Here is a 40,863-nt window from a genome sequence, read left to right as displayed (position 1 = left end):
CTTCCGGTGACCGTTCTGATCGTATCAGAACCTATAACTTCCCTCAGAGCCGTATTACAGATCATCGTATCAACTTAACTGTTTACCGTTTAGACGAAGTTTTAGGCGGTGATCTTGATCTGATGCTTAAGCCTGTAATTGAAGAGTTTAAAGCTGAACAGCTTGCCTCTATGGCATCACAGGGTGCTCTATAATATTTTAATAAAATAACTATTCACAGCTATCTGTGGATAGTTATCTGTTCTATACAAGCTTTATGACTATTTTCGAAGCTTTAAAAATCTCCCGAAAAAAACTTTCTGATGCCGGAATTGAAAGTGCTTCTCTTGATGCTTCTTTAATACTTTCCCATCTTACTCATTTATCTAAGGTTCAGCTTATAACTCATGATTCAGATGAACTTTCTGATGACATTTTAAATAAGCTGAATTCGCTTATCGACAAGCGTATTACCGGATATCCTATTGCCTATATTCTTGGATACAAGGAATTCTGGGGGCTAAAGCTTAAGGTAACAGAGGATACTCTGATTCCAAGACCTGATACGGAAATCATTGTTCAATGTGCTCTTGACTGTAAGGTTAAAGGTTCGATTCTTGATATGGGAACGGGGAGTGGGGCAATTATTCTTGCTCTAAAATCAGAGTACAGAGATAATGTCGAGGCCTTTGCCTGCGATTTTTCAGAGAAGGCGTTGGAAGTTGCGAAAGAAAACTCTAAAGCTCTGGATCTTGAAGTAACCTTTATCCATTCAGACTGGTTTTCAAATCTTGTGGATAAGAAATTCTCTTTGATTGTTTCAAATCCTCCTTATATAGAAGAGAACGATCCTCATCTTACAAAGACTTCTCTCCCTTATGAACCTATCAGTGCACTGACATCCGGGGCTGATGGTCTTAATGATATTAGAATCATCTGTAGGGATGCTTTAGCTCATCTTAAAACTGATGCTCCACTTATGATTGAACATGGCTATAATCAGGGACTGTCTGTTCGCGATATTTTTGTTTCCTATGGTTACAAAAATGTCGAGACTGTCATAGATTTTGCGGGAAATGATAGAGTCACTGTAGGATATAAAAGGTAGTCTACAAAGAAATACGGCATCAGAAAATACATCTGATGCCGATAAGATCCTTATGTTTGTTTGATTGTATAGAATTAACTTATGGATTCATTATACGTAGAATTAAATTAAAAAAGTTGATCTAGAGCAATGTTTGGAGAATTTGCTCATTTTTATATAATAAATTAAACAAAACCTTCTATTTAGTTGCCTAATATTATATTTCAATTGCCTATTCTTGCATAAAATCGTTTTTTCTGAAAAATAATTCAATATCCTTGTCTGATTTTTTTTGTTTATTTAGACTTTTGTTTTTCTTTGCTATAAAAGTTTTTTGAAAAGAATATGAAAGAGTGTTTTTGAACCTGTTGAATTAGATCCTTTGGTAGAGGTTTGTCATTATCAATTCAGAAATAAGGTATAGGATGCAGTTTATAAGTTCCGTATTGTTGTCGTTTTCTTCTTTGGAAGGCTACAACATAAAGCTTGTGAAGAGATGTGAATATGAAGACAGAAAAAAAAGACGCATTACGCGTCTTTTTTTCAACCTCAGGCTTATTTACTAATCTAAACCGGAGGTCTCGTCTGATGAACCATTCATGTAGCCATTGCCATTTAACTCGTCATCATTACCAACAGAACATAGTCTGTGAAGGTGACGTGGCTGAATAACCTGAAGATACTTCTTGATAACCTGAAGATACTTCTTGAAAATTTTTGCGTTATGATCGGTAATAACCTCATCTGAAGTAATCTGTTTTACAAAAACTTTCTCTTCTTCTGTTTTTGGCTTGCGAGTTCCGTTGTAAAGCTCCATCATTGCAGTGCCATACTTCTCAAGCAGGTTTGACTCATTGATAGTAAAATCACCACTGCGACGGATACCACGTGCAAAGTGCTGGAAATCATTAAAAGGCTTTTCTGACTCAAAGCTCATTTTTGTATCCTCAAATTAGATTACATATACAAATACAAAATTCATGGAATTATATGCTTTTTTTTAGTGTATGTGTAGCATTTAGTTGAAATTATTCTCAGAGCGCATTCTACCTGCTGATCTTCAAAGAAAAATGAAATCTATCTCGCAAATTTATACATTAATATGGAAAAGCGTATTTTTAACATTTTGAACTTAAAGATAAAAATTTTTCAAAAATGTTTTTTTGAAATAAAAACAGCTAATAAAATTGAGTGTTTACAGGCACTTTGCTAGAATTAGCATGTTAGAAAATAAAATCTGCATTTATAGATAGAGCAGAGAACTAAAAAAGATAAAGAATCTCTTTAGACGTAAGAGTATCTGTAAAGCATTTACCAAAGCTGGCATATACAGACTTACACGCAAACTTAAAGAGCAAAGGGCATAAGTCAAATGAATACTGTCGCCCTTTTTTGCTATTAGATAGCAAAGGAATCTTCTTATACAAGAAGATTTAGGAATTAGGTTATATTGGATTTTGGAGCTTATTAAATGACTGTTGCTGTTGGTGAAGAGGAAAGAATCCCTCGCAATTTTATTACCGACATTATTGATGATGATTTAAATTCAGGTCGCCATGACCATGTTGCAACCAGATTTCCTCCAGAGCCAAATGGTTACCTTCATATCGGTCACGCAAAGTCAATCTGTCTGAATTTTGGTCTTGCCAGAGATTACAAGGGAACCTGCAATTTAAGATTTGATGATACCAACCCTGAAAAAGAGGATATGGAATATATAAATTCCATTCAGAGAGATGTTCAGTGGCTTGGATTTAAGTGGACAGAGATTCGTCACTCATCTGATTACTTTGACCGTCTGTATGGTTATGCCTTAGAGCTGATTGACAAAGGTCTTGCATATGTTGATGAACTTTCTCCTGACGAGATTCGTGAGTATCGCGGAACCTTAAAAGAGCCTGGTAAGGAAAGTCCATACAGAAACCGTTCTGTAGAAGAAAACCGTGCTTTATTTGAGAAGATGAAGGCCGGAGAATTTAAGGAAGGTCAGGTTTGTCTGAGAGCCAAGATTGATATGGCATCTCCTTTTATCTGTATGCGAGATCCTGTTATTTACCGTGTAAGATTTGCTGAACATGCTATTACAAAGGATAAATGGTGTATTTATCCTATGTATGATTTTACACACTGTATCTCTGATGCCATTGAAGGTATTACCCATTCAATCTGTACCTTAGAGTTCCAGGATAACCGCAGACTTTATGACTGGGTTTTAGAGCATATCTCCATAAAGGCTCGCCCTCATCAGTATGAGATGAGCCGACTGAATCTTGAAGGTTCTATTACTTCAAAACGCAAGCTGAATCTGCTGGTTAAAGAGGGCATAGTTGACGGATGGGATGATCCTCGTCTGACTACTATTTCCGGCTTACGTCGCAGAGGTTATACTCCGGCCTCCATCAGAGAGTTCTGTCGCCGTATCGGTGTAACCAAGCAGGAAAACGTTGTAGAAATGAGTGCTCTTGAGTCCTGTATCAGAGATGATCTGAACAAAAATGCACCTCGTGCTATGGCTGTTCTACATCCAATCAAGCTGGTTATTGATAATTATGGGGAAGAAGGTGTAACTGATACTTCATATACTATCAGCAATCATCCAGAGCGCGAGGATCTAGGCACAAGAACCATTACTATCAGCAAGGAACTGTACATTGATGAGGCTGATTTCAGAGAAGAGGCCAATAAGCAGTACAAGCGCCTGAAGTTAGGTCATGAGGTTCGTCTGCGCAATTCATATGTGGTTCAGGCTGTTTCCTGTGAAAAGGACACTGATGGCAGAGTTACTGTCGTTCATGTTGTAGCAGTTCCAAATTCTGTAGGAGCAACAATCGAGGGCCATAAGCCAAAGGGAGTTATCCACTGGGTTGATGCTAATAACTGCTATCGCGGAAAAGTTAATTTATATGAGAATCTGTTTAATGTACCTAATCCAGGTGCTGCAGAGGATTTCCTTTCAACTGTAAACAAGAATTCAAAGATAGAAATTGAGAATGCAGCCTTAGAAGCTAGTTTGAAGAATGCTAAGGTTGGTCAGAGCTTCCAGTTTGAAAGAGAAGGTTATTTCTGTGTTGACAGCAAGAATTCTACTGAGGATAAACCAGAATTTAATCTTACTGTTGCTTTAAGAGAGACCAAAAAAGTTTCTGTATAACAAACGATAAGTGAAAGAAAGGAGTGAGTACACTATGTCAGATTTTGAAAATGATGACGCTCAGAAGGAAGAGGGTAAGGTAGCGCCTCCACCAGGAAGTGATTATGAAGTTGCATTCACTTATCATTCTGATAATCAGCTTGAAAGAGCATATGACAAAGCTGAGCATTGGGTGAAGGTTGGTGTTCGTCCTAATCAGATTTTCCTGGATGACAGAACAATGGGAGTTATCAATTTCCGTAAGGAAATGAGAGATCCTCTTTTAATTCAGGCTGGTGTTGAACGTTTAATTGACTTCAGATGTTCTCTGACTCTTTCTGATACTGATGTAGATGCTGTTTTCTCAAGTGTCTGCTACTATGAGCCAGGTTCAGAGCCAACCTATATCAATGCTTATGATCCTGAGTTATCATCCATTAAAGAGGTTCTGAATATGGTAAGTTCCAACTTATTCAATTATCTGCAGAAACCTCTTCTTCAGCAGGATGAATAATCTTCTTCATAAGACTTTAAGCATCGTTTAATACACGGTGCTTTTTGGTTATGAATAACGACAGTTTCTGATCTTTAAGAAATAAACTGAAAGCTTAGAACTGTCCTATTTAATCAGTATGGCTTTAATTAAAGAGTCTCTACTGGTTTAATGATTAGATAACAACACAGATATCATTGATAACAGGGTATCTGTAAAAAATAAGTGAAATACAGGAGTATTTAGGTGACAAAGTATAAGTTAGATAAACTTGCTTTAGTCGTAACTGTAATGGCATTGCCAACTCTTAGCATGACAGGCTGCGTTACTGTAAAGGACTATTACCAAGAATATTTTGGTATGGATAAGAGTACAAGAGAAGTTACCGGCTATTACGAGCACGTTGATTCAAAAATCTACAGAAATACTCTTGTTGTTCCTGAAGGATTGGATAATCCTGGTGTTAACTCTGAGTTAACTATTCCACAGGTTGATGCAAAATCACTACATGGTCCTCTTGGTGAGGCTGTTGACGTTCGTCCTCCTACCGCTCCATACAGATCTGATATGGGTATCCACACTCAGTGGTCTGATGGTGAGGCTATTGTCTGGTTTGAGAGAAACGGTTCTCATGGAATTCAGACAGAAGATGATGCCTGGATGTTATTGGCCTCTGTTCTCAAGCATATGAATATTGGTGTTGGTAAGATTGCTCCTGGTCAGTATCTTCTGACTACAATTTCACGTGATTTTACCGAGTTCGGTAAGCCTTACGATGGATCTGATGCTGAAGTTGGTCTGAAGAAGTACAATCAGATTTATCAGATTCGTGTTGGTAGAAATTCCGATGGCTCTTTAGGTATCGCATCTAAACTGATTGGTTCTATGACATCTCTGTCTTCAGGTAAGGGAATGGAAGATCTGCTTGATATGATCGAGCAGGAGCGTTTTGCCATGGGCTTTGCCAACAATATCATCCACGAGATCGATTCAAAACAGCATGAGGCTGTTGTAGATCCTGATAACCTTGTTGTATCAATCGGTAAAGACCATAACAATCACCAGGCTATTATTGTTGAAGCTCCATTCGAAACCACTACCGCAATTCTGGAAGGTCTGTTTGACAGATGCGGATGGAAGGTTACCAAGCACTCTGTATCCAAGGCAGAGTATGACGTTGAAGTTAACGACAACACTGATAACTGGGTAAATGTAAGAGGCCGTCGCCTACTTGATATCAATACCGGTAAGTACAAGATTCGTGTTGGTATCCATCAGAAGCAGTACAGTGCAATTACCTTCTATAATGAAAAGGATACTCCAATTCCTGATAAGGAAATTTCAAGACTGTATCCTGGCTTTGCAGATGTTCTGGTTGAGGAATTTAAGACCTATTCCGGAGCTCAGTCAGTAAAGGTTGAAGCTAACTGATTAACGACTCTAATTGATTATTAAGGGCGTACTATTGCGAAAGTGGTAGTGCGCTTTTTGTTTTTTGCTATCCGCCAAGAAGAGATAGAATAACACTCTTGCTGTTGTTGATTCTTGAGAAAAGTGAGGCGATAACCTGCTGTCTGACCATCAGTTCTGCAAGTTTTGAGGCTTCCTCTGCATAGTCGGTATCTTCGATTCTTGAACGCGCATCAGACAGATTTTCGTACATTGAACTGTTGTTGCGGATTGCTGATTCCATTCGGTTCTGAACGGCTCCAAGTCTTGCCTGATATGTGCTGACTGTATTTATGTATTTATCGATACATCCAAGTACGGATTCTGCATTTGCAGCTGAGGTTAGACTGAATGCCAGAGAGTCTCCATCTGGTTTAAAACAGGATTCACCCTCTGGGATATTAAGATATGAAGCTATGCCTGAGATAGAGAATCCGTCAGCAAAGCCCTGAATGGAGATTTTATCACCTACAGTGCCAGAACACTGTATATCAATGCTGCCATTAGAACTGAACAGGCCACCTTTATTTCCTGCGAGTATCTGAGCTCCACCAAAGGTTGTACTGTTTGAGATTCTTGTGATTTCATAGCATAACTCCTGTGCTTCTGTATCCATAGCCTTTCTGTCTGCATCTGAATATGTTCCTGTTGCAGCCTGAACAGCCAGAGTCCTGATCCTCTGCAGCATATCCTTGCTTTCATCTAAAGCATGTTCCATGGTCTGAGCAACAGAAATGCCATCGTTTAAGTTTCTTGAGCCCTGTTTATAGCCGTTAATCTGAGCAGTAAGTCGATCTGCGATCATAAGTCCGGCAGGATCATCTTTAGCGGAATTTATTCTTTTACCTGAGGAAAGTCTCTGAAAGACCGTATTAAGCCCTGAGGTAACGTTATTCAACGTCCTCATAGCACTCATACTCGCTATATTGGTCAGATATAGTGGCATTTCGAGTTTCCTCTTTTTAGATAGTATTTATGATTATTTTTTTTTAGTTATATATAAGAATAACGGCAATTATTACTATTTCTGAAGTGAAGATAATGCTAATAATTTCTTTTTAGTGTAAACGTTGTCTAAAATGTCTGAGACAAGAGTGTGAGTTTAAAAATACGCGTTATCATAAACTGATAACTGCGTAAAATTTAAAACGTTTTCAAGAAAGAATAAATTCAGAAATATATCCAAAAATAATAATAGGAATGTGATTGACATCTAAATCTACTCTTAAATTTCGTGGAGTCCTATCAACTTTTTATAAATTCTTTGATTATTCCTGATAATAAAATTTTATTATACAGTTACTTAACAAACATAAAAATATAAGGAGTCGTGTATGCCAAGATATATGTGGTTTATTATCTCGGTAATAGCCTTGCTTGTAGGTTATTTCGTGTATGGTCGAATTGTCGAAAGAATTTTCGGCCCTAATCCAGCCCGATCAACCCCAGCTAAAACAAAGAGTGACGGTGTTGACTATGTTGCCATGCCAAAATGGAAACTATGGTTAATTCAGTTACTGAACATCGCCGGTGTAGGCCCTGTATTTGGTCCTATCCTAGGTGCGGTTTATGGTCCAACCGCTTTATTATGGATTGTTATCGGTACTATTTTTGCCGGTGCTGTTCATGATTACTTCTCAGGAATGCTGTCAGTTCGCTATGGCGGTGCAAATGTTCCTGATGTAGTTGGTTATAATCTAGGTAAGATTGCCAAGAACGGTATGCGCGTTTTTGCTACCATTCTGCTTCTGCTAGTAGGTGTTGTGTTCGCAACTGCTCCTGCAGGTCTGTTAGCAAAACTATCTGTAGGTCACTTTGATGGAGTAATGACTTTCGGTGCATGGTTAGGCGTTATCTTCGCTTACTACTTCTTTGCTACCATTATCCCTATCGATAAGATCATAGGTAGAATCTACCCTGTATTTGGAGCCTTGCTGCTGATCATGGCAATTGGTGTTACTGTCGGTATGTTTGTTCAGATGCCAGATAGCTTCTACTCCTGGGCAACCTTCGATCACAATCCTCATCCTAAGGATCTGCCAATCTTCCCTCTTGTATTTATTACTATTGCATGTGGTGCACTGTCAGGCTTCCACTCAACTCAGTCTCCTCTGATGGCTCGCTGTGTTGAGAACGAGTCAGAGGGTCGCATGGTATTCTACGGAGCAATGGTTGCTGAAGGCTTTATTGGTCTTGTATGGTGTACTGTTGGTATGACTTTCTACCCAGATGCTCAGGCCCTATTATCTGCAGGTGGCCCTGCTGTTGTAGTTAACGACTCCTGCGTTGCCCTATTAGGCGGTTTTGGCGGTCTTCTTGCTATTCTTGGTGTGGTTATTCTGCCTGTTACTTCTGGTGATACTGCATTCAGAGCAGCTCGTTTAACTATTGCTGATGTAATTCATCTGCCACAGGTTAAGCCAATGAAGAGACTGGTAATTGCTATCCCAGTATTCTGTATTGGTATTGCCTTATCTCAGATCGATTTCAACATCATCTGGAGATACTTCGGTTTCTCAAATCAGACTCTTGCAGGAATCTGTCTATGGTCAGCTGCTGCTTACCTGTTCAGAAAGGGTAAGTTCCACTGGATCTGTACTATTCCAGCATGCTTCATTACAGTCGTATCTGTAAGCTATATCTGCTACGAGAAGAACATGGGCTTTGGCTTGGATATCAATACCTCAAATATCATCGGTATAGTAGTAGCTGTAATCTGTCTTGTAAGCTTACTGAAGTTTGGTAAGACACCTGTTGAGGGTGCTCCAACTGATGTCTGATTTTTAGACGAATCTGTTTAACCGCAAAATCCTCTGAACTCCTATTCAGGGGATTTTTTTTGCTATCGGCATTAGGTAATCTTCTTCGTTTTCAGTATGTTAAAATGACCTCAGTATAATTGAGGTTAAAAAAATGAGAGGACTATTTGTTACAGGTACCGGTACAGATATCGGTAAGACCTATGTAAGTGCAGCCATTGCAAGAGAACTTACCAAAAAGAATTTGTCTATTGCTTACTATAAGGCAGCAGTAAGTGGCTCCGACAGTATAGAACATTCTGATGCCGGCTTTGTGAGGGATTCATCCGGAATAAACCAGAATACCGAATCTCTTCTTTCCTATCTTTATGAAAAACCTTTGTCTCCTCATCTTGCTGCAAGAGGAGAAAATCGCTTTGCAAGCCTGGATAAAATTTTAAAAGACTTCAATTCCCTAAGAGTCAACTATGATTATGTACTCTCGGAGGGGGCGGGTGGAATTATATGTCCAGTTGTCTGGGAGAAGAATGATCATCTGATGTATCTTGATATTCTCAAGGCTTTAAAACTTAATGCAGTGGTTGTAGCTGATGCCGGACTTGGAACAATTAATCATACAGTATTGACCATAAGTTACCTTAAACAGAACAGTATAAAAGTAAAGGGCGTAATTCTTAATAATTTTGATAATAGCTCTGTAATGCATAGTGATAACCTTCAGATGATTGAGGAGATCTCTGGAACAAATGTTATTGCAACATTGGGAAAAGGCGATAAAAACTTGAATTTACGCTATCAGAAAATGGAAGATTACTTCGATGAGTGCTAAAGAGAATTTAATTGATTTTGATGTAAAGCATATATGGCATCCTGCTGCGCAGATGAAAGATTATGAAGCCTTTCCTCCTATTCCTGTAGTTAAAGGTAAAGGGTGTTATCTGTACACTGAAGATGGGCATGAAATTCTGGATATTATCAGTTCCTGGTGGTGTAACCTTTTAGGTCATTGTAACGAGGAAATCTCAGATGCGCTTTGCCAGCAGGCAAAGACGCTTGAACATGTTATATTTGCAAACTTTACTCACCCATGGGTTGTAGAGCTTACCAAGGAACTGTTAAGTATCGTTCCTGAGGGAATTACACATTTTAACTACGGAGATAATGGTTCATCATCTGTGGAAATGGCCCTGAAAATAGCATTTCAGTATCAGCAGCAGATTGGACAGACCAATAGACGCAGATTTGCTTGTCTGTCTGAGGGATACCATGGAGAAACAATAGGCGCATTATCAGTTGGCAGTATGGATTTGTATAACCTGATGTATAAGCCTATGATGATGGATAACATTCATATTGAAGCTCCTGATCTGTTTTTACACCCAGAGGAATATCCTAAAAAATGCATGGAGAGGGCAGAGAAGATTTTTGATGAACATGGTTCTGAGCTCTGTGCTCTGATTGTTGAGCCTCTGCTTCAGGGAGCCGGTGGAATGAGAATCTATCCTGCAGAATATTTAAAGTTTTTAAGCGAACTATGTAAAAAACATGGTGTTCTTCTGATTGCAGATGAAATTGCCACCGGATTTGGAAGAACCGGTAAATGGTTTGCCTGTGACCATGCCGGAATTACGCCTGATCTGATGTGTATGTCAAAGGCTATTACAGGCGGTTATATGCCAATGTCTGTGGTTGGTGTAACTGATACGGTTTATAACGCTTTCTTAGGAGATTACTCTGAAGGTAAGGCTTTTCTTCATTCTCATACTTACGCTGGCAATCCTCTGGCGTGTGCCTGCGCACTGAGTGTAATCAGAATCCTAAAGCGCGACCATATCATAGAGAAAGCCGTTGAAAAAGCCTCCTGGTTAAGCAAGACTTTTGCAGATAGATTCTCTTCTCTAGAAAACATTGGGCAGGTAAGAAGTATTGGACTTATCAATGTAATGGAGATTGTAAAAGACAAGTCAACAAAAGAGAGATTCCCTTCTTCTTTAAGACTTGGATACAGAATTTATCAGGATGCTCTAAAGGAAGGCCTGTTGCTAAGACCGATAGGGGATACTCTGTATTTCAATCCTCCTCTTAATATCTCCAAAGAAGATCTTACGAAGGCGATGGATATTACCTACAAGGTTCTGACAAGAAATCTTAAGGCTATATCCTGACATACAAAAAGAGGTGCAATTGCACCTCTTAAACAATACTGTAAATAAAATGTTATCTGTTCTTTAGGAACTCGTTAACATTCTTTTCAATTCTTGCTGCAATATCAGTGTTCTCTGATTTCTCGAACTTCTCACCGGTAATGTTTTCGAAAAGCTCTAGATAGCGATTTGAAATTGATTCAACAATCTGAGGAGTCATCTCTGGTACCTGCTGACCTGCTTTTCCCTGGAAGCCGTTATCCATCAGCCATTCACGAACGAATTCCTTTGACAGCTGTTTCTGAGGCTCACCCTTCTCAAATCTTTCCTGATAACCATCCTTGTAGAAGTAACGGCTTGAATCTGGAGTATGAATCTCATCCATCAGATAAATAGTACCCTTGTGTTTACCAAACTCATATTTGGTATCAACAAGAATTAGTCCTCTCTTTTCTGCGATCTCTGTTCCACGCTTAAATAAAGCCAGAGTATATTTCTCAAGTAGTGCATATTCCTCAGGTGTTGCAAGTCCTCTCTCAAGAATCTGCTCTTTAGAAATATCCTCATCATGAAGACCTAGTTCAGCCTTGGTGGTAGGTGTGATGATTGGCTCTGGGAACTTCTGATTTTCCTTCATTCCTTCAGGAAGCTTAACGCCGCAGATTTCTCTAACTCCACTCTTGTATGCTCTCCATGAGCTGCCGCATAGATAACCGCGAACGATCATTTCAACAGGGAAACCTTCACACATAATGCCAACTGAAACCATTGGATCAGGTGTTGCGATTTTCCAGTTAGGGCAAATATCAGTAGTTGCATCAAGGAATTTAGCTGCAATCTGGTTTAGCATCTGTCCTTTGTAAGGAATTCCCTCTGGCAGAACAACGTCAAAAGCTGAAATTCTGTCGGTTGCGACCATAACCAGCATTTCATCATTAATGTTGTATACGTCTCTTACCTTACCGTGATAAACACTTTTCTGACCTGGGAAATTAAAATCGGTTTTTGTTAATGCGTTACTCATGATATTTGACTTAACCTAGTAAAAGGCAGGGAACCTGCCATGAAAAGAAAGATTTTAGCAACCTGATAAGAAGCTAAAGATCATGTGAACGGGGAAATTATACACTAATGTGTATGAAGCTTTAGGTCTTCATTAAATTTGCATTTAATTGGGGCAGTATCTGTTATCCTTTATTGATAAATTTATAATACAAGCCTCCAAATGATTAAAAAAAATTTAAGTCCGTAAACAGCTAATAAATGCCCTTTATAAAATTAACTACAAAAAATATCTAAAATAACTCTTGCCATATTGCTATTCAGCCATTATAATGCACTCACTTTCTACGGATGCTTAGCTCAGTCTGGTTAGAGCATCTGCCTTACAAGCAGAGGGTCATAGGTTCGAGTCCTATAGCATCCACCATGTAGAAATTCCATTCAAGAATGGATGCTTAGCTCAGTCTGGTTAGAGCATCTGCCTTACAAGCAGAGGGTCATAGGTTCGAGTCCTATAGCATCCACCATCTATCATTATCCTTTTTAAACTTTTTAAGTTCACTCTTTGTATTTTGTGTTTATTTAAATTTTTAAGACAGCTTGTTTCTTGCTGGATGCTCTATTTTCCCTTTTAAAACCGCTCTAAGTAAAGAATTAATCTACACAGATAATAAAATACTATTTTGTTTTTTTACCACAGCATAGTAAATGTGCCAGGTTAAATATACACCATTGGCATCTGAAAATTTTGATTCAAATTCCTTAACAAAGCGGTTAAGCATTCCTTTTGTCCAGATTGTTTTAGAAAATCCTGTTACCCCTGTTTTCTTGAGGGTTTTAAGCATATTGAGGGCATCTGTGTAGTGAAATTTTACGATCTCTTCCTGAAGAGAGTATGGAACATTAAGTGTTTTTAAAACGGAATCTAACTCCGAGTAAGAAAGATATCTAAGTCCATTCTGGGTTAATGCTGTAATTTCTTTTACATTTTCGTTTCCGAAACTTGTAAAGGCTAAAACTCCATTTGGCTTTAATGATTCTATAAACTTCTTTAGAGTACCCTCAAGATCAAATAGCCACTGCAGACAGGCGTTTGAAGTAATCAGATCGTATTTTTCTTTTAAAGTTAATTTCTCTATATCTCCAGGATGATAGCTAACGGTCATATGATTTGAGAAACGTTCTTTACAGATATTAAGCATCTCCTCAGATATATCATTGAGAGCAAGTTTTTGTGGAGAGAATCGACTTATTATTTCTTCTGTAAAATTTCCCGGACCACTGCCTATTTCAAGCACATGCTTAAAGCTACTAAAGTCTAGCTTTTCAAGCAGTCTTTTTCCCATATAGCTTTGAACTGAGGCGTTTTCATCGTATGTTTGTGAGGCTTTAGAGAAACTTCTCTTTAAGAATTCTTTTCTTACAATCATAATAATTGTTTTGAGAACAGCTCATAGTTGTAATGGGCACATTCTATTTCCTGACAGACTGTTTCTGTTTTACTAAAGGATTTTTTCTGGTTGGCAGGAGCGATGATCTTATCTTTTAAGCCGATAAATGCATTCGTATAAAAGAAGTTTTTTACGCTAGGCTTTTTGGCAAACTCTCGGATATAGATAAGCTCTGCTTTGAGTGACTCAACACTTCTTTGTGGTTTATGTTTTAAAAATTCCTCATAAAGCTCTGCATCAAAGCACATTCTTCGATAGAACTTCAGAACTGCACTTTCGCAAAGTGCATCAATGGTTGCATCCCAAATCTTAGGCGGTATTCCATAATTATCATCGATGCCTTCTAAAGTGCCGTTGATGGCAGATGAGCTAACTACTTTATCCAGTATTCCGTGTTGTTTCAGAACTTTTGGTGCAATCATTACCCCCATGGACCAGGCAATAAGGTTTATTGAGGAGTATTCTCTATAAAGTGAGATATCAAAGTCATCGTTCTCATAATCGTAAACCAGTGCTATATCTTCGCATTCACGATTTTTTAGTGAGTCAAAGATAGCTCCGTCCTGACCGTAACCTAAAAAGATCAGATTCAGTTTTTGGCTATGGTTCAGCTTTATAAATAACTGTTTCATGTTATTTCCTTGAAAACGCCCTGATTGTATCTGCAAGCATTTCAATCTGACTGTCATTTAATCCTGCATTAAGTGATATTCTTAGTCGGCCCTTTCCTGCAGGAACAGTCGGATGTCTTATCGGCATCGCATATATTCCGTGCTCTTTAAAAAATTCGCTGGCTTTTAATGTTCTCTCATTGTCACCAGTGATTATAGGAATAATCTGAGAAGAGGAAACATTTTCAAAGTTACATTCATTCAAAGTCTGATGGATATATGCACTTAGTTTATCGAGCCTTAAACGAAGATCATTTCGTTTCTTCATATAATTAACCATGAAAGCTTCATGTGCAAACGTGTAAGGCGATAGGGCAGTTGAGAAAATCAGTGGTCTGGAGTTATTGATAATGTAATCTCTGGCTGTTTCGTTTGTAAGAATACAGGCTCCTTCTGAAGCAAGAGCCTTTCCAAAGGTTGTCAAGATAAAATCAACCTCATCAATCAGACCTAAAGAACCGCAGAGACCGCTGCCATCTTCAGACAAAACGCCAAAGCCATGAGCTTCGTCGACATAAATGTAGATGTTCTGATATTTGTGTTTTAATTCCACGAGTTTTTTTAGATCACACCTGTCTCCGTCCATACTGAAAACAGCTTCAGTAACAATGATTATATTCTCGTAAGAAATTTCGCTCTTCTGTATCAGTCGTTCCAGATGGTCATAGTCGTTATGGGCATAACGCAGAAACTTTCCCTTTGAAGCGGTAAGTCCGTCAATCATTGATGCATGAGCAAGCTTGTCTGCTATTATCAGAGTATCTTCTGCTCCTAAAATGCTTAATACTCCGCTGTTAGCAGAAAAACCACTGTTGAAAAAGGTTGCTTTTTTATGGAATAAATTTTCCATGACCTCACATACCTGAGCATAACTTTCATGTGCTCCAGTGAGCAGTGGCGAACCTGAGGAAGACATTCTTAATAACTGAGAATTAGATTCCTCGTAAAATTCGTTTAGACAATTACTGTCAGAGGCCAGTCCTAGATAATCGTTAGATGAAAGATTCAGATAATCTTTAGAATCAATTTTTATCATTCCCTTATTCTGAATCTTGGGAATTATTGTTCTGAAAACACCATTATGGCGGTTGTTTTCGAGACTCTTCTGCATTCTATCGTATAAATTCATGTCTAAAGCTCTCTTTTGAATGAAACAATTCTAGCAAAAACAAGAGACTATGGTAACAGTTAAGGCTTATTTACGGTGCAGAAACCTGATATGTTCGATGGTATATAAAAGTTTCAGAATATTCGTTTAAATTTTTTCTCGATGAGGTTATAAGTTTTTTCGGAAGGCTCTTTCTTTTATTTCTGCCCCATATTGAGTCAAAATTGTTGTAAGTCTCTTAAAATCCGGATTTATTTAAATTGTAATAATTAATAAATTAAAGATGAGGAGAAAGATTTTCTTTATAACTTACTGAATTTTTGATTGATTTTGTGTGTTGCGTAAAATGCACAATAAATAATTCTATGTTGCATATAAATAAATATTGACTATTTATAAATAAAGGCATTTAATAATGAAAACGACAAAGAACATTACCCACGTTCAAGTCGATTTTATCTCAAACCATTAAGATAAAAATCATATCAAAAGCTCACAAAGCTCATGCTCTAGATCGCAGGTAACTCGTCTGCGAGACCTATTGTCTTTATTCTGACTTAAACGAATAATTCAAAAAATTTGGTGAATGAAATGACAGGCAGTGTACTATTCTGTATTTGCTTAGCATACTTTGTTTTAGCATATTTCACATACGGAAATTTTTTAAAGAAATTATTTTCAATAGACCCAAAGAAACCTACACCTGCACATACAAATATGGACGGTGTTGATTACGTTCCAACAAGAGCTCCTGTTCTTTTTGGACATCATTTTGCTTCAATTGCTGGTCCTGGCCCAATTGTTGGTCCTATTATGGCAGCTTATTTCGGTTGGCTTCCTGCATTGATATGGATACTGGTAGGATGTGTGTTTATCGGTGCATTCCATGATTTTGCAGCTTTGGTTATCTCTGTACGTAATAGGGGAAGATCTGTTTCCTTCGTTATGGAAAAAATGATGGGCTTTACCGGAAGACAGCTGTTCTTAGGATTCTGTTTGCTTTGTCTGGTTCTGGTGGTTGCAATTTTTACTCTTCTTATCGCTGGACTGTTCACAAAATTCCCTGAGGTAGCAACAGCATCTCTGCTGTTTATTTTCATGGCTCCTCTATTTGCCTTTACTACAATTAATTTGAATTTTAGTTTAAAGAGAGCTTCTGTAATCTTTATTCCATTAGTATTTCTATCAGTTTACCTTGGTGAAAGCTTCCCTCTGAATGTTGAAACTGCATTCAATATCGCTCCAGAGAATGTAAGATCATTCTGGATTGGTGTACTTGCAATCTACATCTTTGTAGCTTCAGTAATGCCTGTTCAGTGGCTTCTTCAGCCTCGAGACTACATGAACTCATGGCTTCTTTATGCAATGCTGGCTTTAGGCTTTGCCTCAATTCTTGCTTACAGCCCTGAAATCAAGATGTCTTCCTTTGAAGGCTTTGCTGCTGTAACCGGTGACGGCAAGATGACAGATATGGTACCTGCTCTGTTTATTTTCATTGCCTGTGGTGCCTGCTCTGGTTTCCATGCTCTAGTTGCTTCTGGTACAACATCAAAGCAGCTTAACAAGGAAAGCGATGCATTACCTATCGGCTACGGTTCAATGCTTATTGAAGGTGTTTTAGGCATCATGGCTTTGGTTGCTGTTATGTCTATGGGACATACTGAATTCTCTGAGCTTGGCAAGAATCCTCCTGCAGCATTTGCTACCGGTATTTCAAATTTCTGCGGTGCTCTTGGCCTTGATACATCACTTGCAAAGGTTTTCATCTCTTTAGCCATCTCAGCTTTCATGATGACTTCTCTGGATACAGCAACAAGACTCGGTCGTTTTGTTTGTCAGGAACTGTTCATGCCTAAGGCTAAGTCATCTGAGGATAAAGTCAGCGAAAACAAGACTGTTTCTGTAGGTATGGTAAGAAAGGCTTTCATGAACAAATATGTTGCATCTTTCTCTATTGTCGCTGTATCAATGTACATGGCGCTAAGTGGTGAAGCTGCATCTTTGTGGCCAATCTTCGGCGCTTCAAATCAGCTGATGTCTGCTTTGACTCTTCTGGTAATTTCATTATGGCTGCTTTCTAAGAATGTAAACTGGCTAGTAGCCTTTGTGCCTATGGTATTCATGCTGATTATGAGTCTGTGGGGCGTTACTCAGGTTATCTCTCAGCAGTGGAATTCAAACGGTGTGCTGGTAGGTCTTGGTTTTGTACTTGTTGTAATGGCATGTATGCTGGTAGCTCTTGGTCTATCTGTAATTGTTCATACTGTTAAGAACAGATTCTCTTCAGGAGTCGCTGAAGCTTAATTGAAAGGCTGGGCAGAAATCATTCTGCCTAGCAAAAATGTGAGAATAGTCTTCTATTTTGTACTGTGAAGACTTGAAGATAATGATATACTAACCTTATGTTAAATAAGCTTATGTATATCATTTTTTGTTTTTGTGAAGTGTAAAATAACCGATACAAACTAGGAAAAATATACAAGATAAAATCTTAATTTTTTACTCTTAATATTCTACATAAGTTACACATATTTATTTAATCGTGGAAATTACTTGTTTCCACTGTCTCTTTCTCACAGAGCTTTTGAATGGATAGCTTTACTGAGACTGATTTTTTTTCGAGAACTACGAGAAAACATGTCATTATCTAATAAAAAAAATAAACTTCTAGATGAATCGGAAATTAAAGAGAAAATTCATTTTATTGAGAATAATTTCCTTAATTTTGACTCCACTTATGAAGTTATTACTCAGGATGAATTAAATGCCAAAGTCAGAAGATATGGTGAGTTAGAGCTTTCTGAAAATACTGAAAAAAAAGATATTGATGAGTTTATCTACTGGAATTATGTTGCTTTAGAGCAGAGCAATGTAAAACAGAAAGATGATATTTTTGCAAAACTTGAAAATGCACTGGATGTTCTCAGTACCCGTGATCTAAAAAAATACTTTAAATCCTCATCTGTTTTAAAATATGCTCGTTCAAAAAAATACTACGACAGATCTTTAGAAGTTATCCGTCAGTTTGCAGATGATTTCAGCAAAATAAATGAGGATAATTTTGTTTCATCCTGTGTTCCTGTTTATATTCCTTCAGCAATAACATTTTTTGTGGATCAGCTGTTTATAGATGGAACGCCTAATTGGCAGGATCTTTCCTCAATCTCTAGACTGTTTCTGATGCCTATTAAATATTTTGAAGAACAGCTCCAGATTCAGATTGATGATTATGATGATGAGGAAAATATTCTTTATCTTGAATCGTTGCGTACTATTTTTGAGTCCTCTTTCAATGTTTACCACCCATCTCTGATTTATGCAGAGGCTTCCTCTGTAATCAAGGGGGTTCCTGGGAATGTCGCCTATAGAATCGGAAACGCATATATGCGAGGAAAGGATCTTCCTTTAGATAAGTCAAAGGCCAGACAGTGGTTTTCATATGGTATGGTTGTAGGTGATCCTTTCTGTACCATGGCCTTTATTGTTTACTTCATGGATTTATCTATTGATTCAGAAATGGAATCCGAGAGTGAGCTTACTGATTTATATACTCTGCTTATAAACTGTTTTGCTCTGGTTCGTTACATTAAGACTACCAAGGAGCAGCATTTCCTTAGCTTTGAACCGGTATGCGGCAAAGGTAAAGATCTTGAAGAGCAGTGTCTGTTTAATATTCTGGCACTTTTAAACTCACTGAAATTTGACTGCGATTATGAGTCTGTTCCTTTTTCAATGCCAATGGAAATCTTCGATGATTTTCTGGATATACTGATTGAGAATCTTCAAAAATCTCCTAAGAGCTACAGACTTAAAGCTGCTGTTGCATTATTCCTTGAAATTACCGGTACTCTTGAGGATGATCCTGACCTTCTTAATGAAATTGCTCTAGCTCTTGATCTTAATCTCAATAAGGAGACCGAGATTTCAGATTTCCTATTTGACTTCATCAAAGAGGGGTTAAAAGAGAATGATTCCTATTCCTTAAGTGCATATGTCTGTCTTTTCTGTCTATACAAGGGATCTTTTGACAAGATCCCTAAGAAATATCTGCATGTACTTTCAAAGCAGGGATATGCAAAGGCAAGTTTCCTTCTGGGAAATCTTGTTTTGGAGGAGCATGGTCCGGATGACAGCGCATTGAGTTACTGGGAGCAGGCTGCAGAACAGGGGAGTTCCTTTGCTCTTTTGAATATTGCTCTTGGAGCTGTAATCAATAATGATATGGATAAGGCTGAGGCTTATGCTACAAGGGCCATTAATTACGGTAATATTCTTGGTTACTATGTACTATATAAGGTTTATGAGTCAAGCAATTCGAAACTGGCTCATACCTACCTGCGATATGCTGCGGAGTATATCTTCCCTGACGCAATTGAAGAATATAAGCATTTGAAGGCAACCGGTGCCTATTGTCCGTTACCTTTTATGCAGCTTATCGAAGAGATGGAAGAACTGGCAGAGAATAACCCTCAGGCCTGCCTGATTCTTTGTGATATGTATCATTCAGGTATTTTTCTGCCTGCTAATGTGGAGAAGGCTTTTGAGTATCAGCAGAAGGCAATTTTAAACGGATATACCTCATTCTTTGGCTATTACCAGTCTATGTACAAGAATGCATTCCCTCTGGATACACCTCAGTCTTCGTATTTCCCTACCTTCAGGAAGAGTCTGGACATCAGTTTTAATTTTATGATGGATGACAAGGATGATTCTGCTCATGATAATTCTCCTGCCATATACAAGATGAAGGATATTATCAATAAGCTTGTTGCCGGCAAGACTCAGCTTGAAAAGGATATAACATACAATCTTTATCATTCAGAATTCTGGGCAAATACTCCATCTCTAAAGAAAAAACAGCTTAAGGGAATGGATGTAAAGCCTGACTATCAGGTACTTTCAAATCTTAGGAAAAATCTTGTAAAAGGGTCTTATTCAGTATGTTTCAACAACATTTCTGAAAAGCAGCTTGAGGATTCGAAGAAGGTTTTCTCTCTGTGCGACCGTCTGAATGAGGTTAAGACCAAGAGCAGTTCTGATTTTGATCTTGTTTCTGCATTTATGTTCATACGTTCTTACTCTATGCCTCCTTCATATAATGTCTTCAAAGAGAAGATAATGAAAGGCAAATTCTCCGGTTCGATTATAAGCTGTCTGTTTACTGCTATGGATTTCAGCCTTCTGTCCTGTGAAGACTGTAATATTGCGGTAAAGGATCGAAGTACAGATAATGAGCCTTTAGATTCGGATGTGTTTGTATCAAATATAGTTCAGTAGGAGTTTTGTAAGGTGCAGTACCTCTTAAAGGTTTCTATTGAGGATACGCCATTGTGGCGTCTTGTGGCTATAGACGGAAAGGCTGATATCTGTCATGTAGCAAAACTGATCGCTCTTGCCTTTGACTACAAGAAATCCCAATATTGTTTTATTATTAATAATCAGAAATTCTCAGCCGGTATTGATGGTGAAACAACTTCACTCGAAGAGCTGAAAAGTTTTGATTCTCTTGCTCTTGAAACAGGCTCTGTTTTTAGTTTTGTAAACGAAACCATTGGTTCATTAAGACATAGAGTTGAGGTTATGAAAGCAGAGGAAAAGCTTTACTGCCTGATCCCTTCATGTCTTGTGGGAGCTGGTATGTTACCTCCTGAGGATAATCTGACAGCCGCTTCCATTTCCGCATATTATGATATGGAAGATTGCCCAAGTCTTAATTTGAAGGATGTTACAAACAGATTAAGAGAGTACGGATCGGTTCGCAAGGATCTTGAGGCAACTATGAGTAAGATTAGTGCCATACCGTTCAATGTAAAAGGATAACAATAAAAAATGCCACTACACATGATAGACGGAGTCAGAGTCCCTGACTCTTTTTTATTACCTGAGTCTTTGTCTCTTGAAGCCAAGAAGAAAGATGATTCCTTATTTGATGAGGCTCTAGAGCTTATTAAAAAGAAAAATGCTCTTCTAATTGCTCATTACTATACATCTGATACCATGCAGCGTCTGTGTGAGGCTGCCGGTGGTTTTATTGGTGATTCTCTTGAGATGGCAAGAGTAGGACGTGACAGTGATAAGAATCTGCTTTTAGTTGCTGGTGTAAGGTTCATGGGTGAAACCGCCAAGATCCTTTCTCCTGATAAGACTGTTATCATGCCAGATCTGAAGGCTGAATGTTCTCTGGATTTGTGCTGTGATGTTGAAGATCTGAAAAGAATGAAATCTCTTCATCCTGAAGCTACGGTAGTTGCATATGCTAATACATCTGCTCAAGTTAAAGCTCAGTCAGACTGGATTGTAACATCATCTTTAGCTGTTGAGCTTGGTAAATATTTGACTAAACAGGGAAAGCCAATTTTATGGGTACCGGATCGTCATTTAGGTTCATATATTGCAGCTCAGTCTGACTGTGAGATCTACTGTTGGCCAGGAAGATGTATTGTGCATGATTCCTTTGAGGAGAATGCTCTGGATTTTGTTAAGAAAGAAAATCCAAATGCTCTGGTTCTTGTTCATCCTGAAGCTCCTGCTTCAGTAGTTGCTAAGGCAGACTATGTGGGTTCGACCTCCCAGATCCTTAACTTTGCTAAAAAATCTGAGGCAAAGGAATTTATTATCGGTACGGAAAAACATATCTTCTACAAGCTTATGCAGGCCTGTCCTGATAAGAAGTTTATTGAAGCGCCTGTAGTAAGTTCCGCTGGGCACTGTATTAGCTGTGCAAACTGCCCTTGGATGGGGCTCAATACTCTTGAATCATTAATCAGGGCATTAAATAATCCTGACTCACACAGCGTTCATGTTGATGAGACGGTTCGTCTTGGTGCACTGAAACCTCTTGATAGAATGCTGTCATTTTCAGCAGATCTGAAATCAGGAAAAATTGTACTTTAATCTGTTCAATCTATTGGACATATAAGTAATATCAGCTAGGCTTTGTTCTGGGGAGATATTTTTATGAAAGGAACCATTACTTATTTTAATGCAGATGAAAATACAGGAGCTATTCAGTCTGATGATGGCCTTTTACTGAACTTTTCAACAGAAAGCCTTGCTCCTAATCAGGATGAATCCAAGCTTATAAATGGCTGTAGAGTAGATTTTAATCTTGAAGATAAGATTGTTGTAAATATGCTCATCTCAAAAGAGCAGAATCTTCTTGAAGATAACATTTTTTATCTGGAGCCAGCTCAGACAGGTATTATTTCCTCAGGAATTCCTGATGGCTATGAGCTTATAGATTCGAGTGATATTACTCTAAAACGCGAAGCAAGAAATTCAAAGTCACTTAAGTTTGCCTTTATCGATTTGTGTGAGAAACTTGGAGGCAACGTGGTCTTAGATTACAAAGAGGAGCGCTTTACACGAAATTCCATAGGTTTTTCCTTTTACATGTACAGGGGTACAGCAAGAGTAGGGTTGATTGCAAAAAAAGCAGATTCCAATACCGACGGTGCGCAGTCATTACGAGAGCTTAAGCATAAGATCAGACATGATGGAATTGAGAAAATAGCAAGTGATGAGAGAAAAAGTCAGTTTGGTCTTAAACTGGTAAAAATCTCAGGAGCAATTCTTCTGATAATCTTTACAATCGGTTTTTTCTTGAGCAAATGATAGAATTTTGTATTGTTAGCAATAGCTAACTTTATCTGTTATAATCTTCTCAACATGGAGATTATATATGACCGCAAAAATCATTCTTTTTATTCTTTTTGCCTTAGCTGCCTTAGCTCTTTATTCAGGGCTAAAGAAGATTTTTTCAATTCTGTCATTAAAAGGTGGATGCGGATGCTCAAAAACTGGATCCTCCGAGTGTCATTGTCATGATAATAAGGACGAATAGGATCCTTTCGTCAAAAAGTTGTAATTCCTTCTAACTTTCACCGTGAACATTTTGTATATTCGTACTATTCTAAATGATATGTGAAGGGGAATTTGTCAAAATAATTAACATCATTCTTGAAATAGAAAAAACGATCCCCATATATAAAAATAGTAAGAAATAGTATAAGAGTGGGTGCGCTATGTTTGATGAAAACGAATCCTTTAACGTTAATGCATTAACCGAAGATACAATTCGTAAGCTTGAGGCAAGTGGGCTAAGAATGACAGTTCAAAGACGTCGTATCATTGAAATTCTTACTTCAAGTAAATGCACTTCTCCTAAAGAGTTATGGTATGAAGCTAAACAGTTTGTTCCTGATTTAGGCATTGCCACTGTATATCGTCTGATTAACCGTCTTGAACAGATCGGTCTGATTTCAAAAAATAGAAATCTCGGTATGCAGAGAGTTGAACCAAGATTAGGCGTGGTTGCAGATGAGAAGGGCAGAAAGATTTTAAACGAAGGTACCGTCAAGGATTTGGAATTATTAATTAAACAGGGACTGGTTCAACGCGGTACAATATCTTCAATGAATAATGTTCGCCTTTCACTTGTAGGTGATAAAATTAACGTAACTGTAATTTAATCTATTTTTATTTAGGAATTTAGTTTTAACATGGAAAAAATTAAGAGTGCTCCGTCAGCATTAGATGCAGTTCCAGAGGCTGTTCAGAAAAAAACAGGAGAAATTGCAGAATCTGGAGAAACCTATCTTGAGACTATTCTTGTGATAAAGGAAAGAAGATCAAATGGTCTAGTTAGGGCTGTTGATGTTGCTAATGAGTTAAAACTAAGTAAGCCTAGTGTATCTCGCGGACTTGGCCTTTTAAAGGAAAAGGATCTTATCAGAATCGGTCTTGCAGGTGATATTGAGTTTACTCCTGAGGGAAGAAAACTTGCTGAATCTGTATTCAAGCGTCATCAATATCTGACAGTTTTCTTTAAGAGTGTTGCCAATGTTCCTTCGGATGTCGCAGAAAGTGACGCCTGCAGAATAGAGCACGTTATTTCTGATAAGACAATGAAAGGGATTATCAAGTATCTAAAGGATCATGAGTTGGTATAATCAAACTACCTTTATCCGTTTTATATTGGAAAACCGCTAATTTTAGCGGTTTCCTTCTTTTTCCTTCCGCATTTTTTCTTTGTCTCTTAATCGATTATTTCTGGATAGCTTTTTTTTAAATAGGTGAATGGCGCTGGTAAACCTGTTAATTTCTTCAATTGGAATATATAGTTAGCTTTGAGAAAGCATTTTTGTCAGAATTGACTCATGATAAAAATGCGTTTTAATGTTAATATCCGGCAGTGGTTGTGTTTGTTTTTCTATATCAACAGCGAAATAGTTCATCATTATTGCAGTAAAAAATGGCTGAGATAAATAACAAAAAAGAAAAATCTGTAAAGATGGAAGATATCAAGCATGGATCAAATGCTTTTCCAATCGCAAGTTACAGATATAACGGCAACAATTACACTAAGCTCCTTTATGCTCACTGGCATACAGAGGTTGAGGTTCTGTGTTTTGAAAAGGGAAGATTTATCCTGAATATTGAAACATCACCTTTGGTTGTCGATTCTCCTGCTATGCTGCTTATACCTTCAAAGATGATTCACAGTATATCCTTACCTCGCGATGCCGTTGAGAGTGCCATTGTTTTTAACGCTGAGATTATGCGTTTTGCGTATTATGATAAACTGCAGAGCAATCTTTATGATTATCTGTACAGTACCATAAGAAAAACACCTTTCATTGTAAAACCTGAATTTGATGGATATCAAAAGATCTTAGAAGACTTTGAATATATCAGAGACAACTGTAAATCTAAAGAACTTAAGACTCAATATACGGTTAAGATTAAGATTCTTGATTTGTTCATGGAGTTTGAACGTTCTGGTATTTTTAAGAATCTTGAGCTTAATACCACATTTGAAAAGCTTAGACAGGAAAAGCTAAAAGAACTCTTAGAGTGGATCCATGATCATCACTCGGGTCCTTTGTCTGTTTCTGATGCCTCAAAACGTATGAATTTCTCTGAGGCTTATTTCTGCAGATTTTTCAAAAAAGCAATGAATATGAGCTTTACTGAGTACGTGAATGACTACAGACTGCAGATGGCTGCGGACGATATTCTAAGAGGTGAAAAGCAGATTTCAGATATTGCATCAGATCATGGCTTTGATAACGAGTCATATTTCTTCAGACTATTTAAAAAGAAATACGGAATTACTCCGTTGAAGTATCGTCAGAATTAGTTTACTGTGAAAAATATCACAACCTAACTCTTTGAATTTATCCGAGTTGTATTTTACTTTATACAAATATGTGAACCACACTAACACATTGATTATTGAAATAAATCAATAAATTGTGATGTATATTTGTACATTTGTTAAAAAAATGTCATTTTCTCCTTATCTTTATTATCATTTCGATAATTTTTCTTTAATTTGCTTTTTTTATCGAATTTATTGTAATTTTGCTTAATGTCACAAAAAATATCAAAGAAGATAAAATAATACATTTTTAGGTCAATACTGTATTGTTGTTTTGTGGTTACAATCTTTACAATCTTATTAACCTTAGGAAATGAAGATAACGTAATTTTCAAGGGAGTTTAAAGGTAAAAACCTAAAACAGACAATACATAAAGAGAATAAATTACTGGGATCATAAAATGAAGAAAACAATCTTAGCTTCTGCGATTTGTGCTGTTACATTGGGTCTATCAATGTCAGCTAATGCAGCAATTGAAAAGGATCAGTTAACCATCTGGGTTAACGGAGATAAAGGATATAACGGTATAGCCAAAGTTGGTGAGAAATTCACCGCTGACACCGGCATCAAGGTTACCGTTGCTCATCCTGACCAGGTAGAAGTTAAATTCCAGCAGACCGCTGCAACCGGCAATGGCCCTGATTTAATCATGTGGGCTCATGACCGTTTCGGTGAGTGGTCAAAGGCAGGCTTGATTTCTCCTATCACTGTAAGCGATGAAGTAAAGGCTAAATTCGCTAATGTAGGCTGGGAAGCAATGACTATTGATGGCAAGATTGTTGGTTATCCTGTTGCTATCGAGGCTGTTTCTCTAATCTGTAACAACAAGTTTGTTAAGTCACAGCCTGAGAATTTTGAAGATTTAATGAAGCTAGGGGACGAGCTGAAGAAAGACGGTGTTAAGCCTATTATCTGGGCTTACACCACTCCATATTTTTCATACCCTCTGATTGCAGCTCAGGGTGGTTATGCTTTCAAGAAAACTGCTAACGGCTATGACGTAAAAGATACTGGTGTTGCAAATGCCGGTTCAAAGGCAGGTCTGAACTTCATTAAGACTCTTTTAGACAAGGGCTATATGGATAAGGGCGCAGATTACGGTGTAATGGAAGCCCAGTTCACTAAGAATAAGGCAGCATGTATCATTAACGGTCCATGGGGCTGGCCAAACTATGATCAGTCAAAAGTTGACTTCACAGTCTATAAATTACCTAAGCTAGGTGGCAAGGATGCAAAGGCTTTTGTTGGTGTAACAGGTCTTGCAATGAACTCTGCTTCTCCAAATAAGGATCTTGCTGTTGAATTCCTTGAGAACTATCTATTAACCGACGAAGGTCTTGAAGCTGTTAATAACGACAAGGCAATGGGTGTAGTTGCTCTTAAGTCCTTCCAGGAAAAGCTTGATAAAGATCCTCGCATTGCAACTACCAAAGTTAACGCTGAAAACGGCGAACCAATGCCTTCAGTTCCTGAGATGAGCAAGTTCTGGTCTTCACTGGAAACTGCTTTAAAGAATGTAACTTCAGGCCGTCAGGGTGTTGACGAGGCTGCAAATACAGCTGCAAAGCGTATTGTAAGCGAATAGTCGAATAACTAATCTCCCAGCATGTCCACTTAGTGCTGGGAATTTTTTTACTTTTTTTTGGCAAATTAGGAATTTTAGACATGATTCTGTCATCGATTCAGGATAAGAAACTTTGTCCAAAAGTCGCTACGAAATGGACAATTGTTTTACTAATTGTTCTTGTAAATTTATATGCTGATGTCTGCATGTACATTAACGGAGATATTGCATATCCTCTGCTTGATCTCGTACTTGTGGGTGTTGGTGTATATGTTTTTGTAAGCAAGAAAATGTATGCTCAGCGCTATGCATTCCCTGCTGTAGCCGGCATGACTGCATTTATTATCTTCCCTCTGATCTATACTCTCTGGATTTCATTCACCAATTATTCTGGTGCTCATGTTATGAGTGTAGAAAATGCCATGAAGTATCATCTGAAGAAAACCTTTAAGACGGAGGGGAGTGATTACGATTTCAAACTGTACGATCTTGGAAAAGACAAATATGATCTGGTTTTAAGCAAAGATGGTGAGTCTTTTAAATTAGATAAACCTGTTACTCTCGTACAGAACTCAGATGCTGATAATGAAAATTCAAAGCCTATTTCAATTAACCTTGTGAAAGCTAGTTCAGACTCTGTCCAGGGAACTGTTGTTCCTATGAGACAGATGCTGACTTTAAAGAATAATATTCAGAGACTGAATCTGCATCTGGCTGAGAAAAACCAGGAACTGATCTTAAGCGGTCTTAGAAATTTCAGTGCTGAGGAAGAAAAGTTCGTTCCTCTTAAAAAAGGTATGACAGCAGAAAACGGCTATGTGGTTAAAGAACAAAATGCCTTATGGGATGTTCAGTCCAAGCAGCTGTTTCTTCCTAACATGGAAACTGGCTACTACCAGTATGCAAATGAAAAGGGAGAACTTCAAGGCGAGGAATTTGCTCCTGGTTTTAAAGTTGGTATCGGCTTAAAGAATTATGTCAAGTTCCTATCTAACGAAAGCATTCGTATGCCTTTCCTTAAGATTTTTACCTGGACTGTATGTTTCTCCGGTTTAACTGTGATTATTACTCTGGCAATAGGGCTTGTACTTGCCTGCCTTGTTCAGTGGGAGTTCCTTCGCTTTAAGGGGATCTATAGAGTATTTCTGATTCTTCCTTACGCAGTACCATCATTCATTTCAATTCTGGTTTTCAAAGGTCTTTTCAATCAGAATTTTGGTGAACTTAATGTGTTCTTAAATGCAGTAATGGCTCCTATATATAATTTCCTTGGACTAGAGTGGTCTTCTATTGAATGGTTTACAGACCCTTGGGCAGCCCGAGGCATGATCCTGATTGTTAACTGTTGGCTTGGTTATCCATATATGATGATCCTATGCATGGGTCTTTTAAAATCAATTCCTGATGATCTTTATGAGGCTACTGCAATTGAAGGGGCAAGTCCATGGACTAACCTCAAATGCATAACTCTGCCTCTGCTGATTAAACCATTGGCTCCGCTGTTAATTGCATCCTTTGCCTTCAACTTCAATAATTTCGTTCTGATTCAGCTTCTGACTTCAGGTGGTCCAGACATTATTGAAGCTACTCAGGCTCCTGCAGGTTACACTGATTTGCTTGTAAGCTTTACCTACAGAATCGCTTTCGAAGGTGGAAAGGGTAACGATTACGGTCTGGCTGCAGCAGTTGCCACCATGATCTTCATCGTGGTAGGTCTTCTAAGTCTGCTTCAGCTTAAATTTGCAAAAAACAGTGCAATGCAGCAGTAGTAGGGAGTTTTGAAAATGGCTATTGTTCAACCAAAATCTTTAAAATACAGAAAAGCAGCCGCTCATATTTTCATGCTGTTTTTCCTAAGCTTAATTATGTTTCCTCTGCTGATGATTGTTGCAATTTCCTTCAGACAGGGAAACTATTCTGTGGGTGATGTAATTCCTAAGTTATCAACTTCGACTCTGGATCACTGGCGATTGGCTTTAGGCTTTGATGTAACAAAGCTTAACCGTGTTCCTGGATCTGAGGTTAATTTTGTAAATACAGATGATGGCAAAGTTCAGATGTATGTTTCAACAAAGGAAGATGATTCCTTCAGAGCCTTTATATCTGAAGCTTTTGATCCTGAAGATGTCAAGAAGGTTGAGTCTTTGGATGATGCTGTTGAGGTTTCATCAAGCTTTGATGTTGAATCAATTGATTCAGGCAAGCTATCTGATTCTGATTCCGCATTCGCTCTCTGCAAGTTACTTGCTCACAAGATTGTTGTAAAGACAGGGGAAGGGGATTCTTCTTTAAGATATATCATTGATAAGAATGATAAAGAAGGAACCTCATATGGTATTTATAAGGAGACCATTACACCGCCTCCATTCCCTGTTTTACGCTGGTTATGGAATTCTGTAAAGGTTGCCTTTATTACCTCATTCCTGATCATCTGTCTTTCTACTACCTCAGCATACGCTTTTGCCCGTATGAAGTTTGCAGGTAAGAACACAATCTTAAATGGAATGCTGATTTTCCAGATGTTCCCTGCTGTACTGGCACTGGTTGCTATCTATGCTCTGTTTGATAAGATTGGTGAGTATATTCCATGGCTTGGTTTAAATACTCATGGAGGTCTGATTCTTTCATATATGGGTGGTATTGCACTTCATATCTGGACAATCAAAGGTTACTTCGAGACTATTGATGCTTCATTAGAAGAGGCCGCAGCAATTGATGGCGCAACCCCATGGCAAGCATTCAGACTGATTCTTTTACCTCTATCAGTTCCAATTCTTGCTGTTGTGTTCATCCTCGCATTTATCGCAACTGTTGCTGAGGTTCCTGTTGCATCAGTTCTTCTGTTAGATATGGATGAACTGACTCTTGCAGTGGGCGCTCAGCAGTACCTGTATCCTCAGAATTATCTATGGGGTGATTTCGCTGCCGCCGCAGTTCTGTCAGGTTTACCAATTACCATTGTATTCCTGCTGGCCCAGCGTTGGTTAGTCGGTGGTTTGACCGCTGGTGGCGTAAAAGGTTAATAATAGTAGAAATAGAATAGTTTAAAGATTTATAAAAGAGATAAAAAAAATGGCAGACGTATTATTACAGAAAGTAAGAAAGAACTATAACCCTGTTTTATTAAAGGATACTTTAAGAAATATCAATCTTGATATTAAAGATGGTGATTTCATCGTGTTCGTTGGCCCGTCAGGCTGCGGTAAATCAACTCTTTTAAGAATGATTGCCGGCCTTGAGGATATTACCGACGGTGACCTGATGATTGGAGGCAAGAGAGTAAATGATGTTCCTCCATCACAGAGAAACATTGGAATGGTATTCCAGTCTTATGCTCTTTATCCTCACATGACTGTGTTTGAGAATATGGCTTTTGGTCTGAAATTAAAGAAGATGGATAAGGAAGAAATCCGTCGTCGTGTTGTTCAGGCTGCTGACGTATTAGGTCTAGAGGCTTTTCTTGAGCGTAAACCAAAGGCTCTATCAGGCGGTCAGCGTCAGCGTGTCGCAATTGGACGCTGTATAGTTCAGAACCCATCTGTATTCCTGTTTGATGAGCCTTTATCAAATCTTGATGCAGCACTGCGTGTGAAGATGAGACTGGAAATTGCTAAACTGCATCGTGAACTGAATGCTACCATTATTTATGTTACCCACGATCAGGTTGAGGCAATGACTCTTGCAGATAAGATCTGTGTTTTAAGTCCGCTGGCAATGAACCCTCAGACAGAGTCAAACCTGGAACAGTTCGGATCTCCTCTTGAGCTGTATAACCATCCTGTAAACAAGTTTGTAGCAGGTTTCATCGGTTCTCCTAAGATGAACTTCCTGAAAGGAGAGATTGAATCAGTCGCTGAAGACAAGTGTGTAGTTAAACTATCAAATGGAGAAAAGATTACAGCATGTGTTGATGCAAGAAGAGCTCAGGTCGGTAATACAGTAACACTTGGTGTAAGACCAGAGCACCTTGTAAAAGCAGATTCTGATAAGGCTGATGGTGGCAAGATCTCCTGCAGGGTATCTGTAACCGAGAATCTTGGTGCTGAGTTCTTTGTATATATGGACTGTGAGTCATCAGAGGTTGGATCAGATTTTACTGTTAAGTCTGATTGTGAGCTTGATGTTCGTCCAGGTGACACCATGGAAGTAGGAATTCCTTCATCTGCATGTTATATGTTTGATGAGGAAGGAAAGGCATTCCCTCGTACAGCAGTGTACAAGAGAAGCTGATGACAGCAGTTTAATCTGTCAAATTTGCCAAGAAAAAAGGGAGCCGAAAGGCTCCCTTGTTTGTGAGAAAATTAAAAGAATAAATTTTACGCATAGGTATCAATATTTCCACCTGTTGATGCTGTGTTTGTTACCTGTGGTACTGGTGCTGCAGGTGTATTCATATGAGATGTCTGGGATGCTGTCTGAGCGGCTCCACTTAATAGAGCCATAGCGATCTGTCCCTGTGCCTCAGAGGCTTTTTTCATCATTGCAGCACTTAATGCTTCATTTCCAAAATTTGAATTTACAGTGCTCATACCTCACCTCTTATACTCTATTACTATTTAACGGTAATTCAGATTTCAAACTTTAATATTTTGAAGAAAAAAATAAAAAAGCATGCCCAAGAACTTAGTTTCTTAAGTTCTTGTGCATGAAAAAAAAAGAGATTTCCTTTGTAAGGAAATCTCTTAAAAATAAGGTGAAATTACCGAAAAAAATTAAATCTTTATTTCAAGAATCTTGGCAATCTGTTCTAAGTTTTCGTCTGTTCCAGTAAACTGAACCGCATGCATTCCTCGGCTTAAGGCAACCTCAACATTATTGATGTTGTCATCCATAAAGAATGTTTCTTCAGGAACAAGATTGTATCTTTCAAGCAAGGTTAGATATATACCTTTCTCTGGCTTTACCATTTTTTCCTCGCCAGAAACTACGATTCCTTCTAGTTTCTGCAGGAAAGTGTATTTGTTGTATGCATACGGGAAAGTTTCTGCAGACCAGTTGGTCAGACCGTACATTTTGAATTTTCCTGAGTCTAAAACCGCATTGAACACCTTAATACCTTCAGGAATTTCTCCTTTAAGCATTTTCTCCCAGCCGCTTCTGTACTGGTTGATTTCATTTTTGTAATCAGGATTTAATTCAGATAACTCCTTCATGCATTCTTCGAATGTTCTGCCTCTATCCATCTGCGCATTCCAGGTGGAAGTAACGATATTTTTGATGAAATATTCCATTTTTTCATCATTTTTAAAAATATCTCGGTAGAAATAGCGTGGATTCCAGTCAAGTAAAACACCGCCAAAGTCGAAAACCACATTTTTTATTGTCATAAAAATTTTCTCCAAAACATACTAGAGACAATTATTTTGTGTGTAGTCTTTATATTTTAGATTAAATATTTCAAATATACATTTAAATCTTTTAATTTTGCCGTATTAAAGGATTAAAAAGACAAATCAAAAGTCTATTTGTTTGCTTCACAGCGTACATGTTAGGAAAAAAATATGCCAATATTTGTAAAATACAGGTAATTTTTTTGGCTTATGTCGCATATATTTGCTAAAATGCACCCATCGTTTGTGGGAACTGCAAACAGTTACATATGGGGGATTAAATATGAAAAAAGGTCTAATACTGGCTGCTTTAACTATCTGCTCAGCTTTATCTATTGCTAATGCTAATACTGTTAAAATTGGAACAGAGGCTACTTTTGCTCCTTTCGAGTTTACAAATGAGAAGTCTGAAATTATCGGTTTCGATATTGACATTATCAAGTCAATTGCTGCTGAGGAAGGTTTTGATGTTGAAATTGTCAATATGCCTTTTGATGCTTTAGTTCCTAGTGTTTTAACCTCTCAGCTTGAGGGCGCAATTGCAGGTGTTACCATTACTGAGGAAAGAGCACAGCGTGTAAATTTCTCTGATCCTTACTACAAGTCAGGTATCAGCGCTGTCATTCGTAAAGAGGATGTTTCAAAGTATCCATCATTTGACTCTCTAAAGTCATCTCGTTTATGTGCTCAGATTGGTACAACCGGTGCAAATGCTGCTCAGAAGATTTCTGGAAATGTCGGTACTTACAACACTGTTCCTGAGGCTATTATGGAGCTTAAGACCAAGGGTTGTGAAGCTGTACTGAATGACAGACCAGTTAACCTATATTTTTTACGTACCAAGAATGATGACTCTGTTGTAGAAATTAAAGAGTTATTAAATGGTGAAGATTACGGCATCATGGTATCTAAGAAGAATCCTGAACTGTTAAAGCAGATCAATGATGGCTTAGACAAGATTCGTAAGAACGGCAAGTTTGCTGAAATCCATAAGAAGTGGTTTAACGTAGAAGAATAAGTTGTCACTCCAAGCAGAGATTGCTTTAAGGTAAGATGATCTAAGTATGAATTCAATAATTGAATACTTTCAGACTATCGATGTTCAGTTTGTAGAAAGCACCGCCAAACTTCTATTATTAGGTGCTTTGGTTACTCTGAAGATTACATTGGTAGCTGTATCATGTGGTGTTTTAATCGGTTTATTTGTCGGCATAGCCGAATTATCAAACTACAAATTGCTGCGGTTCCCTGCAAAAGTCTATGTTGACATAATTCGCGGAACACCACTTCTGGTTCAGATCTTTATTATTTATTTTGCGCTTCCTTCTATTCTGGGAACAAGAATTGAACCTTATATTGCTGCGGTTGTTGCTTGTTCAATCAATTCCGGAGCTTATGTGGCCGAAATTTTCCGCGCTGGTATTCAGTCTATTGATAGAGGTCAGTTCGAGGCAGGTCGTTCTCTTGGTTTAACCTGGTCTCAGACCATGTCCAAGATTGTAATCCCTCAGGCCTTTAGAAGAACTATTCCTCAGTTGGGTAATGAGTTCATTGCCATGCTTAAGGATTCTTCACTGGTTTCTGTTATCGGTTTCGAAGAACTTACCAGAAAAGGTCAGCTGATTATTGCCGCAACCTACAGATCATTCGAAATTTGGACTGCTGTTGCAATTATCTATTTAATTATGACTTTAACAATAAGCCAGTTTGTTGCTTATTTAGAGAAAAAGTATAACGCAGATACTCGCAGAAAATAGGTTTCCGAATGATTGTTATTAAAGATTTGCATAAAAATTACGGTTCCAATCAGATTCTTCGTGGAATCGACTTACGTGTAAAAAAGAGTGAAGTTGTTGTTGTTATCGGACCTTCCGGTTCTGGTAAAAGTACATTGTTAAGATGTGTTAATTATCTTGAGGTGCCTTCTTCTGGAACCATTTCAATAAATGGTGAAACTATTACCAGAGCAACCAATATCAACAAGATTAGAGCTGAAGTAGGAATGGTGTTCCAGCACTTTAATCTGTTTCCTCATATGACTGTTCTGGATAACATTACAGTTGCTCCTATTTCTGTAAGAAAGAAGAGTAGGGAAGAGGCTGAAAAGAAAGCAATGGAACTTCTTGTAAGAGTTGGTCTGGGCGATAAGGCAAAGTCTTATCCATCACAGTTGTCAGGTGGTCAGCAGCAGCGTGTTGCCATAGCTAGAGCGCTAGCTATGGAGCCACAGGTAATGCTTTTTGATGAGCCAACTTCCGCACTTGATCCAGAGATGGTTAATGAAGTGTTGGACGTAATGAAGGATCTTGCTCAGTCTGGTATGACCATGATGTGTGTAACTCATGAGATGGGCTTTGCTAGACAGGTTGCTGACAGAGTCCTGTTTGTAGATCAGGGTAAAATTTAAAATTCTTGAGGACACCAACCCTGAGGAGCTGTTCTCAAATCCTAAGCATGAAAGAACCAAAGAGTTCCTTGCTAAGATTCTTTAGTTTTTTTTGATATACAAAATAGGGGCGATATAAATCGCCCTTTTTTCGTTTCCTGAGTCGTAATTCAGTTTCCCTCATGTCTCTCAGTTAATAATGTGATATGCTAGCGTCAGTTTTTTTAGCCGTTTTTTACAGTAAAACATATTAAATAATTTGTTATGTCAGATACTTCACCTCAACAACTTGCATCAGGTCCAAAACATGGAAAGCTTTTCTCTTTAAGCTGGCCTATATTCATTGATCTTACGATGCATTTTTTCACCATTATCATCAATACTGCAATGGTAAGTATGCTGTCACTGCAGGCTGTGGCAGAAATGAATCTTGGCGGTCAGGCCTTCCAGTTTGCCTTTACCCTGTTTAACTTTATTAACATTGGTGTCTGCGTCTGCTGTGCTCAGGCAATTGGAAAAGGCAATAAGAAGATGTTAAGACGTATTGTGCATATGTCTTTTGGTCTTAACATTGTATGGGGAATTCTAATTACCTCTGGCTGTTTTTTGGGAGCAAAACTCATCTGCGATATTATGAATATTCCTGATGATATATATGTAACTTCAAAAAACTACCTGATGATACTTTCTATTATGTTCATCGCAGAGGCTGTTAATCTTTGCTGTTCTTCTATTCTTAGAGCATATGGAAGAACTCGTGATCCTATGTATGTGAACATTGCTGCTAATGTCTTTGTTATTATCAGTAACTATGCGCTTTTATTCGGTCATTTCGGTTTTCCAAAGATGGGAATCTATGGCGTGGCTATCAGTGCTGTGATTGCACGTTTCCTGTCAGTTGCATTTCTTTTCTATCTGATGAGAACTAGAACAAAGATTCGAATTATTCCAAAATTCTTCTTTGTTGTTAAAAAAGATATTCTAAAACAGATTTTTGCGGTAGGAATCCCTGGTGCCGGTGAAAATATGACCTGGCAGCTGCAGTTCCTGTTTATGACTTCAGTTGTTGGTACTCTTGGCTCAACAGCTCTGGCCACACATGGCATCTATATGCAGATGTGCACCATTATAATGCTATTCTCAATTTCAATAGCTCTTGGTACGGAGATTCTGATTTCCCAGTATGCTGGAGCTATGAAGTTAAAGCTTGCTAATAAACAGTTACTGCATTCAGTGAAGATCGGTCTTTGCATTACTGCTTTACTGGTTATCAATATCCCTATCTGGATGGGAGATGCTGTTCTTTCAATCTTTACTTCAGATTCAACTGTTTTTGAAATTGCCAGACCGATTTTCTATGTATCTCTGATTATGGAAATGGGCCGAATTCTAAACATCATTATCATTAACTCGCTTCGTGCTGTTAATGATGCCAAGTTCCCTATGTTTATGGCTATATTTTCCATGTGGGGCGTTTCTGTGCCTGTAGGAACTTTCCTGAGTCTTTATATGGGAATGGGCCTTCTAGGCGTCTGGATTGGTTTCTGCTGTGATGAGTGTACACGCGGTCTTATTATGCTACTGCGCTGGAAGTCAAAGGCCTGGGTTTCAAAGGCTCGAGATAACTACAGAAAGCATTATAAAACCAAGACTAAAAAGAAAGGCTATGCTCTTTAATTGAGCACTTACTGCTCAATATAGAGAATAATCTCACATTTTTTTTAATTGTGATATATTAAAAAAAATCTTTTTTTATAACAGGTGAATACATGTTTTTTGATCGTATCGATGCTGCTCCTGCAGATCCAATTTTAGGTTTAAATGAGGCTTTTAAGAAAGACACCAGAGCTAATAAGACTAACTTGGGTGTAGGTGTATACCAGAATAATGAGGGAAAAACCGTTATTCTAGATTGCGTTAAAGAAGCAGAGAAGATTTTGCTTGAAAAGGAAGAAACCAAATCATATCTGCCTATTACAGGTCTTCCTGAGTTTGGTCGCATGGCCCGTGAGCTGATTTTCGGAAAGGATTCAGAGTTTGTGGATGGCGGAAAGGCTATTTCCTGTCATTGTCCTGGTGGTACCGGTGCACTGAGAATCGGTGCTGACTTTATTCACCAGCAGAATGTTGCTTCAACTATCTGGATTTCAGATCCTACCTGGGCAAACCACTATCAGATCGCAACTTCTGCAGGACTGAAGTTTGAGCGCTATCCTTACTATGACAGAGCAAATCACAACCTTGCTTTTGACAGAATGATTGAAACTCTGTCTCAGGCTAAGGAAGGCGATGTAGTTCTTTTACATGCATGCTGTCACAATCCAACAGGTATCGATCCAACTCATGAGCAGTGGGAGATCATTGCTAAGTTCTTAGCAGAGAAGAAACTGTTACCTTTCATTGACTTTGCCTACCAGGGCTTTGGTCACGGTATTGAAGAAGATGCTTACGGTGTTCGTACTATCGCCAAGTATAATCCAGAGTTCCTGATTGCAAGTTCATTCTCAAAGAACTTTGGTCTTTACAGTGAGCGTTCTGGTGTACTGACAGTTGTTTCTGCTGATGTTGAAACTGCAGTAAAGGTTATGTCTCAGGTTAAGATTGCTGTACGTACCGCCATTTCTAATCCTCCTGCTCACGGTGAGAAGATTGTTACCACTGTTCTGTCAGATCCAAATTTAAGAGCAAAGTGGGAAGATGAGCTGAAGAATATGCGTGAGCGTATTGCAAAGATGCGTGTTCTGCTTTCTCATAAATTAAAGGATGCGGGAGCAGGTGATTTTGACTTTATCACCGAGCAGAACGGTATGTTCTCTTTCTCTGGTCTTGATAAAGATCAGATTGAGGCTCTAAAGCGTGACTTCGGTATTTATGCTGTAGCTTCCGGAAGAATCTGTGTCGCTGGTATTAACACTAATAACATAGATGATATCGTTAAGGCTATTACAGCTGTTGTTAAAAAACAGTAACAGTATGTTGTAGTTTCTGGAAACCTGAGGTGATGAATAATTGTCTCAGGTTTTTGTTTTTTGTATCTTTGTTTTTTTTATTTTTTTACTTACAATAGATTGGAAATTCGATTTAAAGAGAATTTTCTTTGATTTAAATACAATATTTGCTGTTTTCACAGTTTGATCAGAAATAAACTAGGAGGCGATTTTTCCGCTTCAGCATATTCTGCCGCTGGAATGGATTCGCAAAAAGAATATGACATTTCCAAATCCATTGAAAAATATCTTTGGAAAGATTATTGCAGGTCTTATCGCTATATACGTTCTTTACGTATTTATCGTAGGTCTTTTCTCTTCAACTTGTCCTGCAGGATTCAATCCACCAAAGGCAGAAGAGATTCAGGATGACAGAACAAGAGCTACTGTAATGGCTGAGGCTACTGTTCATGCTCTTGATTCAGAACTGCGTTCTTTTTTTGGCTGGATTCCAAACGATCTGTTCTTTGTTCCAAAAATTCTGGATAACATTGTTAACTATCAGAAAGGTGTTATTTATGCCACCAGACCAGCATCTGACATTATTGCCAAGACTGTTTCTAGATACGGCAAGAATGACACCTTGGATCAGCGTCTGGTCGATGCAACCTCAAGATCGTTTGTTTATTCAGATGAGGTCTGGGGATTCTGGTTTATCTATGATACAGAAGGAAAATATAAGCAGGGTATCCAGAACTGGAGATCTTGGGCAGCATCAGTAGATTCAGGTGTAAAGAATGCGGGTATTTATAACGTTAAATCTGACGATGTCTACCTGATTTTAAAATACTGTAATCAGATGCTTGAGTATGCTTTGGGTTACCTGAACAAGGAAAAGATTAAGCATTACGATTCAGATAACTATATCTATTTTGCAAAAGGCGTTTCTTCTGTTGTTGAAAATATTTTAAGAGGCCTTGTTGCAGTAGATTCTTCTGTTATTCAGCGTGGTGGTCAGGAAAATATTGATGCGGCTTTAACTCGTCTTTCTTTTGTTAGAGATTTCAATCCTTGGTATGTTGTAGCTGGCGGTAATGATACCGGTGATGCTATGCTTCCAAACCATGTCGCAGCCATTGCAAGACACATTGACGTAGCAAGCAATCGAATCAACGATATCATGCTGTCAATGGAAAAGTAATTGTTCATGATTTTCAAAGAAGGTTTATTCAATTTTTTTGAAAGACTAATACCTCCATTTGAGGACAGATGTGAAGGCGTTCCTCCTACAGGAATAATCAGATTTGTCCTATTCTTTTCAAAAGGATTAGGTCGCTTCCTTGCCGCTGTTGCTGTATTGAATTCCTTTATTGCCGTTGGCGAGGCTCTTTTCTTTGCATGTCTTGGCTATATAGTCGATTGGACGGCCTCAAGTTCTCCTCAAAATTTTATAGATGAACATGGAGGCAGTCTTCTGCTTATGCTTTTAGGCGCTGGTGTTTTTCTTCCAGTGGCCTCTTTTCTTCATTCTCTGCTGATTCATCAGACACTGTCTAGTAATTACTCAATGCAGGTTCGCTGGCAGTTGCATAATTTTCTTTTAGGGCAGTCTTTGGCTTTTTTTAATGAAGAGTTTGCCGGTGCACTTGCTAATAAAGTTATGCAGACGTCAATGGCTGTTAGGACAGCTGTGATGAAGCTTATCGATGTTTTTGTGCATATGGTTGTATATATTTCAACCATGCTTATTATGCTTATGAATGCAGATTTTTATCTGTGTCTGCCTCTTGTTATATGGCTGTGCTTCTATACCTGTTCGCTTTTTGTATTTATTCCATATTTAAGAAGAACGTCTAAGGAACTGTCGCAAGAAAGATCAACTATGGTTGGAAGAATTGTCGACAGTTACACTAATATTTCTACAGTAAAACTTTTCGGCGGAGCAGGAAAGGAAAAGAGCTATGCCAGAGAGGCCATGAATGCATTCAGAAATTCTGAATACAAGATTTTCAGAATTTTAACTTCCTTTGATATAAGTGTGCAGTTTCTAAATTGTACTCTACTAGTTTCTCTTATTATTCTTTCATTATGGCTGTGGTCGAATTACCTTGTAACTACTGGGGCAATAGCCATTTCAATTGCTATTGCCATCAGAATGATCAACATGTCTCGATGGATTATGTGGGAGGCAGGAGCCATATTTGAAAATATCGGTATGATTTATGACTGTATGAGTACCATGTCTAAACCTGTCGCAGTAACCGACCCAGATAAACCTAAGAAGATTGAATCATTTAAAGAGAGCATTGAGTTTAATAATGTCTCTTTTGGGTACGATGGAAAGAAAGAAGTTTTAAGTGATTTTAATCTTACGGTTAAAAAGGGCTTAAAACTGGGTATTGTCGGTCCTTCAGGGGCAGGAAAATCTACAATCATAAATCTGATTTTACGATTCTATGATGTAACTTCTGGTTCCATAAAAATCGATGGAATTGATGTTCGTGATCTGAAACAGGATAATCTGAGAGAACTGTTTGCGATGGTTAGTCAGGAACCTAGTCTGATGCATCGTACCATTGGTGAGAATATTGAATATGGCTCCAAGGATGAACTTGATGTAGAGGAACTGCAGAATGCAGCTAAGGCTTCAGATTCTCTGAACTTTATTGAGGCAATGTCTGACTACCGTGGAGGAATTGGATTTGATTCCATGGTAGGAGACCGTGGAGTAAAACTATCTGGAGGACAGAAACAGAGAATTGCCATAGCCAGAGTCATTGTTAAGAATGCTCCAATTCTGATTTTAGATGAAGCAACTTCAGCGTTAGATTCTGAAACAGAAGAAATTGTTCAGAGAAATCTTCTAAATATTATGCAGGGAAGAACAGTAATTGCAATTGCTCACAGATTATCTACTTTAAAATCAATGGATAAGATCATTGTTGTTACTGATGGAAAGATTGTTGAGAGTGGATCTCATGAGGAATTACTTGCCCTTGACGGTATCTACAAAAAAATGTGGTCTCTGCAGTCAAATGGCTTTGTAAAATAAAATAAACTATTTAAAATTTAGAAACCGCATAAATAAGCGAAAGTTTTAAAATGTGACAAACTTCTAATAAAAAAATGTTTGACACTAAATAAAAAAAGTCTATAATGCATTTCCGTTGTCACGAACGACAACGACAAATAAAACCAAGCGTTTTAAAAGTTCTTTAAA

At 38.1% G+C, this 40,863-nt stretch carries 33 protein-coding genes, 2 tRNA genes and 3 pseudogenes; 30 read left to right on the top strand and 8 right to left on the bottom strand.

All coding sequences use genetic code 11. The features are described 5' to 3' along the window. Together prfA and prmC are read left to right on the top strand one after the other, a co-directional pair. Window positions 1-194, top strand: a pseudogene (gene prfA, locus QZU45_RS04220) (peptide chain release factor 1); the annotation flags it as partial. A 62-nt stretch (window positions 195-256) separates the two neighbouring features. Next, the gene (gene prmC, locus QZU45_RS04215) at window positions 257-1,087 is read left to right on the top strand and encodes a peptide chain release factor N(5)-glutamine methyltransferase (RefSeq protein WP_295351992.1); all 831 of its coding nucleotides are present in this window, start codon (window positions 257-259) and stop codon (window positions 1,085-1,087) included. Window positions 1,088-1,628: 541 nt separating this feature from the next. Here prmC and maoP read toward each other — a convergent pair. Continuing rightward, window positions 1,629-2,003, bottom strand: a complete 375-nt coding sequence (maoP, locus tag QZU45_RS04210; protein ID WP_295351989.1) for a DUF413 domain-containing protein — start codon at window positions 2,001-2,003, stop codon at window positions 1,629-1,631. A 534-nt stretch (window positions 2,004-2,537) separates the two neighbouring features. Here maoP and glnS point away from each other — a divergent pair. The 3 genes from glnS (at window position 2,538) to bamC (ending at window position 6,120) form a co-directional block, all read left to right on the top strand. Beyond that, window positions 2,538-4,217 (top strand): glutamine--tRNA ligase, encoded by a 1,680-nt coding sequence (glnS, locus tag QZU45_RS04205; protein WP_295351986.1) that lies wholly within the window; start codon window positions 2,538-2,540, stop codon window positions 4,215-4,217. A gap of 34 nt (window positions 4,218-4,251) precedes the next feature. After that, window positions 4,252-4,710 (top strand): hypothetical protein, encoded by a 459-nt coding sequence (locus tag QZU45_RS04200; RefSeq protein WP_295351983.1) that lies wholly within the window; start codon window positions 4,252-4,254, stop codon window positions 4,708-4,710. A gap of 225 nt (window positions 4,711-4,935) precedes the next feature. Beyond that, a complete protein-coding gene (gene bamC, locus QZU45_RS04195) occupies window positions 4,936-6,120 on the top strand; it encodes an outer membrane protein assembly factor BamC (RefSeq protein ID WP_295351982.1) in 1,185 nt (394 codons plus the stop codon). Between the two features lie 67 nt (window positions 6,121-6,187). Here the strand turns inward: bamC and QZU45_RS04190 are convergent, their stop codons facing one another. Further along, window positions 6,188-7,084, bottom strand: a complete 897-nt coding sequence (locus tag QZU45_RS04190) for a flagellin (protein ID WP_295351979.1) — start codon at window positions 7,082-7,084, stop codon at window positions 6,188-6,190. A 388-nt stretch (window positions 7,085-7,472) separates the two neighbouring features. Here QZU45_RS04190 and QZU45_RS04185 point away from each other — a divergent pair, with 388 nt between their 5' ends. The 3 genes from QZU45_RS04185 (at window position 7,473) to bioA (ending at window position 11,062) form a co-directional block, all read left to right on the top strand. Then, entirely contained in the window at window positions 7,473-8,918 is a 1,446-nt protein-coding gene (locus QZU45_RS04185; RefSeq protein WP_295351976.1) for a carbon starvation protein A, read from the top strand. Between the two features lie 133 nt (window positions 8,919-9,051). Beyond that, window positions 9,052-9,726 carry a dethiobiotin synthase gene (gene bioD, locus QZU45_RS04180; protein ID WP_295351974.1) on the top strand — a complete coding sequence of 225 codons (675 nt, stop codon included), beginning with the start codon at window positions 9,052-9,054 and terminating at the stop codon, window positions 9,724-9,726. Beyond that, window positions 9,716-11,062, top strand: coding sequence for an adenosylmethionine--8-amino-7-oxononanoate transaminase (gene bioA, locus QZU45_RS04175; protein WP_295351971.1), 1,347 nt, complete (start codon window positions 9,716-9,718; stop codon window positions 11,060-11,062). The genes bioD and bioA overlap by 11 nt, the downstream gene beginning before the upstream one ends. Window positions 11,063-11,114: 52 nt before the next feature. Here the strand turns inward: bioA and QZU45_RS04170 are convergent, their stop codons facing one another. Next, window positions 11,115-12,065, bottom strand: a complete 951-nt coding sequence (locus QZU45_RS04170) for a phosphoribosylaminoimidazolesuccinocarboxamide synthase (RefSeq protein WP_074840369.1) — start codon at window positions 12,063-12,065, stop codon at window positions 11,115-11,117. A gap of 327 nt (window positions 12,066-12,392) precedes the next feature. Here QZU45_RS04170 and QZU45_RS04165 point away from each other — a divergent pair. Both QZU45_RS04165 and QZU45_RS04160 read left to right on the top strand, forming a co-directional pair. Beyond that, window positions 12,393-12,470, top strand: a tRNA-Val gene (locus QZU45_RS04165). Window positions 12,471-12,492: 22 nt separating this feature from the next. Further along, a tRNA-Val gene (locus tag QZU45_RS04160) sits at window positions 12,493-12,570 on the top strand. 132 nt (window positions 12,571-12,702) lie between these two features. Here the strand turns inward: QZU45_RS04160 and bioC are convergent. From bioC to QZU45_RS04145, 3 genes are read right to left on the bottom strand one after another with little or no spacing between them, the layout of a single operon-like run. Then, window positions 12,703-13,473 carry a malonyl-ACP O-methyltransferase BioC gene (bioC, locus tag QZU45_RS04155; protein ID WP_295351968.1) on the bottom strand — a complete coding sequence of 257 codons (771 nt, stop codon included), beginning with the start codon at window positions 13,471-13,473 and terminating at the stop codon, window positions 12,703-12,705. Then, on the bottom strand, window positions 13,470-14,126 hold the full coding sequence (locus QZU45_RS04150; protein ID WP_295351964.1) for a pimeloyl-ACP methyl esterase BioG family protein: 657 nt from the start codon (window positions 14,124-14,126) through the stop codon (window positions 13,470-13,472). Before QZU45_RS04150 ends, bioC begins: the two co-directional genes overlap by 4 nt. 1 nt (window position 14,127) lies before the next feature. Then, window positions 14,128-15,294, bottom strand: coding sequence for an 8-amino-7-oxononanoate synthase (locus tag QZU45_RS04145; RefSeq protein ID WP_295351961.1), 1,167 nt, complete (start codon window positions 15,292-15,294; stop codon window positions 14,128-14,130). A 570-nt stretch (window positions 15,295-15,864) separates the two neighbouring features. On the opposite strand from QZU45_RS04145, the gene QZU45_RS04140 reads away from it, so the two are divergent. The 13 genes and pseudogenes from QZU45_RS04140 to ugpC all read left to right on the top strand — a co-directional run bounded on the left by QZU45_RS04140 (window position 15,865) and on the right by ugpC (window position 31,230). Beyond that, the gene (locus tag QZU45_RS04140; RefSeq protein WP_295351959.1) at window positions 15,865-17,577 is read left to right on the top strand and encodes a carbon starvation protein A; all 1,713 of its coding nucleotides are present in this window, start codon (window positions 15,865-15,867) and stop codon (window positions 17,575-17,577) included. Between the two features lie 333 nt (window positions 17,578-17,910). Next, window positions 17,911-20,550, top strand: a complete 2,640-nt coding sequence (locus QZU45_RS04135) for a tetratricopeptide repeat protein (RefSeq protein WP_295351956.1) — start codon at window positions 17,911-17,913, stop codon at window positions 20,548-20,550. A 12-nt stretch (window positions 20,551-20,562) separates the two neighbouring features. Beyond that, window positions 20,563-21,093, top strand: a complete 531-nt coding sequence (locus QZU45_RS04130) for a hypothetical protein (RefSeq protein WP_295351953.1) — start codon at window positions 20,563-20,565, stop codon at window positions 21,091-21,093. Window positions 21,094-21,102: 9 nt separating this feature from the next. Then, complete coding sequence (gene nadA / locus QZU45_RS04125) at window positions 21,103-22,167, top strand: quinolinate synthase (protein WP_295351950.1); 1,065 nt, start codon at window positions 21,103-21,105, stop codon at window positions 22,165-22,167. A 63-nt stretch (window positions 22,168-22,230) separates the two neighbouring features. Next, window positions 22,231-22,887 (top strand): hypothetical protein, encoded by a 657-nt coding sequence (locus tag QZU45_RS04120; protein ID WP_295351948.1) that lies wholly within the window; start codon window positions 22,231-22,233, stop codon window positions 22,885-22,887. 67 nt (window positions 22,888-22,954) lie between these two features. Continuing rightward, window positions 22,955-23,116 carry a hypothetical protein gene (locus QZU45_RS04115; RefSeq protein ID WP_295351946.1) on the top strand — a complete coding sequence of 54 codons (162 nt, stop codon included), beginning with the start codon at window positions 22,955-22,957 and terminating at the stop codon, window positions 23,114-23,116. Window positions 23,117-23,297: 181 nt separating this feature from the next. Further along, window positions 23,298-23,744 carry a transcriptional repressor gene (locus tag QZU45_RS04110; protein ID WP_074945014.1) on the top strand — a complete coding sequence of 149 codons (447 nt, stop codon included), beginning with the start codon at window positions 23,298-23,300 and terminating at the stop codon, window positions 23,742-23,744. A 30-nt stretch (window positions 23,745-23,774) separates the two neighbouring features. Beyond that, window positions 23,775-24,224 (top strand): metal-dependent transcriptional regulator, encoded by a 450-nt coding sequence (locus tag QZU45_RS04105; protein ID WP_143075419.1) that lies wholly within the window; start codon window positions 23,775-23,777, stop codon window positions 24,222-24,224. A 302-nt stretch (window positions 24,225-24,526) separates the two neighbouring features. Beyond that, the gene (locus QZU45_RS04100; protein ID WP_295351941.1) at window positions 24,527-25,414 is read left to right on the top strand and encodes an AraC family transcriptional regulator; all 888 of its coding nucleotides are present in this window, start codon (window positions 24,527-24,529) and stop codon (window positions 25,412-25,414) included. A 422-nt stretch (window positions 25,415-25,836) separates the two neighbouring features. Next, window positions 25,837-27,021, top strand: a complete 1,185-nt coding sequence (malE, locus tag QZU45_RS04095) for a maltose/maltodextrin ABC transporter substrate-binding protein MalE (protein ID WP_295351938.1) — start codon at window positions 25,837-25,839, stop codon at window positions 27,019-27,021. Between the two features lie 80 nt (window positions 27,022-27,101). Beyond that, on the top strand, window positions 27,102-28,769 hold the full coding sequence (malF, locus tag QZU45_RS04090) for a maltose ABC transporter permease MalF (RefSeq protein WP_295351935.1): 1,668 nt from the start codon (window positions 27,102-27,104) through the stop codon (window positions 28,767-28,769). 579 nt (window positions 28,770-29,348) lie between these two features. After that, window positions 29,349-30,023 (top strand): annotated as a pseudogene (gene malG / locus QZU45_RS04085) (maltose ABC transporter permease MalG); the annotation flags it as partial. A 49-nt stretch (window positions 30,024-30,072) separates the two neighbouring features. Continuing rightward, window positions 30,073-31,230, top strand: a complete 1,158-nt coding sequence (gene ugpC, locus QZU45_RS04080) for a sn-glycerol-3-phosphate ABC transporter ATP-binding protein UgpC (RefSeq protein ID WP_295351932.1) — start codon at window positions 30,073-30,075, stop codon at window positions 31,228-31,230. A gap of 86 nt (window positions 31,231-31,316) precedes the next feature. On the opposite strand, the gene QZU45_RS04075 is transcribed toward ugpC, so the two are convergent. Both QZU45_RS04075 and QZU45_RS04070 read right to left on the bottom strand, forming a co-directional pair. Further along, complete coding sequence (locus QZU45_RS04075) at window positions 31,317-31,529, bottom strand: hypothetical protein (protein ID WP_295351929.1); 213 nt, start codon at window positions 31,527-31,529, stop codon at window positions 31,317-31,319. A 183-nt stretch (window positions 31,530-31,712) separates the two neighbouring features. Then, complete coding sequence (locus QZU45_RS04070) at window positions 31,713-32,327, bottom strand: HAD family phosphatase (RefSeq protein WP_295351926.1); 615 nt, start codon at window positions 32,325-32,327, stop codon at window positions 31,713-31,715. 286 nt (window positions 32,328-32,613) lie between these two features. Here QZU45_RS04070 and QZU45_RS04065 point away from each other — a divergent pair, with 286 nt between their 5' ends. The 7 genes and pseudogenes from QZU45_RS04065 (at window position 32,614) to QZU45_RS04035 (ending at window position 40,695) form a co-directional block, all read left to right on the top strand. Further along, on the top strand, window positions 32,614-33,348 hold the full coding sequence (locus tag QZU45_RS04065) for a basic amino acid ABC transporter substrate-binding protein (protein ID WP_295351924.1): 735 nt from the start codon (window positions 32,614-32,616) through the stop codon (window positions 33,346-33,348). Window positions 33,349-33,394: 46 nt separating this feature from the next. Continuing rightward, window positions 33,395-34,087, top strand: coding sequence for an amino acid ABC transporter permease (locus QZU45_RS04060; RefSeq protein WP_083396980.1), 693 nt, complete (start codon window positions 33,395-33,397; stop codon window positions 34,085-34,087). A gap of 8 nt (window positions 34,088-34,095) precedes the next feature. After that, window positions 34,096-34,822 (top strand): annotated as a pseudogene (locus QZU45_RS04055) (amino acid ABC transporter ATP-binding protein). Window positions 34,823-34,980: 158 nt separating this feature from the next. Beyond that, window positions 34,981-36,393, top strand: coding sequence for an MATE family efflux transporter (locus QZU45_RS04050; RefSeq protein WP_295351922.1), 1,413 nt, complete (start codon window positions 34,981-34,983; stop codon window positions 36,391-36,393). A gap of 92 nt (window positions 36,394-36,485) precedes the next feature. Beyond that, the gene (locus QZU45_RS04045; protein ID WP_295351919.1) at window positions 36,486-37,685 is read left to right on the top strand and encodes an amino acid aminotransferase; all 1,200 of its coding nucleotides are present in this window, start codon (window positions 36,486-36,488) and stop codon (window positions 37,683-37,685) included. A gap of 238 nt (window positions 37,686-37,923) precedes the next feature. Further along, complete coding sequence (locus tag QZU45_RS04040) at window positions 37,924-38,844, top strand: DUF2333 family protein (protein WP_295351916.1); 921 nt, start codon at window positions 37,924-37,926, stop codon at window positions 38,842-38,844. Between the two features lie 6 nt (window positions 38,845-38,850). After that, window positions 38,851-40,695 (top strand): ABC transporter ATP-binding protein, encoded by a 1,845-nt coding sequence (locus QZU45_RS04035; protein ID WP_295351913.1) that lies wholly within the window; start codon window positions 38,851-38,853, stop codon window positions 40,693-40,695. Window positions 40,696-40,863 lie beyond the last annotated feature (168 nt).

The sequence above is a fragment of the uncultured Succinivibrio sp. genome, from assembly GCF_902756765.1.
In the GTDB taxonomy this organism is placed as follows: domain Bacteria; phylum Pseudomonadota; class Gammaproteobacteria; order Enterobacterales; family Succinivibrionaceae; genus Succinivibrio.
Note: the sequence above shows the minus strand (reverse complement) of the source record. Positions and strands in the feature narration are given on the sequence as shown.

Bases quoted from the DNA above. Each gene is read 5' to 3' on its own strand.
- prmC (WP_295351992.1), top strand. From the start codon at position 257: ATGACTATTTTCGAAGCTTTAAAAATCTCCCGAAAAAAACTTTCTGAT.
- maoP (WP_295351989.1), bottom strand. From the start codon at position 2,003: ATGAGCTTTGAGTCAGAAAAGCCTTTTAATGATTTCCAGCACTTTGCA.
- glnS (WP_295351986.1), top strand. From the start codon at position 2,538: ATGACTGTTGCTGTTGGTGAAGAGGAAAGAATCCCTCGCAATTTTATT.
- QZU45_RS04200 (WP_295351983.1), top strand. From the start codon at position 4,252: ATGTCAGATTTTGAAAATGATGACGCTCAGAAGGAAGAGGGTAAGGTA.
- QZU45_RS04190 (WP_295351979.1), bottom strand. From the start codon at position 7,084: ATGCCACTATATCTGACCAATATAGCGAGTATGAGTGCTATGAGGACG.
- QZU45_RS04185 (WP_295351976.1), top strand. From the start codon at position 7,473: ATGCCAAGATATATGTGGTTTATTATCTCGGTAATAGCCTTGCTTGTA.
- bioD (WP_295351974.1), top strand. From the start codon at position 9,052: ATGAGAGGACTATTTGTTACAGGTACCGGTACAGATATCGGTAAGACC.
- bioA (WP_295351971.1), top strand. From the start codon at position 9,716: ATGAGTGCTAAAGAGAATTTAATTGATTTTGATGTAAAGCATATATGG.
- QZU45_RS04170 (WP_074840369.1), bottom strand. From the start codon at position 12,065: ATGAGTAACGCATTAACAAAAACCGATTTTAATTTCCCAGGTCAGAAA.
- bioC (WP_295351968.1), bottom strand. From the start codon at position 13,473: ATGATTGTAAGAAAAGAATTCTTAAAGAGAAGTTTCTCTAAAGCCTCA.
- QZU45_RS04150 (WP_295351964.1), bottom strand. From the start codon at position 14,126: ATGAAACAGTTATTTATAAAGCTGAACCATAGCCAAAAACTGAATCTG.
- QZU45_RS04145 (WP_295351961.1), bottom strand. From the start codon at position 15,294: ATGAATTTATACGATAGAATGCAGAAGAGTCTCGAAAACAACCGCCAT.
- QZU45_RS04140 (WP_295351959.1), top strand. From the start codon at position 15,865: ATGACAGGCAGTGTACTATTCTGTATTTGCTTAGCATACTTTGTTTTA.
- QZU45_RS04135 (WP_295351956.1), top strand. From the start codon at position 17,911: ATGTCATTATCTAATAAAAAAAATAAACTTCTAGATGAATCGGAAATT.
- nadA (WP_295351950.1), top strand. From the start codon at position 21,103: ATGCCACTACACATGATAGACGGAGTCAGAGTCCCTGACTCTTTTTTA.
- QZU45_RS04120 (WP_295351948.1), top strand. From the start codon at position 22,231: ATGAAAGGAACCATTACTTATTTTAATGCAGATGAAAATACAGGAGCT.
- QZU45_RS04115 (WP_295351946.1), top strand. From the start codon at position 22,955: ATGACCGCAAAAATCATTCTTTTTATTCTTTTTGCCTTAGCTGCCTTA.
- QZU45_RS04110 (WP_074945014.1), top strand. From the start codon at position 23,298: ATGTTTGATGAAAACGAATCCTTTAACGTTAATGCATTAACCGAAGAT.
- QZU45_RS04105 (WP_143075419.1), top strand. From the start codon at position 23,775: ATGGAAAAAATTAAGAGTGCTCCGTCAGCATTAGATGCAGTTCCAGAG.
- QZU45_RS04100 (WP_295351941.1), top strand. From the start codon at position 24,527: ATGGCTGAGATAAATAACAAAAAAGAAAAATCTGTAAAGATGGAAGAT.
- malE (WP_295351938.1), top strand. From the start codon at position 25,837: ATGAAGAAAACAATCTTAGCTTCTGCGATTTGTGCTGTTACATTGGGT.
- malF (WP_295351935.1), top strand. From the start codon at position 27,102: ATGATTCTGTCATCGATTCAGGATAAGAAACTTTGTCCAAAAGTCGCT.
- ugpC (WP_295351932.1), top strand. From the start codon at position 30,073: ATGGCAGACGTATTATTACAGAAAGTAAGAAAGAACTATAACCCTGTT.
- QZU45_RS04075 (WP_295351929.1), bottom strand. From the start codon at position 31,529: ATGAGCACTGTAAATTCAAATTTTGGAAATGAAGCATTAAGTGCTGCA.
- QZU45_RS04070 (WP_295351926.1), bottom strand. From the start codon at position 32,327: ATGACAATAAAAAATGTGGTTTTCGACTTTGGCGGTGTTTTACTTGAC.
- QZU45_RS04065 (WP_295351924.1), top strand. From the start codon at position 32,614: ATGAAAAAAGGTCTAATACTGGCTGCTTTAACTATCTGCTCAGCTTTA.
- QZU45_RS04060 (WP_083396980.1), top strand. From the start codon at position 33,395: ATGAATTCAATAATTGAATACTTTCAGACTATCGATGTTCAGTTTGTA.
- QZU45_RS04050 (WP_295351922.1), top strand. From the start codon at position 34,981: ATGTCAGATACTTCACCTCAACAACTTGCATCAGGTCCAAAACATGGA.
- QZU45_RS04045 (WP_295351919.1), top strand. From the start codon at position 36,486: ATGTTTTTTGATCGTATCGATGCTGCTCCTGCAGATCCAATTTTAGGT.
- QZU45_RS04040 (WP_295351916.1), top strand. From the start codon at position 37,924: ATGACATTTCCAAATCCATTGAAAAATATCTTTGGAAAGATTATTGCA.
- QZU45_RS04035 (WP_295351913.1), top strand. From the start codon at position 38,851: ATGATTTTCAAAGAAGGTTTATTCAATTTTTTTGAAAGACTAATACCT.